General features: G+C 67.8%; 57 protein-coding genes (1 of these 57 cut by a window edge). 30 read left to right on the top strand and 27 right to left on the bottom strand.

Annotated features, from left to right (window positions below):
* From gvpJ to IRT45_RS17050, 7 genes are all read left to right on the top strand, one after another.
* A protein-coding gene (gene gvpJ, locus IRT45_RS17080) for a gas vesicle protein (protein ID WP_194806836.1) crosses the window boundary here: on the top strand, positions 1-376 show its 3' portion. Its footprint begins 14 nt before the window's first position; 376 of the gene's 390 nt are visible here — the last part of the coding sequence; the start codon falls outside the window, past its left edge; its stop codon occupies positions 374-376.
* The gene (locus IRT45_RS17075) at positions 373-1,161 is read left to right on the top strand and encodes a GvpL/GvpF family gas vesicle protein (protein ID WP_194806835.1); all 789 of its coding nucleotides are present in this window, start codon (positions 373-375) and stop codon (positions 1,159-1,161) included. The genes gvpJ and IRT45_RS17075 overlap by 4 nt, the downstream gene beginning before the upstream one ends.
* Positions 1,158-1,409, top strand: a complete 252-nt coding sequence (locus IRT45_RS17070) for a gas vesicle protein (RefSeq protein ID WP_375540112.1) — start codon at positions 1,158-1,160, stop codon at positions 1,407-1,409. The genes IRT45_RS17075 and IRT45_RS17070 overlap by 4 nt, the downstream gene beginning before the upstream one ends.
* Positions 1,402-1,698, top strand: a complete 297-nt coding sequence (locus IRT45_RS17065) for a gas vesicle protein K (protein ID WP_194806834.1) — start codon at positions 1,402-1,404, stop codon at positions 1,696-1,698. The genes IRT45_RS17070 and IRT45_RS17065 overlap by 8 nt, the downstream gene beginning before the upstream one ends.
* Before the next feature lie 69 nt (positions 1,699-1,767).
* Positions 1,768-2,286 carry a helix-turn-helix domain-containing protein gene (locus IRT45_RS17060; RefSeq protein ID WP_309241014.1) on the top strand — a complete coding sequence of 173 codons (519 nt, stop codon included), beginning with the start codon at positions 1,768-1,770 and terminating at the stop codon, positions 2,284-2,286.
* A complete protein-coding gene (locus IRT45_RS17055) occupies positions 2,283-2,657 on the top strand; it encodes a HepT-like ribonuclease domain-containing protein (protein ID WP_194806833.1) in 375 nt (124 codons plus the stop codon). Before IRT45_RS17060 ends, IRT45_RS17055 begins: the two co-directional genes overlap by 4 nt.
* A 99-nt stretch (positions 2,658-2,756) precedes the next feature.
* The gene (locus tag IRT45_RS17050) at positions 2,757-3,200 is read left to right on the top strand and encodes a hypothetical protein (protein ID WP_194806832.1); all 444 of its coding nucleotides are present in this window, start codon (positions 2,757-2,759) and stop codon (positions 3,198-3,200) included.
* Positions 3,201-3,374: 174 nt separating this feature from the next.
* On the opposite strand, the gene IRT45_RS17045 is transcribed toward IRT45_RS17050, so the two are convergent.
* On the bottom strand, positions 3,375-3,581 hold the full coding sequence (locus IRT45_RS17045; RefSeq protein ID WP_194806831.1) for a DUF397 domain-containing protein: 207 nt from the start codon (positions 3,579-3,581) through the stop codon (positions 3,375-3,377).
* Positions 3,578-4,456, bottom strand: a complete 879-nt coding sequence (locus IRT45_RS17040) for a helix-turn-helix transcriptional regulator (protein WP_309241013.1) — start codon at positions 4,454-4,456, stop codon at positions 3,578-3,580. Before IRT45_RS17040 ends, IRT45_RS17045 begins: the two co-directional genes overlap by 4 nt.
* Before the next feature lie 253 nt (positions 4,457-4,709).
* Between IRT45_RS17040 and IRT45_RS17035 the strand changes: the two genes are divergently transcribed.
* The 3 genes from IRT45_RS17035 to IRT45_RS17020 all read left to right on the top strand — a co-directional run bounded on the left by IRT45_RS17035 (position 4,710) and on the right by IRT45_RS17020 (position 8,057).
* Positions 4,710-4,880, top strand: a complete 171-nt coding sequence (locus IRT45_RS17035; protein ID WP_194806830.1) for a hypothetical protein — start codon at positions 4,710-4,712, stop codon at positions 4,878-4,880.
* A gap of 374 nt (positions 4,881-5,254) precedes the next feature.
* Positions 5,255-5,554 carry a hypothetical protein gene (locus IRT45_RS17030; RefSeq protein ID WP_194806829.1) on the top strand — a complete coding sequence of 100 codons (300 nt, stop codon included), beginning with the start codon at positions 5,255-5,257 and terminating at the stop codon, positions 5,552-5,554.
* Between the two features lie 424 nt (positions 5,555-5,978).
* Positions 5,979-8,057 (top strand): thioredoxin domain-containing protein, encoded by a 2,079-nt coding sequence (locus IRT45_RS17020; protein WP_194806827.1) that lies wholly within the window; start codon positions 5,979-5,981, stop codon positions 8,055-8,057.
* Between the two features lie 204 nt (positions 8,058-8,261).
* On the opposite strand, the gene IRT45_RS17015 is transcribed toward IRT45_RS17020, so the two are convergent.
* Both IRT45_RS17015 and IRT45_RS17010 read right to left on the bottom strand, forming a co-directional pair.
* The gene (locus tag IRT45_RS17015; RefSeq protein ID WP_194806826.1) at positions 8,262-9,773 is read right to left on the bottom strand and encodes an adenylate/guanylate cyclase domain-containing protein; all 1,512 of its coding nucleotides are present in this window, start codon (positions 9,771-9,773) and stop codon (positions 8,262-8,264) included.
* Positions 9,774-9,878: 105 nt separating this feature from the next.
* Positions 9,879-10,502 carry a hemolysin III family protein gene (locus IRT45_RS17010; RefSeq protein WP_375540114.1) on the bottom strand — a complete coding sequence of 208 codons (624 nt, stop codon included), beginning with the start codon at positions 10,500-10,502 and terminating at the stop codon, positions 9,879-9,881.
* A 303-nt stretch (positions 10,503-10,805) separates the two neighbouring features.
* Between IRT45_RS17010 and IRT45_RS17005 the strand changes: the two genes are divergently transcribed.
* Both IRT45_RS17005 and IRT45_RS17000 read left to right on the top strand, forming a co-directional pair.
* Positions 10,806-11,600 (top strand): isoprenyl transferase, encoded by a 795-nt coding sequence (locus IRT45_RS17005; RefSeq protein WP_309241012.1) that lies wholly within the window; start codon positions 10,806-10,808, stop codon positions 11,598-11,600.
* A 93-nt stretch (positions 11,601-11,693) separates the two neighbouring features.
* The gene (locus IRT45_RS17000; protein ID WP_228534486.1) at positions 11,694-12,299 is read left to right on the top strand and encodes a hypothetical protein; all 606 of its coding nucleotides are present in this window, start codon (positions 11,694-11,696) and stop codon (positions 12,297-12,299) included.
* 12 nt (positions 12,300-12,311) lie between these two features.
* Here IRT45_RS17000 and coaA read toward each other — a convergent pair whose 3' ends face one another.
* Positions 12,312-13,244 (bottom strand): type I pantothenate kinase, encoded by a 933-nt coding sequence (gene coaA / locus IRT45_RS16995; RefSeq protein WP_194806825.1) that lies wholly within the window; start codon positions 13,242-13,244, stop codon positions 12,312-12,314.
* A 264-nt stretch (positions 13,245-13,508) separates the two neighbouring features.
* On the opposite strand from coaA, the gene IRT45_RS16990 reads away from it, so the two are divergent.
* The gene (locus IRT45_RS16990) at positions 13,509-14,705 is read left to right on the top strand and encodes a DUF885 domain-containing protein (RefSeq protein ID WP_194806824.1); all 1,197 of its coding nucleotides are present in this window, start codon (positions 13,509-13,511) and stop codon (positions 14,703-14,705) included.
* A 556-nt stretch (positions 14,706-15,261) separates the two neighbouring features.
* Positions 15,262-16,560, top strand: coding sequence for a serine hydroxymethyltransferase (glyA, locus tag IRT45_RS16985; protein ID WP_039780609.1), 1,299 nt, complete (start codon positions 15,262-15,264; stop codon positions 16,558-16,560).
* Between the two features lie 142 nt (positions 16,561-16,702).
* Here glyA and IRT45_RS16980 read toward each other — a convergent pair whose 3' ends face one another.
* Positions 16,703-16,975, bottom strand: a complete 273-nt coding sequence (locus IRT45_RS16980) for a hypothetical protein (protein WP_194806823.1) — start codon at positions 16,973-16,975, stop codon at positions 16,703-16,705.
* Between the two features lie 302 nt (positions 16,976-17,277).
* Here IRT45_RS16980 and IRT45_RS16975 point away from each other — a divergent pair, with 302 nt between their 5' ends.
* From IRT45_RS16975 to IRT45_RS16965, 3 genes are all read left to right on the top strand, one after another.
* A complete protein-coding gene (locus IRT45_RS16975) occupies positions 17,278-18,657 on the top strand; it encodes a PhoH family protein (RefSeq protein ID WP_194806822.1) in 1,380 nt (459 codons plus the stop codon).
* Positions 18,658-18,913: 256 nt separating this feature from the next.
* A complete protein-coding gene (locus IRT45_RS16970) occupies positions 18,914-19,513 on the top strand; it encodes an LGFP repeat-containing protein (RefSeq protein ID WP_194806821.1) in 600 nt (199 codons plus the stop codon).
* Positions 19,514-19,633: 120 nt separating this feature from the next.
* Positions 19,634-20,491, top strand: coding sequence for an acyl-ACP desaturase (locus IRT45_RS16965; RefSeq protein ID WP_309241011.1), 858 nt, complete (start codon positions 19,634-19,636; stop codon positions 20,489-20,491).
* A 37-nt stretch (positions 20,492-20,528) separates the two neighbouring features.
* Here the strand turns inward: IRT45_RS16965 and IRT45_RS16960 are convergent, their stop codons facing one another.
* A complete protein-coding gene (locus tag IRT45_RS16960; RefSeq protein ID WP_036505026.1) occupies positions 20,529-20,972 on the bottom strand; it encodes a limonene-1,2-epoxide hydrolase family protein in 444 nt (147 codons plus the stop codon).
* Between the two features lie 80 nt (positions 20,973-21,052).
* Positions 21,053-21,766: a TetR/AcrR family transcriptional regulator gene (locus IRT45_RS16955; protein WP_194806820.1), complete on the bottom strand. Its 714-nt coding sequence runs from the start codon at positions 21,764-21,766 to the stop codon at positions 21,053-21,055.
* Between the two features lie 96 nt (positions 21,767-21,862).
* Here IRT45_RS16955 and IRT45_RS16950 point away from each other — a divergent pair, with 96 nt between their 5' ends.
* Positions 21,863-23,047, top strand: coding sequence for an FAD-dependent monooxygenase (locus IRT45_RS16950; RefSeq protein ID WP_194806819.1), 1,185 nt, complete (start codon positions 21,863-21,865; stop codon positions 23,045-23,047).
* A 67-nt stretch (positions 23,048-23,114) separates the two neighbouring features.
* Here the strand turns inward: IRT45_RS16950 and IRT45_RS16945 are convergent, their stop codons facing one another.
* Both IRT45_RS16945 and IRT45_RS36950 read right to left on the bottom strand, forming a co-directional pair.
* Complete coding sequence (locus IRT45_RS16945; RefSeq protein ID WP_194806818.1) at positions 23,115-24,521, bottom strand: class II fumarate hydratase; 1,407 nt, start codon at positions 24,519-24,521, stop codon at positions 23,115-23,117.
* A 142-nt stretch (positions 24,522-24,663) separates the two neighbouring features.
* Positions 24,664-25,401 (bottom strand): IPT/TIG domain-containing protein, encoded by a 738-nt coding sequence (locus IRT45_RS36950; RefSeq protein ID WP_309241010.1) that lies wholly within the window; start codon positions 25,399-25,401, stop codon positions 24,664-24,666.
* A gap of 421 nt (positions 25,402-25,822) precedes the next feature.
* On the opposite strand from IRT45_RS36950, the gene IRT45_RS16935 reads away from it, so the two are divergent.
* A complete protein-coding gene (locus tag IRT45_RS16935) occupies positions 25,823-26,809 on the top strand; it encodes a hypothetical protein (RefSeq protein WP_194806817.1) in 987 nt (328 codons plus the stop codon).
* Positions 26,810-26,994: 185 nt separating this feature from the next.
* On the opposite strand, the gene glpX is transcribed toward IRT45_RS16935, so the two are convergent.
* Positions 26,995-28,041, bottom strand: a complete 1,047-nt coding sequence (gene glpX / locus IRT45_RS16930) for a class II fructose-bisphosphatase (protein ID WP_194806816.1) — start codon at positions 28,039-28,041, stop codon at positions 26,995-26,997.
* A gap of 184 nt (positions 28,042-28,225) precedes the next feature.
* On the opposite strand from glpX, the gene IRT45_RS16925 reads away from it, so the two are divergent.
* The gene (locus tag IRT45_RS16925) at positions 28,226-28,789 is read left to right on the top strand and encodes a DUF4245 domain-containing protein (RefSeq protein WP_309241009.1); all 564 of its coding nucleotides are present in this window, start codon (positions 28,226-28,228) and stop codon (positions 28,787-28,789) included.
* 38 nt (positions 28,790-28,827) lie between these two features.
* Here the strand turns inward: IRT45_RS16925 and IRT45_RS16920 are convergent, their stop codons facing one another.
* The 4 genes from IRT45_RS16920 to IRT45_RS16905 all read right to left on the bottom strand — a co-directional run bounded on the left by IRT45_RS16920 (position 28,828) and on the right by IRT45_RS16905 (position 31,512).
* Complete coding sequence (locus tag IRT45_RS16920) at positions 28,828-29,172, bottom strand: VOC family protein (RefSeq protein WP_194806815.1); 345 nt, start codon at positions 29,170-29,172, stop codon at positions 28,828-28,830.
* Positions 29,173-29,174: 2 nt separating this feature from the next.
* Complete coding sequence (locus IRT45_RS16915; RefSeq protein ID WP_194806814.1) at positions 29,175-29,402, bottom strand: exodeoxyribonuclease VII small subunit; 228 nt, start codon at positions 29,400-29,402, stop codon at positions 29,175-29,177.
* A complete protein-coding gene (gene xseA / locus IRT45_RS16910) occupies positions 29,399-30,646 on the bottom strand; it encodes an exodeoxyribonuclease VII large subunit (protein WP_228534498.1) in 1,248 nt (415 codons plus the stop codon). The genes IRT45_RS16915 and xseA overlap by 4 nt, the downstream gene beginning before the upstream one ends.
* Positions 30,647-30,762: 116 nt before the next feature.
* Positions 30,763-31,512, bottom strand: coding sequence for a lipid droplet-associated protein (locus IRT45_RS16905; protein ID WP_194806812.1), 750 nt, complete (start codon positions 31,510-31,512; stop codon positions 30,763-30,765).
* Between the two features lie 139 nt (positions 31,513-31,651).
* Between IRT45_RS16905 and IRT45_RS16900 the strand changes: the two genes are divergently transcribed.
* Positions 31,652-32,659 carry a 4-hydroxy-3-methylbut-2-enyl diphosphate reductase gene (locus IRT45_RS16900; RefSeq protein WP_039780577.1) on the top strand — a complete coding sequence of 336 codons (1,008 nt, stop codon included), beginning with the start codon at positions 31,652-31,654 and terminating at the stop codon, positions 32,657-32,659.
* 159 nt (positions 32,660-32,818) lie between these two features.
* Here IRT45_RS16900 and IRT45_RS16895 read toward each other — a convergent pair whose 3' ends face one another.
* Positions 32,819-33,697, bottom strand: coding sequence for a DUF6542 domain-containing protein (locus IRT45_RS16895; RefSeq protein WP_194806811.1), 879 nt, complete (start codon positions 33,695-33,697; stop codon positions 32,819-32,821).
* Positions 33,698-33,755: 58 nt separating this feature from the next.
* Positions 33,756-34,892, bottom strand: coding sequence for a DNA recombination protein RmuC (locus IRT45_RS16890; protein ID WP_194806810.1), 1,137 nt, complete (start codon positions 34,890-34,892; stop codon positions 33,756-33,758).
* A gap of 170 nt (positions 34,893-35,062) precedes the next feature.
* Between IRT45_RS16890 and IRT45_RS16885 the strand changes: the two genes are divergently transcribed.
* Both IRT45_RS16885 and IRT45_RS37650 read left to right on the top strand, forming a co-directional pair.
* Positions 35,063-36,235: an exonuclease SbcCD subunit D gene (locus tag IRT45_RS16885; RefSeq protein ID WP_194806809.1), complete on the top strand. Its 1,173-nt coding sequence runs from the start codon at positions 35,063-35,065 to the stop codon at positions 36,233-36,235.
* Positions 36,236-36,257: 22 nt separating this feature from the next.
* A complete protein-coding gene (locus IRT45_RS37650; RefSeq protein ID WP_194806808.1) occupies positions 36,258-40,040 on the top strand; it encodes an AAA family ATPase in 3,783 nt (1,260 codons plus the stop codon).
* Here IRT45_RS37650 and IRT45_RS16875 read toward each other — a convergent pair whose 3' ends face one another.
* From IRT45_RS16875 to IRT45_RS16850, 6 genes are all read right to left on the bottom strand, one after another.
* Positions 40,041-41,543: a carboxylesterase/lipase family protein gene (locus tag IRT45_RS16875; RefSeq protein WP_194806807.1), complete on the bottom strand. Its 1,503-nt coding sequence runs from the start codon at positions 41,541-41,543 to the stop codon at positions 40,041-40,043.
* Between the two features lie 88 nt (positions 41,544-41,631).
* Positions 41,632-42,159 (bottom strand): methylated-DNA--[protein]-cysteine S-methyltransferase, encoded by a 528-nt coding sequence (locus tag IRT45_RS16870; RefSeq protein WP_194806806.1) that lies wholly within the window; start codon positions 42,157-42,159, stop codon positions 41,632-41,634.
* Positions 42,156-43,796, bottom strand: coding sequence for an AlkA N-terminal domain-containing protein (locus IRT45_RS16865; protein ID WP_194806805.1), 1,641 nt, complete (start codon positions 43,794-43,796; stop codon positions 42,156-42,158). Before IRT45_RS16865 ends, IRT45_RS16870 begins: the two co-directional genes overlap by 4 nt.
* Positions 43,797-44,169: 373 nt before the next feature.
* Entirely contained in the window at positions 44,170-44,349 is a 180-nt protein-coding gene (locus IRT45_RS36930) for a YbdD/YjiX family protein (protein ID WP_228534497.1), read from the bottom strand.
* 110 nt (positions 44,350-44,459) lie between these two features.
* A complete protein-coding gene (locus tag IRT45_RS16855) occupies positions 44,460-46,754 on the bottom strand; it encodes a carbon starvation CstA family protein (protein ID WP_194806803.1) in 2,295 nt (764 codons plus the stop codon).
* Positions 46,755-46,976: 222 nt separating this feature from the next.
* Complete coding sequence (locus tag IRT45_RS16850; RefSeq protein ID WP_194806802.1) at positions 46,977-47,930, bottom strand: YafY family protein; 954 nt, start codon at positions 47,928-47,930, stop codon at positions 46,977-46,979.
* 101 nt (positions 47,931-48,031) lie between these two features.
* Between IRT45_RS16850 and IRT45_RS16845 the strand changes: the two genes are divergently transcribed.
* Positions 48,032-48,646: a TIGR03086 family metal-binding protein gene (locus IRT45_RS16845; RefSeq protein WP_194806801.1), complete on the top strand. Its 615-nt coding sequence runs from the start codon at positions 48,032-48,034 to the stop codon at positions 48,644-48,646.
* A 72-nt stretch (positions 48,647-48,718) separates the two neighbouring features.
* Here the strand turns inward: IRT45_RS16845 and IRT45_RS16840 are convergent, their stop codons facing one another.
* Both IRT45_RS16840 and IRT45_RS16835 read right to left on the bottom strand, forming a co-directional pair.
* A complete protein-coding gene (locus tag IRT45_RS16840) occupies positions 48,719-49,369 on the bottom strand; it encodes a Uma2 family endonuclease (RefSeq protein WP_228534484.1) in 651 nt (216 codons plus the stop codon).
* A gap of 66 nt (positions 49,370-49,435) precedes the next feature.
* Entirely contained in the window at positions 49,436-49,876 is a 441-nt protein-coding gene (locus tag IRT45_RS16835) for a MarR family winged helix-turn-helix transcriptional regulator (protein ID WP_194806800.1), read from the bottom strand.
* 101 nt (positions 49,877-49,977) lie between these two features.
* Between IRT45_RS16835 and IRT45_RS16830 the strand changes: the two genes are divergently transcribed.
* Positions 49,978-50,394, top strand: coding sequence for a heme-binding protein (locus tag IRT45_RS16830; RefSeq protein WP_194806799.1), 417 nt, complete (start codon positions 49,978-49,980; stop codon positions 50,392-50,394).
* 75 nt (positions 50,395-50,469) lie between these two features.
* On the opposite strand, the gene IRT45_RS16825 is transcribed toward IRT45_RS16830, so the two are convergent.
* On the bottom strand, positions 50,470-50,907 hold the full coding sequence (locus IRT45_RS16825) for a heme-binding protein (RefSeq protein WP_174552723.1): 438 nt from the start codon (positions 50,905-50,907) through the stop codon (positions 50,470-50,472).
* A gap of 102 nt (positions 50,908-51,009) precedes the next feature.
* Here IRT45_RS16825 and IRT45_RS16820 point away from each other — a divergent pair, with 102 nt between their 5' ends.
* From IRT45_RS16820 to IRT45_RS16810, 3 genes are all read left to right on the top strand, one after another.
* Positions 51,010-51,174 (top strand): hypothetical protein, encoded by a 165-nt coding sequence (locus IRT45_RS16820; protein WP_194806798.1) that lies wholly within the window; start codon positions 51,010-51,012, stop codon positions 51,172-51,174.
* 172 nt (positions 51,175-51,346) lie between these two features.
* A complete protein-coding gene (ychF, locus tag IRT45_RS16815) occupies positions 51,347-52,426 on the top strand; it encodes a redox-regulated ATPase YchF (protein WP_194806797.1) in 1,080 nt (359 codons plus the stop codon).
* Positions 52,427-52,663: 237 nt separating this feature from the next.
* Positions 52,664-53,092, top strand: a complete 429-nt coding sequence (locus IRT45_RS16810) for a DoxX family protein (protein ID WP_194806796.1) — start codon at positions 52,664-52,666, stop codon at positions 53,090-53,092.
* Between the two features lie 297 nt (positions 53,093-53,389).
* On the opposite strand, the gene IRT45_RS16805 is transcribed toward IRT45_RS16810, so the two are convergent.
* Entirely contained in the window at positions 53,390-54,289 is a 900-nt protein-coding gene (locus IRT45_RS16805; RefSeq protein ID WP_194806795.1) for a LysR family transcriptional regulator, read from the bottom strand.
* 152 nt (positions 54,290-54,441) lie between these two features.
* On the opposite strand from IRT45_RS16805, the gene IRT45_RS16800 reads away from it, so the two are divergent.
* Together IRT45_RS16800 and IRT45_RS16795 are read left to right on the top strand one after the other, a co-directional pair.
* Entirely contained in the window at positions 54,442-54,753 is a 312-nt protein-coding gene (locus IRT45_RS16800; RefSeq protein ID WP_194806794.1) for an EthD family reductase, read from the top strand.
* A gap of 191 nt (positions 54,754-54,944) precedes the next feature.
* Positions 54,945-55,589 (top strand): dihydrofolate reductase family protein, encoded by a 645-nt coding sequence (locus IRT45_RS16795; RefSeq protein ID WP_194806878.1) that lies wholly within the window; start codon positions 54,945-54,947, stop codon positions 55,587-55,589.
* Positions 55,590-55,642: the final 53 nt, after the last annotated feature.

Below are 55,642 nucleotides of genomic sequence, written 5' to 3'. Positions count from 1 at the left end.
AGGCGAGTCGTACGCGCCGCAGCCCTACGGGGGTGGGGGCGGGCACTCCACCAATCTCGCCGACATCCTGGAACGAGTCCTCGACAAGGGCTTGGTGATCGCGGGCGATATCCAGGTGAATCTCCTCGACATCGAACTGCTCACCATCAAGTTGCGGTTGGTGGTCGCGTCCCTGGAGACGGCCAAGGCGGTGGGCATCGACTGGTGGGAGACCGATCCTTGGCTCAGCAGCAAGGCCAATAGGCTCGAAAAGCAGGACAGCGACCTGGAAATCGAGAACCGGGAACTGCGCGAGCGGATCGCCCGATTGGAGGCGGCGAACGAACGCCGGCAACCCATCGAGCGTGGGCGCGAGTCGAGGAAAGAGCGATCGTGACAGGTCGTTGCCTGGTCTGGCTGTACGCGGTTGCGCCCCACAGCGACGAGGAGGCGGAGACCGCCGCGCCCACCGGAGTCGCCGGGGAACCGGTGCGGACGATCGTGTCCGGCAATCTCACCGCCTTCGTCGGTTCGGTGCCGCTGGACGTGTTCGGCGAGGAGCCGCTGCGCCGGAACTTCGAGGATCTGGACTGGCTGGAGGCGACCGCACGGGCCCACGACGCGGTGGTCTCGGCGGTGGTCCGCCGAGGTCCGGCCGTTCCGTTGCGACTGGCCACCGTCTTCCGCGACGACGACCGGGTGCGGAAGTTGCTCGACGAACGGCGAGCGGATTTCGCCGCGGCGCTGGACTTGGTGAGCGGGCGCACCGAGTGGGGAGTGCGCGCGTACGGCGACCGCGCCGCCCTCACCGCCGCTGTCGCCGAGGCCAAGGCCGAAGCCGGGACGATGACGCCGGGCGCGGCGTATCTGGCCCGGCGGCGTGCGCAATTGTCCGCGCAGGAAACCGTCGAACGCGATGCGGCCGAGCGGGCGGCGCAGGTGCACGCGCGGTTGCTGCGCCGGGCCGCGGCCGGACGATGTCAGCCGCTGACCGATCCGGCGGTGAGCGGCCGGCGCGACTGGATGGTGCTCAACGGCACCTACCTCGTCGACGACGACCGGACCGAGGACTTCACGGCCACCGTCACCGCGCTCGGCGCCGAATTCCCCGGCATCAGATTAGAGCTCACCGGTCCGTGGCCGCCGTATTCGTTCGCGGGCGTGCAACGCGAGCCGACATGACCCGGGCCGACATGACGCGCGCCGGCACGTCACCGCCCGACCGCACCGTCGACAGCGAGCGGCGTATCGCGCTGGTGGACCTGCTGGACCGGGTGCTGGCCGGCGGTGTGATCATCACCGGCGACATCAGACTCGCCATCGCCGATGTGGATCTGGTGCAGATCTCGCTGCGCGCCCTCATCTCCTCGATCAGCACCCTGTTTCCGCCGGCTTCGCCCGCGTCGCCCGACAAGCACGCCGATGACTGAATTCGGCGGTATCCCACCGCGTATCGACACCGACCCGGAATCCGTCGAGCGCGGACTGGTCACCCTCGTGCTCACCTTGGTGGAGTTGCTGCGCCAGCTCATGGAGCGCCAGGCGCTGCGCCGCGTCGACGCCGGTGACCTCACCGACACCCAGGTCGAACGCATCGGAACCACACTGATGCTGCTCGAACAACGCATGGAGGAATTGCGCGACCACTTCGGCCTCACCCCGGAAGACCTCAACATCGACCTCGGCCCCCTGGGGCCGCTGCTGCCCCCGCCCGAGTAGCGCCCACGAGCATGATCCTCGACTTACAGCGCACTCCCTGCCTGATAGCGGATACGCTATCATTCTCGTGTGGCAGCCTCGCACAGCACGGCGGCGAAACTGGTCCTCGACGCACGAAGGCGTCGCGGCCTGTCTCAGCGTGAGCTTGCCCAGCGTGCGGGGGTCGCCCAGTCCAGTGTTGCGAACATCGAATCCGGTCACAGGCAGCCGTCCGTGGCAATGCTCGAAAAAATTCTCGCCGCTGCCGGATTCCGGCTCGATGCCGGTCTGGTGAATACCGTGCGCCCCAGCGAACTTTTGGACCGCTACCGGGCCGAATTCGCCCGAGTCCTGACCAGGTATCCCGTGGCCCGTGCATGGGTGTTCGGCTCCGTTGCACGCGGAGAAGACCGTCCCGGATCCGATCTCGATCTGTTGGTGGAACTCACGCCCGGCAGCTCGGTCGTCGATATCTTCGGCCTGGATGAGGACATCGCCGACGTTCTCGGGTGCCCGGTCGACGTGGTGGCAACCACCGAACTGGATCGTAACGGTCTGCTACGCCAGGGACTCGAACGTGACCGTCTCCCACTGGCTTTCGCCGCATGACCAGGTCGCGTGTGGACGAGCGACTACTGTTTCTCGCAGCGACGCTCACCGAAATGGCCGATCTGTGCGCCCGCGGCCGAGAGGTTTACGACTCCGATATCGCGGTGGCCCGGGCGTGTCAGTTCGGTGTGATCAGGTTGGCCGCAGACCTCGAGCGGCTGGGTGACGACTGGCTGTCCGCCCCTCCGGAGATCCCGCTGCGACTGATCAAGGGCATGCGCAACCGAATTGCGCACAACTACTGGCTCGTCGACGACGACGTCGTCTGGTCTGTTGTGGAAACCCATGCGCCCGAACTACATCGGCAGCTTTCACCCGAAATCGACGCCGCCCGGAAGAGACTGGGCGGAGAGACGGTGACGCAGCGATAATGTGGCGCGGCGGGTTTATGGCGGAAGGCTCCCCCGGTCTACGGCGTGGCAAATACTCGGGCGGTTTCCAGCCCCTGTGGCTGAGTGAGGAATGCGACAGTGAGTGTGCACGGCAGTTGGGATGAACTCGTCATCGGGTTGTGCGATCTCGCGGTGAAGTACGATGCCGAGACGTTCCTCTACGAGGACGTGGTGCTGCTCAGTTCGCGTAAAGCCGAGCAGGGCAATGATTCCCGCCATATCAGGGTTACCCGTTTCGATGACGAGGCGGCGCGCGTGGAGACCGGATGGTGCTTCGCCATGACGTGCGATTACATCGCTGAAGATCGCAGCCGTCCGGTTCCTGCGCTCGGCTTGGTCGAGGCGATCTGTTCCGGAAATGCAGAAGAACATTGTCTGATCGATGCCGAGGGCCGGTGGGTCGGGATTCAGCTCAGGGCATGGGCGCCGAACGGCGATGGGTGGCAATCGCAATCCGGTGGACATGCGGGCGTCGTCCAACATGTCGTACGGCGATTTCCCAGCTGGATCGACCCGAACTGATCTGCCGCCCGAGAAGGACTGACGCCACGGCCGATGCGAACTCCCATCGGCCGTGGTCCCACTCTGCGTAGAGATATCGCACCTGGGCTGTCTGCTCCCGCTGGAAAAGAAGAAGGCTCCCGTTAAGGCAGCCTTCTTGGTGTGTGCGGCGCGACGCAAGCGCGCTCGTGGGAGTTACGGACGGTCGAACTGGCCATCGTGTACGTGAGCGGTGAACACATCCCACTCGGCCGGTGAGAATACGAGCGCGGGGCCGGTTGGGTTCTTGGAGTCGCGGACACCGACCTTGCCGTCATCGAGGTGGGCGACTTCTACACAATCGGCTCTGGACGCACTGCGGCTGCTCTTGAACCATTTCGCGCCGGATAAATCGCTGGTCACTCGACGTGCTCCTTCGCTACCTGCCGGATCAGGCTCCTACTCGCTGTTTCATCCAACGATGCCTGCCGGAGAACCTGGTGCACTTGATCGTACCGTTCGACGTCATCTGGTTTTTCGAGGTACATGGAGCCGACGAACATCTCCAGATAGACCAACGGGGGCCACACAGGGTCGCCTTTTGCGTCCTCTCCGAACTCCAGAATTGCGAACTGACCGACTGGATCACCGACCGGCGTACCAGATGAAAAGGGGAGCACTCGGATCGAGACGTTGGGAAGCTTGCCGATCTCGGCAAGATGGCGAAGCTGTGCTGCCATAACGGTCGGACCGCCGACGCTGCTTCTCAGGGCAGATTCGTGCAGGACAACGTCAAGGCTGACAGCTTGGCGCTTCCTCGTGACAATGGCTTGGCGTTTCATCCGAAGTTCCAGGCGTCGAGTGTGTTCGTCGTCGCTCGCGGATGGGTTGGCAGCCAAAACGAGGGCGCGCGTGTAGTCGGATGTCTGAAGTAGCCCAGGGACTAGTGCCGGCTGGTAAATCGTGAGCTTGCGCGCTGCGACTTCGAATCCGACGTACACATCGAAGTTGGCCGGGATGAGATCGCCGTACACGTACCACCAACTCTTTTCGGCCGCTTGACGTAGTAAGCCGACCATTGCGGCGGTGGTGTCCGCCGGCATCTCCAGGACCTCGCACAACGCTTCGAGGTCTCGAACCTTCAGGCGGGTCGGCTCTCCCTTCTCGAGACGTTGCAGCACCGAAGAACTGATATCTGCCAACCGTGCCGCCGACTCCTGCGACATGCTCAGGGCCGAACGGGCATCGCGCAAGTACTTGCCGAGCTGCCGCCTCGGCAGTGTCGATCCGCTGTCCACGATCGTCTCTCTTCCTGCCCGCCGCCCGTACTGGGTGATGGGGCATAGGGGTTCGGGTGATGTCTTGCACCTGACTGGGAAACGCTCTGCACCTTCTGGTGACTTGGAAGTGGGTGACCCAGTTCAGGGTACGTCGCGCGGATCCCGGTGGTGTGCTTATCGCGCAGCCGAAGAGAACCACTCTCTTACGTGAGTTGGCAAGCCAGCCAGTGGGTTTCCATTTTTGCTACCCACCGAAATGGAGGAATCAGCAATGTACGGGGTGATGAATCACGATCGCGTGCCGGTGATGACAACTGGTTTCGCCCATGTCGTGATGCAGGTGCATATCGACTGTGCGCTGTGTGTCTGCCCGGTCAAGCAGCAGGCGAAGCAGCGTCTGATCGAAGCGAAGCGTCTTGTCCCGGACAGCACGCGGCCATGACGGCTGAGTGGTGGGGATTCGTTGCGGCAGTTGGTATTCCGCTCGCCGTGATCGTGCTCGCGGTGGTCTGGCCCGAGCGGGTCGCCAAAGACATTGGGCGGGACAACTCGGTGCAGGGAATTTTGAATCGCGTTGAGCGAGAGAAGGAACAGGGTGCGCGGCAGCCGGATTATCTGGGTCGAACCTACGGCGGACTTGGATCGGATGTTACGGATCGCTTGCCCCGATTGCGGCCAGGGGACGCCGGTGGTGCGAGGTACGGCCGCGAAATTCCTCGTAGCGGACCATCTCGGGCGCGACGACGAGACGTGTACGGCAGCTGAAGCTGAAATTCACAGGCGCCTAACCAGACTGAAGTCATGGGAGGAGACCCGGTGGCGGTCGAATTGAGCACAACCAATCTCGGTCGGCAGTGCGCGGACTGGGCATTGACGGACGGGCAGGTCACTGTCTTCGGTTTCGTGGATAGCGACAGCAACCGTCTCGACATGGCGCGGTTCGACCGGGTGAACGCCCTATGGTGTGAGCCGCGTGGCGTCGCATTCCCGGATGGGCTGTCGTTGGCTCGGGTTCATTCGATCCTGTCCGAGTACCACGCCTTGTGGTGCGCGGTAAGTGAGCAGGCCAGGGTGCTGCGCGATTCGAATGCACGGCAGTGTTGTGACGAGCGATGATCGGGATCACTCGTACGGTGCGACGAAGGGGGCAGCTTGTGGAACGTGCCACGGTCTACCGCTGGAACGTTCGTAACGGCACCGGAGTGCTGACTCGACCGGACGGCTCGCTCGCGTGGTTCCACTTGTCAACTGTGGACCAGGAAGACGTTCTTGCGCTGCGGGAGGGCGATGAGGTCGATGTCGAGATCGAGAATATTCCTCAGGGGGACTACGAATGTCGAGCTGTATCCGTGCGACGGCGTATGGAATAAGTTCACCGCCGCCAATGGCCACACCACCGCTCCCGGCAATGTGCAATTCACTGTCGAGTTCACCTTACATTCGAGCTGATGGAGTGATCATTCCGTCCCGCACGACGGTGCGTTGCTCCTGACCGAGCCCATCGTCCGGATCTTGGACGGAAGGGCCGTAGGGTGAATGTATGAACCGGTTAGGTAGCGCCACTTCTCCCTACCTGCGCCAGCACGCGGACAACCCGGTCGACTGGCGGGAATGGGGGGCCGAGGCGCTCGAGGAGGCGCGAGCGCGGGACGTGCCGATCCTGCTCTCGGTCGGCTACGCCTCGTGTCACTGGTGTCATGTGATGGCGCACGAATCGTTCGCCGATCCGGCCACCGCCGAGCTGATGAACGCGAACTTCGTCTGTGTGAAGGTCGATCGCGAGGAACGGCCTGATATCGACGCGGTGTACATGTCCGCGACCGTCGCGATGACCGGGCAGGGCGGCTGGCCGATGACGTGTTTCCTCACGCCGGCGGGGGAGCCGTTCTACTGCGGAACCTACTATCCGAAGTCGCCGCGCGGCGGTATGCCGTCGTTCACCCAACTGCTGACCGCGGTCACCGATACCTGGACCACTCGCCGCGATGAGGTCGACCAGGCCGCCGGTCAGGTGGCGCAGGCGTTGCGGGACCAGGGCGCCGGGCTGCCCGCGAGCGAGTTGACCGTCACGCCCGAATTGCTCGCGCACGCGGTCGCCACGGTGCTGCGCGATGTCGACGAGCGCTACGCCGGATTCGGCGGGGCGCCGAAGTTCCCGCCCTCGGCGTTGCTGGAGGGTCTGCTGCGTCATTACGAGCGCGCCGGGGAAGATGCTGCGCGACAAGCGGTTTCGCTGACCTGCGCCGCTATGGCCCGCGGGGGTATCTATGATCAGCTGCGGGGCGGCTTCGCCCGCTACTCGGTCGATGCCGCCTGGGTGGTACCGCATTTCGAGAAGATGCTCTACGACAACGCGCAGCTGCTGCGTGCCTACGCGCATCTGGCGCGGCTGGAGGCGAGCGGCGCTCCCGGTGCGGGTGACTCACTGCCGCAACGGATCACCGAGGAAACCGCGGGCTTCCTGCTCACCGATCTGCTGACCGCCGAGGGCGGGTTCGCCTCGGCCTTCGACGCCGACACCCACGTGGAGCCGGGTGCGCCCGGAGTGGAAGGCGCTACCTATGTGTGGACGCCGCAGCAGCTCACCGAAGCTCTCGGTCCCGAGGACGGAGCCTGGGCCGCAACGATTTTCGGTGTGACGCCCGAGGGTACGTTCGAACACGGCACTTCGGTGCTCACGCGGTACACCGATCCCGGCGCCGGTCCGGGCGAGGACCCCGCCGACGCCCGCCGCTTCGACGACATCCGCCGGCGCTTGCGCGAGGTGCGCGACGGCCGGCCGCAACCCGAGCGCGACGACAAGGTGGTCACCGCCTGGAACGGTATCGCGATCACCGCCCTCGCCGAGGCCGGGGCCGCCCACGACCGGCCGGAATGGGTCGACGCCGCGGCGCGGTGCGCGCGGTACCTGCTGGACCGTCACCTCGTCGACGGCCGTTTGATGCGCGCCTCACTGGGCGGCGCGACCGGTAACGCGCCCGGTGTGCTCGAGGACTACGCATGGCTGGCGACCGGACTGCTGGCCCTGCACCAGGCCACCGGCGAACTGTCCTGGCTCGAACGCGCGCAGCAGCTGATCGATACCGCCGCAACCCTTTTCGAGGACCCGGCGCAACCCGGTAGTTGGTTCGATACGGCCGCCGATGCCGAGCAACTCGTCGCCCGTCCGCGCGATCCACTCGACGGGGCAACCCCAGCCGGGGCCTCCACCTTCGCCGAAACCCTGCTCACCGCCTCTGCGCTGAGCGCCCCGGACCGCGCGGCCCGCTACCGCACGCTGGCCGATGCCACCCTGAACGCCGGCGCCATTGTGCTGGCCCGCGCGCCACGCTCCGGCGGGCAGTGGCTCAGCGTCGCCGAGGCGGCAGTGGCCGGGCCGATCCAGATCGCGATCTCGCAATCGCCCGACACCGCTGCGACGGCCGAATTGCTGCGCACCGCACGCAGTTTCGCACCCGGGGGTGCTGTGGTCGTTGCGGGGCAATCCGATTCGGTCCCCCTGCTCACGGACCGACCCGCTCGGGGCGGCGCCCCCGCGGCCTACGTCTGCCGCGGCACAGTGTGCGACCTACCGGTATCGGAACCGCAAGAGGTGCGCGCCGCGCTCGTCGGCTCCTGACGCGGCGGCGGTCGCGCTGCCGAGAGCCGCTGGTCGGCGACGGGATCAGTGGCGAAGTACCGGCGGTCCGCAGCCGGCCGACCGAGCGGCCCGCTCCTCCTCGACCGGGACGGCCGCGTCCACGGCGTGGTCGACGGCCCGAATCGAGGTCGCCAGAGGGCCGCGTGACGAGCGGTGCGCGGCATCCGGCCGGCGCAGCCGCTCTCACTCCTCGACCGGAGCGGTCGCGCCCAACCCCACCGGTTTGCGATCGGTCCAGCACGCCGTCGGCTCCCGCCGGCCCCGCAGCTGGATCTTGTCGTAGAGCACCCAGCGCGACCGTTCGGATTCGGTCGCCGCGTCGATCACGGCCTGGCTGGCCAGAATCCGGCGGGGGACCTCCTTGGCCTCGGTCGTGAGCCGGGAGGCCTCGTTGACCGCGTCGCCGATCACGGTGAATTCCAGCCGGGTGTCGGTACCCACGTCTCCGGCGAAGACGCTGCCGCGCGCCACGCCGATGCCGATATCGAATTCGCCGCCGAGGGCCACCTCGTCGCGGATGCGCCGCGCGGCGCGCAGGGCGGGAGTGGCGTTGTCGCCCAGGGCGATCGGCGCGCCGAAGACACACAGCGCCGCATCGCCCTCGAATTTGTTGACCAGGCCGCCGTTGTCCTCGGTCGCCGAGACGACCACCGCCAGGAGCCGATTGAGCTGGTCGACGAACTCGCGCGGCGCGAGTTCGGTGGACATCTCCACCGAACCGGTCACGTCGACGAACAGGGCGGTCACCACCCGCACGTCGCCGGTCAGGTCGACGCCGCCGGCCAGCGCGCGTTCGGCCACCTCGTTGCCGACGTGGCGGCCGAAGACGTCGCGCATGCGTTCGCGTTCGGACAGATTCTCGGCCAGCTCGTTCACAGACAGTTCCAGGCGCCCGATCTCACTGGCACTGGTGATCGGCACGCGCGCGGAGAGTTCGCCGCGCGCGATCCGGTCCAGCGCGCGCCGCAGCGTCCCCAGCGGCGCTGCCACCGAGCGGGCCAGGGTGGCGGTGGTCAGCGCGCCGACCAGCAGGCCGACCAGCGACATGTACAGCGCGGTCCGCACTCGGTCGGTGGCGTCGGCCACCGGATCGGCGAGGACGGTGATCAGCATCAGCAGCGGCATCGCCCCGGCCACCGCCCAGGAGATGACCAGCCGGTTGAGCACCGTGGCACTCCAGTGCGAGGTACCGCCGAGCACCCGCGCGATCACCGGAATCGTCGGCCGGATGAGCCGGTCCACCACCAGGAAGGTGAAGCCCGCCGACTCCAGCCCGCCCAGGAAGAACATGGCCCCTATCGCCCACACTGCCCGGGTGGGCACCACCTGGGCGAACACTGCCGTGGCGATCGCGACGCCCGGTATCCAGATGGCCAGCGCCCGGACGGTGATCGCGATCGGCAGTTTCAGCAGTCGCTCGGCCTCGGGCCGGGTGGGCCGGCGGGTCTGGTCGATCCAGCTGAAGTAGTACACCCGGTCGCGCACCGCCAGCACGATGCCGGCCAATGCGCCGAGCACCGGATAGATCGCGGTCTGGGCGACGGCACCGAGCCAGTTCTCGCCGAGGTTGCCGAGAAATCCGCTCAGCCACAATTCGACGACGATGACCCCGAGCCCGCCCAGGTTGCAGACCATCACCACCGTCGAAAGGCCCCAGCGCGCACGCAGGGCCCAGAGCACGAGTCGACTGGTCATAGCCCCTGGCAGTGGTGTGGTTCGGTGTTACCGGTTTCGGACGTTCAGCACGAACGAGCATAGAACCCGCGCATGTGGCCGTGGCGGGTTACCGGTGATCTTGCCCTACGAGAATACGACCAGCCAGATCGCGACGTAATGGCACAGGGCCGCGAGAACCGTTGCCGCATGGAAGAATTCGTGGTGTCCGAAGACCTCCGGCCACGGATTCGGCCATTTCGCGGCGTACAGGATCGCCCCCACGCTGTAGGCGATGCCGCCGATCAGCAGCAGCACCATCGGCGTGACGCCCACGTTGTGGGTCAGTGTCGCCGCGACCGGCACGATGGCCCAGCCGAGCAGCAGATACAGCGGCACCCCGACCCAGCGCGGCGCGGCCGGCCACAGCACTTTCAGCGCCACCCCGGCCACGGCGCCGGCCCAGACCACGCTCAGCAGGGTGAGCCCGGTGCGGCCGGGCAGTCCCAGCAGGGCGAACGGTGTGTAGCTGCCGGCGATGAACAGGAAGATCATCGAATGGTCGGCGCGCTTCATGCGGATCCGGGTGCGCGCGGACTGCCAGGACACCCGGTGGTAGATCGCGCTGATGCCGAAGATGCCGCAGACGGTCACGCCGTAGACCAGTGTCGACCAGCCCGCGGTGGCGGACACGGTCGCCGCGGCCGCGACCAGCACGGCCACGGCGACCGCCGCGACGCCGACCGCGTAGGTGTGGATCCAGCCGCGCATCCGCGGCTTGACGGCCAGGGTGCGCAGACCCTCCTCGGCCAGATGCTCGAGCGCGGACACCTTCCCGAGGACCGGATTTGCCGAGCTCACCGATTCGGTCACTGGTTACCTCCTGAGTAACCTACGGTTGCGTAGGTTAGTTCGTCGGCCACTCTACCGGCAGTAGGCTCCGCGTGCCGGACGCCGCCGCGATAGGGTCGATCGGAACCGGGGAACTGATCGTGGCGTCCGCTGCCATCACTGCGCAGCAGAATTTGGCGGAGAACTCGGGCGGCACGCGAGAGGTGGATAAGGTTGGCAGCCGTGAAGCTTGCTAGTCGGGTGCTCAGCGGTAAGGTGCGCAACCTGCCCTATCGCATCTACGAGGCGCAGCTGTCGAAACAGCTGGCAGGCAAACAGCATCCGCGTCACGTCGCGGTCGTCTGTGACGGAAATCGCCGCTGGGCGCGGGAGAACGGCTTCACCGATGTCACCCACGGCCACCGGGTCGGTGCGCTGAAGATCGCCGAACTGGTCGGCTGGTGCCAGGCCGAGGGCATCGAGATGGTGACGGTGTATCTGCTCTCGACCGAAAACCTCAGCCGCTCGGCCGACGAACTGGAAACCCTGTTCGAGGTGATCACCGATGTGGTCGAGGAACTGTCCGCACCGGAGAACAACTGGGGTGTGCGGATCGTCGGGTCGCTGCAGGGCCTGCCCGAGGACGTCGCGCGCCGCATGGAGAAGGCGGCCGACGAAACGCACGGTCGCGCGGGTGTGCACGTGAACGTGGCCATCGGCTACGGCGGCCGCCAGGAGATCGCCGACGCGGTGCGCTCGCTGGTCCGGCAGGAGATCGCGGCCGGGGAGACCGGTGAGGACCTGGTGCAGTCGATCACGGTCAACGCCATCGGCCAGCATCTCTACACCTCGGGCCAGCCCGATCCGGATCTGGTCATCCGCACCTCGGGGGAGCAGCGGCTCTCGGGGTTCCTGCTGTGGCAGAGCGCCTACTCCGAGATCTGGTTCACCGAGGCCTACTGGCCGGAGTTCCGCCGCGTCGACTTCCTGCGCGCCCTGCGTGACTACGCCGCGCGGCATCGCCGTTACGGGGTGTGAGCGGACGGGCCGCAGATAACGGCCCGGCGCAGGATGTATTGCATTGCAAGATCATCCCCCGATCCGGCGCCGCGCGCGCGTACCGTCGCGAACATGAGCGAGATGCGGACCGGGCCGGGCGGTGCGACCAAGGTGGCCGGAACGCCGGTGCCCTACGTCACCTATGCCGAATTCGGCCGGCGATTCGTGGCCTACGCCGCCTCCGAACAGCGGATCGCCGCTGTTTTCGCCCAATTGGCAGGTAGTGCATTCGATTTCGGCCCGATCGGGGTGGGCCCGGCGCATCTGGCGAAGGCCTCGGCGCAGGTGCAGCTCGGTGAACCGGTCCTGGAACGCTCGGTCGGCGAGGTCGTCGGTTTCGAGCTCGCCATCCCGCTCGATATCGATCTGCTGCTGGATCTCGCCGTCGATCGTCACCGCTTCGAGGTCACCGGCTTCGTCCACGTCCACCTGACGGTCCGCACCGCGGCGCCGCTGCGGATCGTCATCGACATCGCCGAACCGCACCCCGGCGATGTGCGCATCGATGTGGCCACCGCGACCCGGCGGGGCCAACTGCTGCGGCTGCTGGCCAGCGTCGACCACGAGATCCGCCGGTTCGTCGCCCGCTATGTGGCCAACGAGATCCGCAAACCGCATATCGCGGCCGTTCGCGATATCGACGTCGCCGCCCGGCTCGACGCGGCCTGGCCGGCGTGATGCGGAACCGGATCAGAGCTTGCGCAGCCGGATCCGGTTGATGCTGTGGTCGGAGTCCTTGCGTAGCACCAGGGTCGCGCGCGGCCGGGTCGGCAGGATGTTCTCCACCAGATTCGGCCGGTTGGTGGCGTTCCAGATCTCCTGGGCGGCGATGGTCGCCTCGGAATCGCTGAATTTCGCGTAGTGGTGGAAATGCGACTGCGGATCCGCGAACGCCGTTTTCCGCAGGGAGAGAAAACGATCCACATACCATCGCTCGATGTTCTCGATGCGCGCGTCGACGTAGATCGAGAAGTCGAACAGGTCCGAAACCATCAGTCGCGGCCCGGTCTGCAGGACGTTGAGCCCCTCCATGATGAGGATGTCGGGCTGGCGCACGCAGTGGAACTCGTCCGGCAGAATGTCGTAGGCGATATGCGAATACATCGGCGCGCACACCTCGGGCGCACCGGATTTCACCTCGGTGACGAAACGCAGCAGCTTGCGCCGGTTGTAGCTCTCCGGGAAACCCTTGCGATGCATGATGCCGCGCCGGGTGAGCTCGACTGTGGGATAGAGGAATCCGTCGGTGGTCACCAGATCGACGCGCGGGTGGTGATCCCAGCGCGCGAGCAGTGCCTGCAAGACGCGAGCGGTGGTCGATTTACCGACCGCCACGCTGCCCGCGATACCGATGACGAACGGCACCTGATGGTCGGGATGGGTTTCACCCAGGAAGGTCGCGGTCGCGGCGAACAGTCGCTGCCGGGCGGCGACCTGGAGGTGGATCAACCGGGCCAGCGGCAGATAGACCTCGGCGACTTCTTCGAGATCGATCTGCTCGCCGAGACCACGCAGGCCGATCAGTTCTTCCTCGGTGAGGATCAGCGGAGTCGATTTACGCAGGGTGCGCCATTGCTTGCGATCGAATTCGACATACGGACTCGGCTCGCTCATCCGGCCCACCTACGCACACTCCCGGTCCGGAGTCCCCCCGCCGGGCGGGCGCGCCACCACCCGTGACGATGTCACCGGTGAACCTGTGCCGTGCCCGGCGCGGCGAAATGCGCTCGACAGTCCTCGCATAGCCGAATTCTCCCCGGGGGGCATACCGTGTCGAACGCGGGGTGTTATTACTGGCCGGTAACCCGGGGTGACAAATGTCTCGCCACCGCCGGGTTTCGGTCGCGGACGGCGCCGGGAACGGGGAAGCGGCTATCGTCGGATGTCATGGCTGCGCACCCGCTCGTCACCGAATATCTGCGCCTGGGACTGGCATTCGACCGCTTGGAACCGGGCTTCGTCGACGCCTACACCGGGGATCCCGCGCTGCGCCGAACCGTGGAGTCGGCCCCCACGCCGCAGCCGCGTGAGCTGGCGGACCGGGCGGCGGCCCTGCGCAAGGAACTGCCCGAGGCCGGGCTGAGCGAGCAGCGCACCGAATTCCTCGAGGCACATCTGCGGGCGCTCGAGTGCTCGGGGCGCAAGTTCGCCGGCGACGACATCTCCTTCATCGACGAGGTGCGGTCCTATTTCGACGTCGACATCGCCCTCGGCGACGTCGAGGACTACCGGGACGCGCATCGGCACCTCGACGAGGTGCTGGCCGGTGACGGCCCGCTGCTGGACCGGATGACCGCGCATCGGCGCGCCGACGAGATTCCGCCGCACCGCCTCACCGAATGTGTGCAGGCATTCTCGGGCGCGCTGCGCGAGTTGGTGCGTGAACGCTATCCGCTGCCGGATCACGAGCAGGTGGAATACGAGATCGTCGGCGACAAACCGTGGTCGGGGTTCAATTACTACCTCGGTAATTTCCGATCCCGGGTCGCGATCAACTCCGATCTCAAACAACATATGGCGCAGCTGCCGGCGCTGATCGCGCACGAGGCGTATCCGGGCCACCACACCGAACACTGCCGTAAAGAGGCGGGGCTGGTCGCGGCCGGACAGGACGAACAGACGCTGTTCGTGGTGAACACGCCGCAATGCCTGATGGCCGAAGGGCTGGCGGACCTGGCGCTGAAATCGATCGTCGGGCCGGACTGGGGAATCTGGGCGCAGGAAATCTATGCCGACCTCGGTCTGCGATTCGACGGCGAACGCGCACAACGACTCTCGAATGCCTCGGCGAAACTGCTCGCGGTCCGCCAGGATGCGGCGCTGTTGCTGCACGATCGCGGTCGCAGCGCCGACGAGGTCGCCGAATTCCTGCAGCGCTGGAGTCTGACCACGCCCGAACGCGCGCGGCAGTCCCTGCGCTTCCTGTCCTCGCCGCTGTGGCGGGCCTACATCAGCACCTATGTGGAGGGGTATCGCCTGCTGGGCGGGTGGCTGGATCGCGCGGTCGACGCCGGCGATCGGGTGGAGCGCTTCGGTCGGCTCCTCGACGAGCCGCTGACCCCGGCGGCGCTGCGCAGGATGTGAGGAACGCGCCGGACGAGTTTCGAGGAATATTCGGCTGCGAACATTCGGCGGCGATGTCCGTACGCGGAAATAGTTAGCTCCGCAAACAATGGCGACAGTAATCGGTATCGCACCATCCGATTCGGGGCTATCGATCGATTCGCCGGAATTCCGGTTTCGAGCACCGACCGGATTCGCGCCCCGACTCGCGAACCCGGCCGAAGGGTATCGGCGTTACTACGCCCCCCAGCCCGCGCAACCGGCGTTGCCGCCGGAGGAGATGGTGCAGGCGGACTTCAGGATCGCGAAAAGCATGTCTTGAATCGAGTTACCGGTACCCGCGGTGAAAAACAGCATGTGAACCCCTGATTGATCGAATGAGTCGATGACGCTGTCACAGTCGTCGACAGCGCGGCGAATGTTACGCCTTTTTTACGAAGCGGGCAGCCCCGAATTATCGGGGCGCAACGGCCGGTGTGCAGTCGCTATCACGTCCGGGCGGGTATCGAGGTCGTCGCGCCCGGCGCCCTTGCGGGCCACGACGGAGCGGCCGGGGACCACCACATAGACTGTGCGCGTGACCCAGACGACCGCCCCCTCTGTCAACACCCAGTCGCTCGCCGATCTCGACCCCGAGCTCGCCGCCGCGATGGCGGGCGAACTCGCCCGTGAGCGCGACACCCTCGAGATGATCGCCTCCGAGAACTTCGTGCCGCGCGCGGTGCTGCAGGCGCAGGGCAGCGTGCTGACCAACAAATACGCCGAGGGCTATCCCGGTCGCCGCTACTACGGCGGTTGTGAGCACGTCGACGTCGTGGAGAACCTCGCGCGCGAGCGGGTCAAGGAGTTGTTCGGCGCCGAATTCGCCAACGTGCAGCCGCATTCGGGCGCACAGGCCAACGCCGCGGTGCTGATGTCGCTGATGAATCCGGGCGAGAAACTGCTCGGCCTGGATCTGGCGCACGGCGGTCACCTCACCCACGGCATGCGGCTCAACTTCTCCGGCAAGCTCTACGAGGTGCACGCCTACGGGGTGAGCAAGGAAGACCACCGCGTCGACATGGACGAGCTGCGCAAGCAGGCGCGCGAGGTCCGGCCGAAGGTGATCGTGGCCGGCTGGTCGGCCTACCCGCGCCACCTGGACTTCGCGGCGTTCCGCGAGATCGCCGACGAGGTGGGCGCCTACCTCTGGGTCGACATGGCGCATTTCGCCGGTCTGGTCGCCGCCGGTCTGCACCCCTCGCCGGTGCCGCACGCGGATGTGGTGTCCTCGACCGTGCACAAGACCCTCGGCGGTCCGCGTTCGGGTCTGATCCTGGCCAAGCAGGAATACGCGAAGAAGCTCAACAGCGCCGTGTTCCCGGGCCAGCAGGGCGGTCCGCTCATGCACGTGATCGCCGCGAAGGCCGCCGCCTTCAAGATCGCCGGCACCGAGGAGTTCAAGCAGCGCCAGGAGCGCACCCTGTCCGGTGCCAAGATCCTGGCCGAGCGCCTGACCGCCGCCGATGTCGCCGGTAACGGCGTCACCGTGCTGACCGGCGGCACCGATGTGCACCTGGTGCTCGTGGATCTGCGCAACTCGCAGATGGACGGCCAGCAGGGGGAGGATCTGCTGCACGAAGTCGGAATCACGGTGAACCGCAACGCCGTTCCGTTCGACCCGCGCCCGCCGATGGTCACCTCCGGCCTGCGCATCGGCACGGCCGCGCTGGCCACCCGCGGCTTCGGCGACACCGAATTCGCCGAGGTGTCCGACATCATCGCCACCGCGCTGGCGGGCAACGCCGACCTCGCGGCCCTGCGCGCGCGAGTGTCCAAGCTGGCCCAGGACTTCCCGCTCTACGACGGCCTGGAGGACTGGAAGCTGCTCGGCTGAGCAGAGCCCCGCAGCGCGATCGACCCCGGTAGCCGACCAGGCCGCCGGGGTCGATCTGTCAGTCACCCTGTGCGGGTGAGCTTTTCGCTTCCCGGCGGCGCGGGCCAGCGCCCGCGGCGTGCGCCGGCCGGCCCGGGAGCGGTCAGGCGCGGGTGCTCAGATATTCGATGTACAACGGCCGCAACGCCTCGGCGATCTTGCCCTCACCCGCGTGCACGTAGTCGTCGAGCATCGGCAGCACGTATTTGATGTCCGCCTCGCTCTCGCCGATGTTCCCGGTGGCCGCCGCCGCCGCCGGAATCTGCTCCAGCAGCCGCCACAGGAACTTGACGTCGCCGTGCCGGACGGCGTGTTTGACCGCGCGGTCGTGGAGTTCCTTCGACGACAGCTTCTCCAGCTCTGCCACATCGCTCATGTAGCGACTCTAGCCGGTTCCGCCGACCAGCCGGGCAACTCCGTAGCTGACCGATAGCTACCGGTCGGCGTTCACTACCTATTCATCGACACGCCTGTCATCTCGGGAGCCGGAATCGCGAAATCGCAGTACCGTCGAAGTGCGAGCCGCGTCGTTGTGGCTCGTCCGGGAGGTTCTGATCGTGGCTGAGCAACTCAGTACGAGAGGGCCGGTACCCGGCCCTCGGGTCGTTTGACCCCAGGGCGGACCGGCCCAGCGAGAACGTCCGTGCGGGTATGGCACGGACAACAAAGGAGCCCACCGTGACTGATGCACGCTCCGTCATCGCTCCCTCGAAAGCCCGCTCCGACAAGAGCGGAGGCTCCGGAAAGGGAGCCGGCACCTCGCCCCGCAAATCCTTCGTGATCGACACCTCCGTGTTGTTGTCCGACCCCTGGGCCATGACGCGTTTCGGTGAACATCACGTGGTGTTACCGCTGGTGGTCATCAGCGAACTGGAGGCCAAACGGCACCATCACGAACTCGGCTGGTTCGCCCGCGAAGCCCTGCGCAATCTCGACGACCTGCGTTTGGAATTCGGCCGGTTGGACCTGCGGGTCCCGATCGGGACCGAGGGCGGCACGCTGCAGGTGGAGTTGAATCACACCGACCCGGAGGTGCTTCCGGTCGGGTTCCGCACCGACACCAACGATTCCCGCATCCTCGCCTGCGCGCTCAACCTCGCCGCCGACGGGCAGCGAGTAGTGCTGGTGTCCAAGGACATTCCGCTGCGGGTGAAGGCGGGCGCGGTGGGCCTGCCCGCCGAGGAATACCACGCCCAGGACGTGGTGATCTCCGGCTGGACCGGGATGGCCGAACTCGAGGTCGGCGCCGACTGCGTCGACCGGCTCTACGCCGAGTCGGTCATCGATCTGGACGAGGCCCGGGACCTGCCCTGCCACACCGGGATTCGGCTGCTCGGCGCCAACGGTAGCGCGCTGGCGCGGGTGACCGCGGACAAGCGGGTCCAGCTGGTGCGCGGCGATCGGGAGGCCTTCGGTCTGCACGGCCGTTCGGCCGAACAGCGCATCGCCCTCGATCTGCTGCTGGACGAGAGTGTGGGCATCGTCTCGCTGGGAGGTAAGGCCGGTACCGGCAAGTCGGCGCTGGCGCTCACCGCGGGCCTGGAAGCGGTGCTGGAACGGCGTTCTCAGCGCAAGGTGGTGGTCTTCCGGCCGCTGTACGCGGTGGGCGGCCAGGAGCTGGGTTATCTGCCGGGCAGTGAGAGCGAGAAGATGGGCCCGTGGGCCCAGGCGGTCTTCGACACCCTCGACGGCCTGGCGAGCCCGGAGGTGATGGAGGAGGTGCTCTCCCGCGGCATGCTGGAGGTCTTGCCGCTCACCCACATTCGCGGCCGGTCGCTGCACGATTCGTTCGTGATCGTGGACGAGGCGCAGTCGCTGGAACGCAATGTGCTGCTCACGGTGCTCAGCCGGTTGGGCAGCGGGTCGCGGGTGGTGCTCACCCACGACGTCGCTCAGCGCGACAACCTGCGGGTCGGCCGCCACGACGGTGTCGCGGCGGTGATCGAAAAGCTCAAGGGCCACCCGCTTTTCGCCCACGTCACCCTGACCCGCAGCGAGCGCTCGCCGATCGCGGCGCTGGTCACCGAGATGCTGGAGGAGTACGGGCCGAACGCCTGAGGCGGCCGGCCGAGCGAAACCCCGAGGCGGTAGCGGACATGTTCCGCTACCGCCTCGGCGGCAAAAGGTGTGTCCCAGCAAACATTCGGAATATGGTTCAGCTCACAAAGCGGCGGGTATATTTCCGCAAGAACCCTGCTCGACGTGGTCGTCGGCGTTTCAGATAGGTTCGCCGGACTATTGCCGAGCGCTGGCCTGTTGGTGGGTGGTGCCGCCGCCGCGGCGCTGCCGGCCCGCACCTTCCGAGAGGATGAACATGCACCACTTCGCTCGACGTTCCGCCGCCGTCGTGATGGCCTTCGCCGGGACGGCGCTGCTGTTCACCGCCGCCTGCAGCAACGACGACAACGACAGCAACAGCTCGGGCACCACCACCCACGCCGGCATGACCGAGACCACCGGTGCGATGGCCACGCAAACCACCGGCACGATGGCTCCGGGAACCACCTCGCCGGGCGAGACGTCGCCGGGCAATCCCGCGGCCTCGGAAACCAAGATCGCGACCCAGAACGGCCAGGAGATCGCGGTTTCCGGCCACATCCTCACCAAGTACACCGACATGGGCGGTGTGCAGAGCCCGCTCGGTGAGCCCACCGGCGCATCGGTGCAGGGCCCCAACGGCGGTTCCTGTCAGGAGTTCGCCGGCGGTGCGATCTGCTGGAGCGAGCAGACCGACGCCCACGTGGTGTGGGGTGACATCCGCACGGCGTGGGAGAACAACGGCGGCGTGAACGGCAAACTCGGCTATCCGACCAGCGACGAGAAGGACAACCCGACCGGTAAGGAGAGCGACTTCACCGGCGGCACGATCACCTGGAATTCCGCCGACCGGCAGACCACGGTGACCACCAAGTAGACGACGTGCGCGGCGCGGCAGCGAGACATCCGCACGGTCTCGCGGGCCGCGCCGCTGTGTATCGCACGGCGTCCGCGCGTAATTCCCCCGCTTGGCCCGAACAGTCGGTACCTTGTCGTGGTGCAAACTCAGTTGACCGATCGTGAGCTGCTGGAATCGCTCGCGGATGCGGTGGAAGACAATCTCCGGCGCCACACCGAACTGGCGGAGGTCTGGCAGCCGCACGAGTACGTGCCCTTCAGTGACGGACGCAATTTCGGCTTCCTCGGCGGCGTCGACTGGGATCCGGAACAGGCCGCCCTGGGGGAGGTTGCCACGGTTGCACTCACCGTGAGCGTGCTGATCGCCGACAATTTGCCGTCGTACCATCGCGAGCTCGGCAAGCACCTGCGTACGGGTCCGTGGTGGCGCTGGGTCGGCCGGTGGACGGCCGAGGAGAACCGCCACGAGATCCTCATCCGCAACTACCTGATGGTGACGCGGGCGGTGGATCCGGTGGAACTCGAGCGCGCGCGGATGGAGCATATGACCACCGGTTTCCGCCGGCCGTCGCTGCACCTGCTCGACGTGCTGGCGCTGTGTGCCTTCGAGGAGTCCGCCTCCGCGGTGCGGCATCGCAATATCGCCGCGCTGCAGGAGAATTCGATGGTGACTGCCATCGCGGACCGGATCGCGCTCGACGACGAGTTGCAATCGGCGTTCTTCGGCAATCTGGTCGCCGCGGCACTCGAGCTGGCGCCGGATCAGACCATGCGCGCGATCGCTGATCGGATCGCCGAGTTCCGGGTTCCCGAACTCGCCCTGCGCGACGGCCGCAACAGCACCGAGGTTCTGGCCGAGGCCGGTATCTACGAACCCAAGCGCGCCGGAGAGCTGGTCTTCACACCCCTGCTGGAACGTTGGAACATCTTCTCGCGCACCGACTTCGGCACCGCCGGTGAGGCGGCCCGGGCGGAGATCGGCCACCTGCGCGGCTGAGGTCGCGACGGTCGTGGTGTGCCGGTGCCCACCACGATCAGCGCCGGCGGACCAGGTTCCAGATCCCCGCCGCGGTGCCGCGCAGGAAGTTCTCCCAGCTGAAGTGGTCGTGCCACAGGGTGATGCGGCCGTCGACGAGTTCGAACGTGCCGCAGACCCAGAATCCGATTTCCAGCGGGCCCATGCGCAGATAGTCGGTGCGTTCGGTCAGGACCGTCTCGCCCTCGACCGCGGGGGCGCCATCGGTTTCCGCGGCGATGTGGTGCATGTCGGCGCGGAACCCGAACGCGTCGCGACTCAGCCCGCGCAGTACCGCGCCGACGCGGTGGATGCCGCGGATATCGGGCAGCGACGTGTTCTTCCAGACGATGTCGGGATCCAGCAGATCCAGCGCCTCGTTCACCGCGCTCATTTCCATCGCGGCGAAGAACTCGCGCACCGTGGTCACGGCGTTCTGTTGTAGCTCCGGTAATTCGGCCATAGTCCGACTGTAGGCGTGCGGGGGCCCGGACGGGGGATGATCGCCGTCGTTTCGGCTCGTCGTCGGGTGTTCGACGCGTTTCAGTCCCGTCGCCGGGCGATCAGGGCGGCCACACCGTCGAGAATGCGCTCGATGCCGTAGCTCAGGGCCGCGTTGCGACCGTCCGCGGACGTGTCGGCGAAGGCCGCCACGACCTCGGGATAGCGGTCGGCGTGGGCGGCCAGGACCTCGCCGACCTGGCGGGCTATTTCACTCTCGGCCTGTTCGGGGCCTCTTCCGGTCGTCTGCTGGACGAGGCTGCGGAGGTGGCCGTTCACCAGCACCACCGTGTCGAGGCGCTCGGAGCCACGGAGGCCGGTGCCGGCCAGCGGCGCCAGTAGGGCCTCCATCCAGCCCAATTCGTTCGGGCCCATCGGCCGCGGGCCGACGGTGAGATCGACCGCCCACGGATGGGCTCGGTACCGTTCGTACAACGTGTACGCCCACTGCCGCAGCGCCTCGCGCCACGGTTCGGGATCCGAGTCGGCGACCGTGACCTGCGGCGGCTGCCCCATCCCGTAGTCCAGCATCAAGGCCGTGAGCTCGGCTTTTCCCGGGACGTAGCGATACAGCGCCATCTTGGCGCAACCCAGCCGCTCGGCCAGTCGCTGCATCGATACGGCGGCCATCCCGTCGGCATCGGCCAGGGCGATGGCCTCGGTGACGATGCGTTCCAGCGACAGCGACGGCTTGGGGCCGCGCCGGGGGCGCTGCGAATTCCCCCACAGCAGTTCATGGGCAGTCGGTCCGGTCATGACGCCATCCTCTCCGAATTCCGGCTTGACGGAAAACTGCGTCCAGCATACGCTAATTAGCGTCCGACAGACACAGTTACTGATCGAGGGGTCATCATGCGGAATACGACAGTTCTCATCTCCGGTGCGAGCATCGCCGGCCCGGCGCTGGCCTACTGGCTGCAGCGCTACGGCTTCGCCGTCACCGTCGTCGAGCGGGCGCCCGAATTGCGGGCCGGCGGCCAAGCCGTCGACTTCAAGGGCGCGACCCACCGCACGGTGCTCGAGCGGATGGGCGTGTGGGAGGAGATCCACCGCCGCCGGACCGGCAAGACCGATATGATCCTCACCGACGCCGAGGGCGGCGAATTGGCCGTCATATCAGGCGATTTCACCGGCGGCGATGTCGAGATCCTGCGCGGCGACCTGGCCGAGATCTTCTACGAGCGCACCGTGCACGGCTGTGAATACCTGTTCGGCGACTCCGTCACCGCGCTGCGTGAGACCGCCGCCGGCGTCGAGGTCGAATTCGAGAACGCCCCCGCGCGAACCTTCGACCTGGTGGTCGGCTGCGACGGCATCCACTCCCGGGTGCGGGCGCTGGCCTTCGGCCCCGAGGCGGACTACGTCAAACATCTGGGCTACTACTACTGCACCGCGGGTGCGGCCGGATGGGGACACGACCCGAACGGGCCGCGGCAGCGCAACCGGTCCGAGGCCTACAACGAACCCGGACGGCTCGCGGTCCGCGGCGGGAACAAGGCCGCGCACATGTACATGTTCGCCGCGCAACCGCTCACCTACGACCGGCACGACGAGGCGGCGCAGCGCCGCGTCCTGGCCGAGGCCTTCGCCGGTGCCCGTGGGCCGGTGCCCGCCATGATGGCCGAACTGTCACAACTGGACTCGTTCTACCTGGATTCGCTGGGCCAGGTGGGCATGAAGAAGGGCTACACCAAGGGCCGGGTCGCGCTGGTCGGTGACTCCGCCTACGGAAATACGCTGGGCGGCTTCGGAACCGGGCTGGCAGTGGTCGGCGCCTACGTGCTGGCGGGTGAGCTGGCGCTGGCCGACGGCGACCACACGGCCGCCTTCGCCCGCTACAACGAACTGATGAAGCGCTACGCCAAGATCGCGGGCAACAGCAACGCGGGCCGCTTCCTCGCACCGCGCACCGCCCGGGGTATCCGGATGCGCAACTGGTTCCTCGGCTCGCGAATGTTCGACCTGATGCTGAAATACAGCGACAATGCCGCCAACGACATCGATCTGCGCGACTATCCGGCGCTGGTGGCGGCCTGAACCGCCGGTCCGGACCCGGCCTCCCCGCGCGAGCGAGCCGCGGCGGCCGGATCCGGAGATCGTGCGATCAGTCCCGGTCCTCGACCTTGGCCATCGACAGCACGTCCAACCGGCGATCCAGCTCTTCCTCCGACAGCTTCTCGCCGATCAAACCGCGGTCGACGACCGTCTCCCGGATCGTCTTGTTCTCGCGCAGAGCCTGTTTCGCCACGGCGGCCGCTTCCTCGTAGCCGATGGACGAGTTCAGCGGGGTGACGATCGACGGCGAGGATTCCGCGAGCCGGCGCAGCCGTTCGGTATCGGCGGTGAGGCCGGCGACGCACTTGTCGGCGAAGAGGCGAGACACGTTGGCCAGCAATCGAATCGACTCGAGGACATTGCGGGCCATCATCGGAATGTAGACGTTCAGTTCGAAGGCGCCGTTGCCGCCGCCCCACGCCACCGCGGCATCGTTACCGATCACCTGGGCGGCGACCTGCGTCACCGCTTCCGGCAGAACGGGATTCACCTTGCCGGGCATGATCGAGGAGCCCGGCTGCAGATCCGGCAGCTGGATCTCCGCGAGTCCGGTGAGCGGTCCGGAACCCATCCAGCGAATATCGTTGGCGATCTTGGTGAGACTGATGGCGATGGTCCGCAGCGAACCGGAGATCTCGACCAGACCGTCGCGCGCGGCCTGGGCCTCGAAATGGTTGCGGGCCTCGACCAGTTCGTCCAGACCGGTCGTCTTGCGCAGTTCCGCAACAACTTTCGCGCCGAAGCCGGCGGGCGCGTTGAGTCCGGTGCCGACCGCGGTGCCGCCGATGGGCAGCTCACCCAGTCGCGGCAGCGCGGCGACCAGACGTTCCGTACCGGCCTCCACCTGCCGGGTGTAGCCGCTGAACTCCTGACCGAGGGTCACCGGGACGGCGTCCATCAGGTGGGTGCGTCCGGACTTCACCACCGTCCTCCACTCGGTGGCCTTGTCCAGCAGCCGCAGTCGCAGATGATCCAGCGCGGGCAGCAGCTCCTTCACCACAGCCTCCGTGGCCGCCAGATGCGTCGCGGTGGGGAAGGTGTCGTTGGACGACTGGGACATGTTCACGTCGTCGTTCGGGTGCACGGTGATGCCCCGGGCGGCGGCCAGGCTCGCGATCACCTCGTTGGCGTTCATATTCGAGCTCGTGCCGGAGCCGGTCTGGAAGACATCGATCGGGAACTGGTCGTCGTGGCGGCCCTCGGCGATCTCGCTCGCGGCGGCGATGATCGCCTCGGCCTTCACACCGTCGAGCAGCCCCAGATCCCGGTTCACCGCCGCACACGCGGCCTTGAGCAGGCCGAGGGCGCGGATCTGAGCGCGTTCGAGGCCGCGGCCGCTGATCGGGAAGTTCTCCACCGCCCGCTGCGTCTGCGCTCGCCACAGCGCGTTCACCGGAACGCGGACCTCGCCCATGGTGTCGTATTCGATGCGGTACTGCGTCTGGTCGTCGCTCATAACTCGACACTAAGCCGGTTGAACGACGCAGTGGGCTGCCACGCCTGAGGCTTTTCGCACAGGAATCGGCGGAATACCGGTGGTTCGGCCGGACCGCGGGCGCGGCAGCACGCACTGTGGTCGGACGGAGGTAGCTCTGCCGTCAGACGAAGGTGTAGGCGAGGCCGTTGCTGGTTCCGCCCGAGCCGGTGACCGTTATCTGCACCGTGCCCGCCGCATGGGCCGGGGCGACGGCGGTGATCTGGGTGCTGGAGTTCACGGTGAACGTCGTGGCGGTCGTGCCGAACCGGACGGTCAGCGGCCCGGTGAAATCGGTGCCGGTGATCGTCACATTGTTGCCACCCGCGGCCGGCCCGGAGGCGGGGGAGACGGAGGTGAGGCTCGGGACGACGACGTAGACGTAGGTCACCGAGTTGCTGGTGCCGCCGGGACCGGTAACCGTCACCGACACGATCCCGGTGCCGGCGGGGGCGACGGCGGTGATCTGGGTGTCGGAATCGACGGTGAACGAGGTCGCCGGAGTGGTACCGAAATTCACCGCGGTGACGCCCGTCAGGCCCGACCCGGTGAGCGTGACCGTCGTCCCGCCCGCGGTCGACCCCTGATTGGGGCTGATGCCGCTCAACGCCGGCACCGCGAGGTAGGTGTAGGTCACGCCGTTGCTGGTGCCGGCCGAGGTGGTGACGGTGACCTGCACGGCGCCGACCGAGCCGGCGGGGGCGATCGCCGTGATCTGTGTCGGTGAATCGAGAGTGAAAGTCGTTGCGGTCGTACCGAATCGGACGGTGGTAGGTCCGGTGAAGCCGGTCCCGGTGATCGTGACGCTGGTTCCTCCGGTCGTAGGCCCGGACGTCGGCGAGAGTGAGGTGATGGTAGGCACGGTATTCGCTTCCTGACTGCTGTGATGGGCAGCGCGGACAGCTGCCCGAATTGCTCTGTGTTTCCGCTACTTCAATTAATGTCCGTGAAACACGTCGTGGGACGGTCTGCTCGGTTCGTTTTCGTCCGTTATCGGACTCGTCATCCTGCTCCAAGATCAGCAAGCACTGTGTGCCGCAGTACTTTTCGGGCATCGAGTGCGGCCCTGCTACGAGTGGTCGATCGATCTGGGGTATCCGTGGAGGATGTACAAAACGGACAAAAACGGATAGGAGATCCGTTGCTGCCCAACGATGTCAGGGGGCTTAATGGCGCTGTACCGGCATTCGGCCGGTTGCCGTACGCGTCGGCGGCCCGGCGGGAGTTGCGGTTGTACGACGAGCCGCCGCGGGGGCGGTGGTTTCAGGGGTAAGGGGGTTTCCTTGGCGACCGTTCTGAAGATGTTGCTGGCGCAGCAGCATCTGACCAGCCACGCGGACTTCCTGGCCGCGTACGACACCTGCGCCGCGCGCCTCGATCCACCCGTCCCGCCCGGCTACGGCCCGGCGAAGACCCAGTACTACCAGTGGCTTTCGGGCAAGATGGTCGGGCTTCCCCGTGACTATCACTGCCGGGTGCTGGCCGAGATGTTCCCCGGCTGGACGGTCGAAAACCTGTTTCGGACACCGGATGCCACGCCGCACGGCGCCGGAGCGAACGACACGGGGCCGGTGATCGACGTCGAACTCGAGGCATTCCTCGGCACCGAGATGTTCACCGGCGGAACAACTCTCGTCTACCCGACCCTCGAACTACCACTGCGATCCGTGCAAGCGCACCGGGCGGCCGATATTCCCGAATTGTGCGCCCTGGAGGGACAACTCCGTGCCTTTGCCGCCGATCATCGCTCGGATGTGCTGGCGGCACTGCCGGAGAGGGAGGTTCGCGGACTGCTGTACGTGTTGCCCATGCTCGCGCGACGGACCGGTCTCTCGACCGATGTCCGGAGCGATCGGGAGGTCGTCGCGAACGACGACCAGCCCTACATCAGTTTCGGGATGACCGGAAACGCTTGCACGCGTCGATATCTCGACACCGTCGACCGTCCGCTGTTCACCCTCGACGACAGTGCCGCCGGGTCGGAGCAACTGACGTTGACCGACGGAAGCCGATTCGGCCCGAGCGGAGGACACAGCATCGGCATCATCGCGCGAGCGCGGCCGAGCCCGGCGCTGCACCCCAGCCGATACCGGATCTTCTGCGCGGGCCTGGGACCGCGCGGTACCACCGGCGCGAGCTGGTATCTCGCCAACTCGTGGGGTCCGCTGCAGCGCCGCGCGGGTGACCGCGAGTTCGTCGCCGTCATCGATGTCGATGACGGCGACGACGGGAGTGCCCACCTCGGGTATCTGATGATCGAATCGGAATAGTGAGGCCAAAGCCCCGCCGCCGCGTTCCCTCCCTGGAGCGCCTATCGAAGCGGTTACCCATCAACGGGTTTCGGCCCGCCTCGATTTTGCAGCGACGGAGGGAGGGAGCGCAGCGACCGACCGGAGGAGTGAAAAATCGAGGCCCAAGGGGCCGAAACCCCGCCGCAGCGAAGCGGAGGCCAATGTTACGGCAGCGGCGGAATCGCGTCCTCGTCGCCGACGAAGTCGACCGAGGCGTATTCGTGCAGCTTGGTGAGGCGGTGGTAGGCGTCGATGATGCGCACGGTGCCGGACTTGGAGCGCATCACGATCGACTGGGTCGAGGCGCCGCCGCTGTAGTAGCGCACACCGCGCAGCAGGTCGCCGTCGGTGACGCCGGTGGCGGAGAAGAAGACGTTCTCGCCCGAGACCAGGTCCTCGGTGTTCAGGATGCGGTCGAGGTCGTGACCGGCGTCGAGCGCCTTCTGCTTCTCGGCGTCGTCGGTGGGGGCCAGTTTGCCCTGCAGCGCACCGCCCATACAGCGCAGCGCGGCCGCGGCGATGATGCCCTCGGGGGTGCCGCCGATGCCGACCAGCATGTCGGTGCCCGATTCGGGACGGGCGCAGGCGATCGCGCCGGCGACGTCGCCGTCGGAGATCAGGCGGATGCGCGCGCCCGCGTCGCGAACCTCCTGGATGTGGCGGGCGTGGCGGGGCCGGTCCAGTACGCAGACGGTGAGGTCGGAGACCGTCGAGTTCTTCGCCTTGGCCACCCGGCGCAGGTTCTCGGCGATGGGGGCGGACAGATCGATGACGTCGGCCGCCTCCGGGCCGACCGCGATCTTCTCCATGTAGAACACCGCCGAGGGATCGAACATGGCGCCGCGTTCGGCGACCGCCAGCACCGAGATGGCGCCCGGGGAGCCCTTCGACATCAGCGTGGTGCCGTCGATCGGGTCGACGGCGAAGTCGACCTCGGGACCGGTCCCGTCGCCCACGGCCTCGCCGTTGTAGAGCATCGGGGCTTCGTCCTTCTCGCCCTCGCCGATCACCACGGTGCCGCGCATGGAGACGGTGGCCACCAGTTGGCGCATCGCGTCGACGGCCGCCCCGTCGCCGCCCTCCTTGTCGCCACGGCCGACCCAGCGGCCCGCGGCCATCGCACCGGCCTCGGTCACCCGGACCAACTCCAGTGCGAGGTTGCGGTCCGGGGCCTCGCGGCGGCGACTGGTTGCGGGTGTGGGTGCCGTCATGACGGTGCCTCCTCGAGTTGTGTATTGCTGCGTGAATTGTCGCAGAACGGTCGGATCCGCCATTCAGGTACTGCTGTTCCACTTCGCGGGACGAGCGTCCGCGCCGGTGGGGACGGCTGTGATGTCGGCCTCCCGGCCCGAGGGCGAGGCTCGGCGGGTTCGGCGGCGCGTGGATACTTGGGTCGTGTCGCAGAAACCACGCATCCTCAACGACTACCGGGATCTGATCTGGTCGCTGATCCCGCTGGTACTGATCTGCGTGGTGCTGGCCGCGGTGGCCAGCCAGTGCAGCTTCTCCGCGCACGGACCCACGCCCGGTCAGGTGCCGAACTTCGACGTCCAGTCGGCCCTGCACGACGATGCCAAGGCGCTGCCGTTCCCCATTCGCGACCCCGCCGTGCCGGCGGACTGGAAGGCCAATTCCGGTAGCCGCGACACCGTCACCGGCTCCGGCGGCGGCACCGTCAGCACGGTCGGTTTCATCACCTCCAACGGCACCTATCTGCAGCTGAGTCAGAGCAATGCGAGCGAGAGCGCGCTGGCCGCCCACGTCGTCGACACCCGCAGCCCGTCGGGGTCCCGGATGGTGGGCAATCAGAAATGGACCGTCTACCACGTGCAGGGCAGTGAGTCGGCGTGGATCTCGGACTTCGGGCAGAGCCGCGTGCTGCTCAAGGGCGCGGCCGGCGAGGCGGCTTATCTGACGCTCGCGCAGGCCGTGGACGCCGCGGCCCCGCTGCAGCCCTGAGCCCTGCTACAACCCTGCTACAAACCGGAACGCCGCGCTCAGCGATGGTTCACGACGTTGACCACCGTGCCGTCCGGGTCGCGGACGAAGAACCGCCGCACACCCCACGGCTCGTCCCGCAGCGCGTAGACCACCTCGGCCCCGGCCGCGACCATCGCCTCGTGCGCGGCGTCCACATCGGCGACCTCGACGCTGATATCCGGCTGCGGGTCGTCGGCGTCGGCGCCGATCAGCAGGATCTGCGCGGTCGGATTGCTCGGGGAGGCCAGCCCGACCGCCCAGCCGAGATCCATCACCTCGTCGAGGCCCAGCGCCCGATAGAAGGCGCGGGCCCGGTCCATATCGGCGACCCGCAGGTCCGGGACGACGCGACGGATATCCATGCTCAGTCCTGGTCTCCGCCGCGCCGCGACAGTGCGTCCTCGACCCGCCGGCGGGCTCCGGCGAGATGTTCCTCGCACCGGTTGGCCAGCGCCTCGCCGCGTTCCCACAGGGCGAGCGAATCGTCGAGGTCCATTCCGCCCTGTTCGAGCATCTTCACGACGTTGACCAGTTCGTCGCGGGCGCGTTCGTAGCCGAAGGTCGCGATTTCGGTGACGTCGCTCTCGCTCATGACGATTCCTCCTGTTCGGATGCCGGTGCCGGCCGGTCCGTAACCCGCTGGGCCGGTGTGGGATTCGCGAGGGCCTGACTGCCCAGGGCCGCGGCGCTGATCGCGCCGTCGGCGACCCGGATCCGCAATTGCGTGCCCGGCGGGGAGTCGGCGACGGTGCGGACGACGTGGCGCTCCGTACCGGTAACCCGTTGCACGACAGCGTATCCGCGCGCCAGGGTGGCGGCCGGGCCCACCGCGGTGAGTTTGTCGCGCAGATGCCGCGCGGTGGTGGCCTGGCTGGTGAGGCAGTGTTCGACGGCGCGGTGGGCCGCCGTGCGCAGCCGCTCGATCTCGTCGTGGCGCTGGTCCAGAATCCGCAGCGGATCGGCCAGTACCGGGCGCGAGCGCAGCTGCTGCAGGGCACGCGCCTCGCGATCGACCCAGCCGCGCAATGCCGCGGCCGAGCGGGCGCGGAGTTCCCGGACGCCGGCGAGTTCGGCGGCGGCGTCGGGAACGAGGCGTTTGGCCGCGTCGGTCGGGGTGGCCGCGCGCAGGTCCGCGACGTAGTCCGAGAGCGGATTGTCCGGCTCGTGCCCGATCGCGCTGACGATCGGAGTGGTCGCGGAAACGATGGCGCGGCACAGGGTTTCGTCGGAGAACGGCAGCAGATCCTCGACACTGCCACCGCCGCGCGCCAGCACGATCACCTCGACCTCCGGGTGATCGTTCAACTCGGCCAGCGCGTCGAGGATCTGCGGCACCGCGGTCGGCCCCTGCACGGCGGTATTGCGGATTTCGAAACGGACCGCGGGCCACCGCTGCTGGGCCACGGTCACCACGTCGTGTTCGGCGGCGCTGGCGCGACCGGTGATCAAGCCGATCACCTTGGGCAGGAACGGCATCGGCCGCTTCAGCCGCGGATCGAACAACCCCTCCGCGGCCAGCAGCGCCTTCAAACGTTCGATGCGGGCCAGCAGCTCCCCGATACCGACCGGACGAATCTCGGTGACGCGCAACGAGATCGTGCCCCGGCCGGTGAAGTACGACAGTTTGCCGTAGACCACTACCCGGCTGCCCTCCTGCAGCGGGACGGCCGAGGCGCGCAGCAGTTGCGGATCGCAGGTGATCGACAGCGACATGTCGGCGGCGGTATCGCGCAGCACCAGGAACGCGGTGCGGGTGCCGGGGCGCAGATTGATCTGGGTGATCTGGCCCTCCACCCAGACGCTGCCGAGCCGGTCGATCCACTGCGCGACCTTCATCGCGATGGTGCGCACCGGCCACGGCTGTTCGGCCGAGTTGGCGGGGCGGGCAGCAGAACGCGCCGGTTCCCCGGAGGCTCGTGCCCCGGCGGCCGGCGCGTCGGCGTGTGAGTCGGTCACTTGGCCTGCACGGTGGCGATCCGGTTCGTCAGCATGGTCACGAACGGCGCCCGGTCCAGGGTCTGCTGCTCGTAGGCCAGCAGTTCGGCCAACTCCTCGACGCTGAGCATGCGCAGCCGGGCCCGCAGCTGAGCCAGCGTCATGTTCACGTAGTCGTACCGGCCGGCGACCTCGGGTTCGACCACTCCGCGCGGTTCCGCCGGCGCGGAGGCGGCGGTGTCGGCGTTCCCGGCTCCGGTGGTGTCGGTGTCCTCGCCGGTCGCCTCGGTGACGCTCTGCGCCGTGTCCGATTCCGCCCTGTCCGAGTCGGCCGTGTCCGATTCCGCAGTGTGAGATGCGGCATAGCCGTTCGTCGCCGAGGGAGTGACCGACGCCGTGGGCTCCGGGACGCCCGCGGCCGGGTCGGATTCGGCGAACAGATCGAAGCGGCTGAGCCGCGCGGCGAGATCGCGGTCGCCCCGCGCGCCGAAATCGCCGCTGCCGAACGGTTGCTCGTCGTCGAGGTCCTCGTCGAAGGTGGCCCATTCCGGCTGCTCCACCGGGCGATTGGCCAGCCGGTCGAAGACCTCGTCACCCTTGAGGGCGAGGCTGGTCACGAACTGCTGCAGATGCATCGAGGTCTGCAGCAACTGGCTGATCGCGGTGATCGGCAGATGGATTGCCACAGTGGGTAACCGGCGAGTTTCCTCGAGGGCGTAGACGGCGGCCCCAGCGGCGACCCGGGCCAGGTAGGGAGGTCGGAACATGTCCCTAGCCTGCCCGAAACGGCCGGTGATGCAAAGAACAGAGTTCACGTGTTCCATTGTCGCGCGTCCCGCCACACCGCCGTACCCGCGGTTCGCGGGCGGGACTTTCCCCGTCGGCCGGCGCACGTAAGCTGTGGACATGTCCTCGGCTATCCCCCTGAATGTCGGAATCGCCCGGTCGGCCGATGCGGCCGGTGCCGGCGCGGGCAAGCGGGTGCTGCTCGCCGAACCACGCGGCTACTGCGCGGGTGTGGACCGGGCGGTGGAAACCGTGGAGCGCACCCTCGAGAAGCACGGTGCGCCGATCTACGTGCGCAAGGAGATCGTGCACAACCGCCACGTGGTCGAGACCCTGCGCGAGCGCGGCGTGGTCTTCGTCGACGAAACCGACGAGGTGCCCGAGGGCGCGGTGGTGGTCTTCTCCGCGCACGGCGTGTCGCCGGCGGTGCACGAATCCGCGGCCGCCCGCAATCTGCACACCATCGACGCGACCTGCCCGCTGGTGACGAAGGTGCACCAGGAGGCCAAGCGCTTCGCCCGCGACGACTTCGACATCCTGCTCATCGGCCACGAGGGCCACGAGGAGGTCGAGGGCACCGCCGGTGAGGCGCCCGACCACGTTCAGCTGGTCGACGGCCCCGAGGCGGTCGACGGCGTCGAGGTGCGCGACGAGAACAAGGTGATCTGGCTGTCGCAGACCACGCTCTCGGTGGACGAGACGATGGAGACGGTGCAGCGGCTGCGCACGCGCTTCCCGAACCTGCAGGACCCGCCCAGCGACGACATCTGCTACGCCACCCAGAACCGTCAGGTCGCGGTGAAGGCGATGGCGCCCGAATGCGATCTGGTGATCGTGGTCGGCTCCCGCAACTCCTCCAACTCCAAGCGGCTGGTGGAGGTCGCCCTGAACGCGGGCGCCCGCGCCTCCTATCTGGTCGATTTCGCCCGCGAGGTCGACCCGGCCTGGTTCGAGGGCGTCACCACCGTCGGTGTCACCTCCGGCGCCTCGGTCCCGGAGATCCTGGTGCGCGGCGTGCTCGACCTCCTCGCCGAACACGGCTACGGCGAGGTCCAGCCCGTCACCACCGCGAACGAGACCCTGGTCTTCGCCCTCCCGCGCGAACTGCGCACCACCGGCCGCCGCTGAGTCTCCGTCGCAGCATCTTCACGTCTCCGCGCGATCGCGGAAACGCTCGAGGCGCAACCGTAACGGCTCGCCGGGGCGAGACGATGAGTGGGCGTGGGGATTTCGGGGATGACCGCTGCGGGCGCAGCCGTAACCGGTTCGGCGCCCGCGACATTCGGCTCAGCGGTCGCGGTAGCGCACGTTCGGCCGCGGATGCGGGGGCACATCGCTCGCCGGCTGGGGCCGGCCGCGGCGGGGCTGCGGTTCGGCGACTCGGGTGCGTTCCGCGGTCCGGGTGCGCTCACCGGTACGGGGGTAGGACGCGGCCGCGGCGACACGCGGCGGGCGTTCGGCCACCTTGCCGCCCGTGCGGCGCGCCGCACGGGCGGGTTCCGGTTCCGCGGCCCGCTTGGCCGTCCCGGATCCGCGAGCAGCCGAATCGCCACGCTTGGGCGCCTTGGCGGTTTTGGCGGCCTCCGCACCCCGCTTCTGACCGCGGGAGCTACGCCACAGGGTCTCGCTGCCGGTGGCTTCACTTCGGGCGCGACGCGCACGGCCGGCGGCCGAACGCGGATTCCAGCTGTCGCTACCGCGTTCCCGGGTGGGACGCGCGGTGGTGTCGGCGTTGCGGTACAGCCATACCCGCAGGGCGCCGACGCCCAGCACCAGGACCGTCGCCAGCGCCATGGTCGGGAATCTGTTCACCAGCGGAATCGCCAGGTTCAGCAGAATGTCCTTCACCGAGGTCGAGCTGTGCCCGGTGAGCTGCTGATAGGCCAGGGGGACGGCGATGAACAGCAGTAGCGGCGGGGTCACCATGGTGGTGAACAGGCCGCGATAGCGCACCACGCATGCCGCGATCACACATCCGATGATGTAGAACGCGGCGAACACATGGGTCAGCTCCTTGCCGCTGTTTCCGGAGTCGATGAAAAATCCGATGAAAGTGCACGCCACCGCGATCAACACCGCGGCGCCGGCGGGGATGCCGGGCACCGACGGGACGATCGAGAGGTGCGAGGCGGGTACATCGGATCGCTCGCGTTGGGTAGCTGCCACGTAAAGCACACTATCTGCCGCGGCCGGAACGTGTGTCGAGGCCGGGCTGCTGCCGGAGTTACTCGTTGGTGTCCGAGAAGCCTACCGCGCGCGGCCACGACTGGACGGGAGCAATTGCCGGTACGGCGCGATCGCCGATGTCGAGATCGTGCAGCCGGCGCGCGGTGACCATCACGCGCGACTCGATCGAGGCCACGGTGTGGTTGAAAGCGTCGACGGCCTTACCGAGTTGGGTGCCGAGCTTGTCGAGATGGCTGCCCGTGGTGGACAACCGGGTATAGAGCTCCCGGCCCAGTTGCTGAACAGTTGCCATATCTCGCGAAAGCGCCTCCTGTCGCCAGCCGAACGCGACGGTGCGCAGTAATGCGATCAAGGTGGTCGGTGTAGCGAGGATCACGTTGCGGCCGAACGCGTATTCGAGGAGCCCGGCATCGGCGGTCAGCGCGGCGTCGAGGAACGGATCGCCCGGGATGAACAGGACCACGAATTCCGGGCTGGGATCGAATGCCTCCCAGTACGCCTTGCCGGCAAGTTGGTCGACATGCGCGCGCAGGTGTTTGGCGTGCCGGGCCAGATGGTCGGTGCGCCGGCGCGGATCCGTCTCCCCGGTGGCGTCCAGATAGGCCGTCAGCGGCACCTTGGCGTCGACCACCAATTGGCGGTCACCGGCCAGCCGTACCACCAGATCCGGCCGGATCAGGCCGTCGCGGCCGTTCGCGGTGACCTGCGTGTCGAAGTCGCAGTGTTTGGCCATGCCCGCCAGTTCGACGACCCGCTCGAGTTGTATTTCCCCCCAGCGCCCGCGCACCTGCGGCGCCCGCAGAGCCGACACCAGCTCACCGGTCTGCGTGGACAACTGCTGGGAGATCCGCTGCATCCCCGCGACCTGTTCGCGCAGCCCGGAGTAGGCGTTGATGCGGTGGTGCTCGACCTGCTGGATGTGCTGGTTCAAACTGCCCAGGGCCTCGCGCAGTGGTTCGACCAGGGTGCCGATGGCCTGCGAGTTGTGCCGTGCCGCATCCGCACTCGCGGCGCCGAGCGATTGCCGCAACAGCTGTTCGTTGTCCCGCAGCGCCGCGAGGCGAGCTTCGGCCGTGGCCGCTCGCTGTCCCGCCCGGGCGGCATGCCCCAGCCACCCGAGGCCGGCCCCCGCGCAGAACACCAACAACAACGCGAACAGCATCGATGCGGTCATGGCCCCGATAGTGCCCCATCCCACCGACAGCGTTCAATTGCCTCCGCTTCGCTCCGGCGGGTTCTCGGCCCGCCGAGAACATTCCGGTATCCCGTCGACCGAAGCGCAGCTCGGCGTCACGCGGGGCGGGTGCGTGTACTTGTCGGTGAGATGGCTTAGCCTCTTCCCACATGCGGATGCTGCATACCTCGGACTGGCACATCGGGCGCACCTTTCACGGTGTCGACCTGCTGGCCGATCAGGCGCGTGCGCTGGAGGCCGTGGCGGAGCTGGTGGCCGCGGAGCAGGTCGACGTGGTCGTGGTATCGGGTGACGTCTACGACCGGTCGATTCCGAGCGCGGACGCGATAGCGGTGTGCAACAAGGGTTTCGAGGCGATCCGCGCCGCGGGGGCGACGATCGTCGCGACCTCGGGCAATCACGATTCACCCACTCGGCTGGGCGCCCTCGGCAGCTTCGCCGCGGCGGGCGGACTGCATCTGCGGACGTCGGTGGCGGAGGTGGACCGGCCGGTCGTGCTCACCGACGAGCACGGACCCGTCGCCTGCTACGGCATCCCGTATCTGGAGCCCGAGATCACCCGCGCGGAACTGGATGTGCCGCAGGCACGTTCGCATGCCGAGATCCTGGACGCCGCGCTGGCGCGTATCCGGGCGGACCGGCAACGCCGCGGTGATCCGCGCACCGTGGTGCTGGCACACGCCTTCGTGGTCGGTGCCGAGGCGACCGGTTCGGAACGTTCGATCGCGGTGGGCGGGGTGGAGACCGTTGCGCTGAGCGCCTTCGAGGGCATCGATTACGTGGCGCTGGGCCATCTGCATTCGCCGCAGACGTTGTCGGAGTCGGTGCGATATTCCGGCTCGCCGCTGCCGTATTCGTTCGCGGAGCGGTCGCATCGCAAGGCGGTGTGGATCATCGATCTGGACGCCGCCGGGCTGGTGTCGGTGCGGCGCCACGATCTGCCGGTGGTGCGTGGCCTGCGTCAGCTGACCGGCGTGCTGGACGATCTGCTGTCCGCGGCCGAATATGCCGACGCCGAGGACGATTACGTCTCCGCGGTGCTCACCGACCACGCCCGCCCCGTCGATGCGCTGCGCCGGCTGCGCGAGCGGTTCCCGCACGCGGTGCACGTGGAATGGTCTCGCCCGGAGGGTAATGCGCAGCTGCGCTACCGCGAACGGGTCCATGGCCGCCGTGACAGCGAGATCGCGCACAGCTTCCTCAGCGATGTGCGCGGTGAACCGACCGCGGGGGAGATGGCGCTGATCGAGCAGGCGCTGTCCGCGGCCCGACGCGAACCCGCCGCCGAAGTGGTGGCGGCCTCGGCGGAGTTGTCGGCATGACCGATGCCCGGGCGGGGGCCGCATGAGGCTGCATCGGCTGGAGCTCACGGCTTTCGGGCCGTTCGCCGAGACGGCTCGGGTCGATTTCGACGAACTCGGCGCCGACGGTCTGTTCCTGCTGCACGGTCATACCGGCGCGGGGAAGACGACGGTGCTCGACGCGATCGCGTTCGCGCTCTACGGCCGGGTGCCGGGGGCGCGCGGGGAGAGCAAGCGCCTGCATTCCGACCACGCCGATGCGCAGACCGCGCCGCGGGTGGTGCTGGAGGCGACGCTCGGCGGCCGTCGGCTGCGCCTGACCAGATCGCCGGAGTTCGAGCGGCCGAAGAAGCGCGGCACCGGTCTGCGGACCGAACAGGCCGCCGCGACACTGGAATGGCTGGACGGGCGCGGACAACATCTGTCGCGCATCCCCGATATCGGCGACGAGGTGAGCCGGCTGCTGGGGATGAGCGCCGATCAGTTCTTCCAGGTGGTGCTGCTCCCACAGGGCGACTTCGCGCGGTTCCTGCGCTCGGACAACGAGGATAGGGAAAAGCTGCTCGAGCGACTGTTCGACACCGAACGCTTCGGTACGGCCGAACAGTGGCTGGCCCAGCGGCGGCGGGAGAGCGGCGCGCAGCTGGACACCCACCGCCAGAGCGTCGACCGCCTGATCGCCCAGGTCGCGATTACGGCGGGCCGGGGCGCCACCGAAGCCGTCGGCCCGCTCGAGGCCGTGGAATGGTCACAGCAACTTCTCACGCAGGCCCGCGCCGAGGCTGAGCGTTCAGCGGCGGATCTGGCCCGCTGCCAGCAGGATTCGGCGCGGCGACAGTCCGCCGCCGAGGAACATCGCCGTGTGCAGGAACGCCGCGAACGCGCCGCGATCGCCCGTCGCCACCTCGACGACTACACCGCCGGCGCGTCCCATCGCGACCGGGTGCAGGCCGATCTGGACCGCGCCCGCCGCGTCGAACCGGTGGCGGCCGCGCTCGCCGACGCCCGCACCGCCGCCATGACCCTGCGCCGTCGCACCGACGAAGCCCGTGACCTGGCCGAACGCCTGGCCATCCGCCTGCTCGAACCCGAATCCGCGGAACTTCCCGGAACGACCTGGGCCGCAAGCGATCTCGTCGCTGCCGAATTGGCGGACACTGAGCTGGCCGAGGAGTTGTCGGCCATTCCGGAGATCGGCCGCGCCGACGCCGACGAAGAGGGAGCTGCCGTTACCGCAGGCGGGAGCGGCCACGGTCTGGACTCGGTGCACTCGAGCGGGGGCAGCCGATCCGCTGCGGAATCGGTTCCGACCGGCACGGCCGCCGACCACGGACAAGTCGCCGGAGGAGCCGATCCCGCGTCGACCGATGACGTAATGGCGGCCGAATGGAGCCGCTCCGGAGAAGCGCATGCCGGGAAGTCCGCAGGGGCAGAGGACAGGCCTCGGGCAACGGCGGCCACAGTGGCGAGCGATCACGGCGACGCCGAAACAACCGACGAAGCAACGCTGTTCGCACTCTCCGTTCCTCCGCCGGAGGGGCACGATGCGGTGGACGAGCCGGTCGAATTGGAGTTGTTCTCCATCGACCTCGTCCGCCCCTCAATGGCGACGGAGTCACGTGGTGACCGGACTCGCTCCGGCGCGCAGAACGGGCCCGGCCCGTCGGGCGAGCAGAAGATTCCCTGTGCGGGCGATGATGCCCCGGCCGGCGAATACGACGACTCGCGCACCGCGGCGGCCGGTCCTGCTGTCGCAGCCGAGGCCGGGACGCCTGGTGCTTCTGGGGGTGCCCACTCGAATCTGCGTTCGGTGGACGATAACCCGCGCTCGGCGGACCACACTGTGCACACCACAACTCCGCGCGGTATCGACGCGGCCGTCCAACGGTGGTCGGCGCACATCGGCTCCCTGGAAGAGGTTCGCGCCGACGCGGAGAACGCCGTACGCCTGACCACCGAATTGGCCGGTCTGCGAACGGAATACACCGCCGCGTCCCAAGAGCTGGAGCAGCTGGCGCAGCGCAGGGAGCAGTTGCCGCAGGCCATCCGCTCGGCCGAGGTGGCGCTGCGGGAGGCGGCGGATGCGCGGGCAGCGTTGCCGGGCCTGGAACGCGAATGCGAGCGCACGCGTGCCGCGGCGGAGGCGGCGGTCGAGCTGGTGGGCGCGCGGAAGGAATTGTCCACGGCCACCGAGGCATTCGAGCGGGCCCGCGCCGCGCACGCCGATGCGCGCGAGCGCACCCTCGATATTCGCGAACGTCGTCTCGCCGGTATGGCGGCCGAGCTGGCGGGTGCGCTCGTCGAGGGGCAACCGTGCAGCGTATGCGGTTCCGGCGATCATCCGGCCCCGGCCCGGCCCACCGCCGTCACCGTCGCGAAATCCGACGAGGAGGCGGCGGTTCAGGCGGAACGCGCCGCCGAACAGCTCCGCGACCGTGCCCTCACCCGCCGCACGGAGCTGGAACGGCGGATCGAACTGCTCGTGGAGCGCGGCGGCGACGGCGATCACACGGAATTGGCCGCCGCCGTGAACGCGGCGACCGAACAGTTCCGGTCCGCGCAACAGCAGGCGAGCGCCGCCGCCGACCGCACCGCCGAGGTGGAGCGGCTGCGCACCGCCGAAACCGAACTGCACGCGCGCCTGCGGGAACTGGAAAGCCGTGGCAGCGCCGTGCAGGAACGCATTCTGGCCGCCGATCGGCGGCTGGCCGAACTCAGCGAGCGAGTCCGGGTCGCCGCCGGTGCCGACGGCACGGTGGAGCGTCGCCGCGCCCGCCTGGAAGCGCTCATCGCCGACGCCACGGATCTGCTCACCGCCCGCACCGACGCCTCCGTCGCCGGCGATCAGTTCGCCGACCTCGCCCGCCGCGTCGAACACACGGCCCGCGCCGCCGACCTGCAGGTCGCCACCGAGCCGCAGCCGGGACGCTCGGCGTCGGACGCACCCGACCACGCGGTGCTCGCGGCCTACGCGAAGGTCGTCGCGGCCGCGACCCGCACCCCGCAGCAGCAGACCGAGATGGAGGCCGAACTCGTCGCCGCCGACCGCCGCCGCGCCCACGCCGAAGCGGTTCTCGCCGAACCCGAGGTCCGGGCCGCGGCCGACGCCGAAGCGGTGAACCTCACCGAGGTCGAGGCGGCGGTGGCCGAGGCGCGCCGCGCGCTGGACGCCGCGGTCGCCGCGCACGCCGAAAGCACCCGCCGCGTAGCCCAACTCGAGGAACTCGGCGGTCAGCTGTGGGCCGCGGCCGACCGCATCGCACCGCTCCAGCAGGCGCACACCGAACTCGAGGGTCTCGCCGACGTGGTCGCGGGCCGCGGCGCCAACAACCGCCGCATGTCTCTGCGCTCCTATGTGCTCGCGGCGCGGCTGGAGGAGGTCGCGATCGCCGGGTCGGCGCGCCTGCGGCGAATGTCGGGCGGCCGCTACGAATTCGTCCATTCCGATGCGGCCGGCCCGCGCGGCCGCCGCGGTGGTCTCGGCCTCGACATCCGCGACGACTACACCGGCGCCGTCCGTCCCGCGAAAACACTGTCCGGTGGTGAAACCTTCATGGCCTCATTGTCACTGGCGCTCGGCCTCGCCGATGTGGTCGCGGCGGAATCCGGTGGCCTGGTCCTGGACACCCTCTTCATCGACGAGGGATTCGGCAGCCTCGATGCCGACACCCTCGACGCCGTGATGGGCGTGCTGGACGAATTACGTTCGGGCGGAAGGGTGGTCGGCGTGGTCAGCCACGTCGACGAGATGCGCCAGCGCATTCCCAGCCGCCTCCATGTCATCCGGGAACCGACCGGCTCCCGGCTGCGCACGATCGTCGCCTGATCACCCGCGGCGCAACCGGCTGCCCGATTCGCGCAGTGCCCGTAGCTGCACGGCGTGCGGATCCGGCACGGTGGTCGAGTTCGGAAAGTCGAACCTGCGCACCTGCCGCTCCGTTCCGAACGGTGCCCAACCCGGATCGCCGTGCGTCGCGAAATCGACCCAGGCCCGGTGGATTTCGTCGGCCAGTGGCTGCGGCGAGTTCGGTCCGGTCAGCGGATGTGCCTCGGTGAGTTTGTCGAAGACGAAGGGGATCTCCAGCACGTGGCAGGCACCGAGGTCGGGAACTCCACTGCGCCAGCCGAATTCGTACACGTGCGTCGGTGCCCCGGCGGCGGCGTTGGCGGCCGCGATGCGCATCGAATCGTCGCGGAAGACCATATCGGTGATCACGGCCGCGAAGAGGTCGGCGGGTGTGGCCTGGGGGCGCTGTTCGGCATAGACCTCCACCACGGCGGGGTCCACGCCGTAACGCGACAGCACCGGCCCCAGCGTCTCGTCGGTGAGCGTGGCCGCGATGCCGGTCGGAAAGGTGAAGAACCGGAATTCCTCGGCCGTCCAGCCGATGATCAACGGCACCGCGTGGCCGGTGGAGCGGTCCAGCACGTCGACGGGCCGGTCCTCGATGAGTTCGCCGTCGATCACCGGGAAGAAGCTCAGAATCCCGAGCCCGTTGTCGATGATCGTGCGGCCCCACCGGTTCGGATCCGGATTGGTGATCAACTCCAGTGCCACCGCATCCTGCGCGGTCCGCAGCCGGTCCGGTCCGAGTCCGCCGAAGGCCGCGGCCGTCGGCTCGATTCCCAGTGTGCGAGCGAGGTTTTCGGCGACCTTCACCGCGTCGGCGGCCACGGCCACCGCGGATCCGTTGCCGCTCTGCACGATCGCGCGTCGGAACAGTCCGCGCGCCGGCGCGGCGGTCAGCAGGTCGACCACACTCATCCCGCCGGCCGATTCGCCGAAGACGGTCACAGTGTCGGGGTCGCCGCCGAACGCCGCGATATTGTCGCGCACCCAGCGCAGCGCGAAGATCTGATCGTGCAGGCCGCGGTTGAGCGGCGCGCCGGGTACGGCGGCGAAGCCGGAGATCCCGAGCCGATAGTTGATCGACACCACCACGACCCCGTCGCGGGCGAAGGTACTGCCGTCGTACATGGTGCGGGCGTTGGAGCCGCGGGTGAAGGCACCGCCGTGAATCCACACCATGACCGGCAGACCGGATCCGCCGACCTCGGGCGTCCACACGTTCAGATTCAGATATTCGTCACCGGGCAATCCGTCGCTGCCGATCAGCGCGTGGATCGGCGCGGGATATGGCGATTGCACACAGGTCGCGCCGTAGGTCAGCGCATCGCGCACACCGTCCCATTCGGGGACCGGCCGCGGCAGGTCGAATCGGGCCGGACCGACGGGCGCGGCCGCGTAGGGGATGCCGAGGAATGTGCTCACCCCGTTTTCGGTGGTGCCGCGGACCTTGCCACCGGTGACCGACACGATCGTTTCCATGCAGAACTCCTTCGTCGTTCCGCATTCTGCCCGCCGGACCGACTGTTCGGCACGAGTTCGGTGCGCCGGATCCGGTGCATCCGAGAGCTCAGCGCGGGAGCTGGGCCTTGTCCTCCGCCGCCCGCTCGTGGGCGAGCAGCCAGCGTTTACAGCCCAGCCCCCAGCGGAAGCCGCCGAGCGAGCCATCGGTACGCAGAATCCGGTGGCAGGGAACGAACAACGCGGCCGCATTGCGCGCACAGGCGTTGGCGGCGGCGCGCACGGCCTCCGGGCGGCCGGACCGGAGCGCGAACGCGGTGTAGGTGATCGGCGCGCCGGCCGGTACCGCTCGCAGCACCGACCAGGCGTGTTCGAGGAACGGACCGGAGATCTGCCGCACCGCCACGCCGTCGATGGCCTCGAATTCGCCCTGGTGATACCGCTCTACGGTGTCGGTGAGCTCGTCGAGGGCGTCGTAGCGGCGCAGCGCGGCCGGTCGCAGTTGCGGATGGATGAATACGCGCAGCCCCTCCGCGTCGGCAGTCCAGCCGGAGGCCAGGACCGCGCCGTCGGCATCGGCGATCACCGTGAACGGCCCGATCGGGGTCGGGACGGTCGCGTAATCCGCGGTGCTCATCGCCGCGCGCCCAGATAGGCCGCGCGACGGCCGGCATCGGCGGCAGCGGCTCCGGGACGGGCGGCGTCACCCCGACGGTCGAGTGCGGCACGGGCGGCTGCGGGCCGGGTGGCGTCGTCGCGGCCGGCAAGGTATCCGCCGTTGCGCGCCGATGCCGTTCGCGCGGTCGCGGCCCCGGCTACCGCCGTGCGTTCGGACAGCGCGCGCTTCCACAGATGCATCGACAGATACGACCGCCACGGCGCCCATCGCGACGTATCGGTGAGATCGATTCCGTACTGGGCCGCGCCCTGCCGGACCACGAGATCGGTATGCAGCAGGATGTCCGGATCGGCGAGCAGGCGCATCGTCACGTAGTCGGCCGTCCACGGGCCGACACCGTCGATGGCGAGCAGGTCGCGGCGTACGTCGGCGGCGGTCCGGCCGGCGTGCAGTCGCAGGTCACCCGAGGCGAGCGCGCGGGCGGCGCCGACGATCGAGGCGGTGCGCCGGGCGGGTCCGGTCAGCACGTCGGCGCCGCGTTCGGCGATGGCCTCGGCGGTGGGGAACAGCCGCGGCATCGGGCCGTTGACGTTCTCGCCCAGCGCGTCGACGAGGCGGGCGGTGTGCGTGGTCGCCGCCGACACCGAGATCTGCTGTCCGATCATGGTGCGCAGCAACAACTCCGAGCCGTCCAGACAGCCGGGCACGCGGATGCCCGCGCCGATCGCCGGCGCGCCGGGCCCGAAACCCTCGGTGAGTGCGGCATCGATTCCGACCGGATCGGCGTCCAGGTCGAGCAGATGCCGAATCCGCGCGACCGTCGGCGCCAGATCGCGCATATCGTGCAGCGCCAGACTCGCACGCACATGGCCGGGGTGGATACTCGCGCGCACCGTGGCATGTCCGTGCGGGGTGCGCAGGCTGCGTGTGTAGACGCCGTCCTCCCAGCTCTCCAGGCCGGGAACCGCGTGTGCGGACAGGAACCATTCGAGCCAGCTCGCATCGAGCGGTTCGCGATAGGGCAGGCGCAGGGTCAGGGCGCCGTTGGTGGCGGGCAGTGCGTCGCCGCGCAACCGCCGCGCCTCCTCGCGCAAGACGGTCGGACTCACCACGAACACCTCGCGCACGGTGTCGTTGAACTGCCGGATGCTGGCGAAACCTGCCGCGAAGGCGATGTCGGACATGGGCATTCGCGTGGTCTGGATGAGCAGCCGGGCGGTGTGAGCGCGATGGGCGCGAGCCAGGGCGAGCGGACCGGCGCCGAGTTCGGCGGTGAGTACCCGGGTCAGTTGCCGCTGCGAATAGCCGAGTTTGTCGGCCAGGCCGGGGACGCCGCTGCGTTCGATCACGCCGTCAGCGATCAGCCGCATCGCCCGCGCGGCCAGATCGGCACGGGTGTTCCACAGTGGTGAGCCGGGCGCGGCATCGGGCAGGCACCGGCGGCAGGCGCGAAATCCGCTCTGCTGCGCGGCGGCCGCGGTGGGGAGGAACGTGACATTCGTACGCTTCGGAGTGATAGCAGGACACGATGGCCGACAGTAGATTCCGGTGGTGCGCACCGCCGTGACGAATTGCCCGTCGAAACGGGCATCGCGGGTGGCCACCGCTCGATAACAGCGCTCGAAGTCCAGACCGTTCACACTCACGCAGTCCACCTTGTCAGCCCGAGGCCGCCCGCGCTAGCGGGAATCAGACAACTACCCCCGAGGGACAACGTTTCAGCGACATAGCTGTGCGCTATCAATGGGCGGTCGACTGAGAGCAGCTGCGTATAACCGCCGCAAAGGGCCTATTCCGCAGCGTCGCAAGGATTTCGGGCCGGCCGGAGTCGCCGGATGAGTGGTGCGCGGTTGGTCGCAGATCACACGGCGAACGTTGCGGCCGTCGGATCTGCGGGCATTCGCGAGAACGCACCGGAATCGGCCGCCTCGTCGCCGGGTTCGACAGCCCGGCGAGCTGGATTTGCGGAACAGCTCTCGGCTGCCACATCGATCGGCCCGGCCGTCGGCGATCGGTGCGGCGACGAGCTCAGCAACACCGGGTTCCGGGATTGCGATCGGCCGCGGCGTGCCGCTCTCGCCAGTATTCGCGCTCGCTCGGAATCGGCCGACCGGGGTGCCGTCGGCGCAGATGTTCCACATATCGCGGATAGTCCTGGCCGCCGAGCACCGCGTTCAGATAGCGGGCTCCCGCCCGGACCGCACGCAGCGGCGCCCGGAGAACCGCGACGGTCCGCCGATGCGTTCTCGCCACATCCGTGGCGGCGGAGGGAGCCGGCGCGGCCCCTGCCGCCGCGCCGGAACCCTCGAATTCGCTTGTCAGGAAGCCGGTTCCGGAGTCGACGCGTGCGCTGCTCCGGGGACCTTCACCGCTCCCGTGCGTTCCAGTTCCTCCCATTCGCGCTGCACCTCCTTCTCGGCCTTGGTGGTGAGGAAGCCCGACGGCCCGAAGATCTTCGACGGCACTTCCGGAGTCTCGGTGGTGGCTCCACCACCGCGCCGCACCGCCTGAACGCACACGATCACACCGACCGCGGCCACGATCAACACCAGCACCGCGAAGATGATCGACAGTGAGCCCTGGATGAACGTGTTGCGCACGACCTTGTCCATATCGGCCATGCTCTTGGCCGGCGCGAGCACCTTCCCGGCGTCACGCGCGTCGCTGTAGATGCGGTGCTGGGTCCAGTAACCGATGTTCTTGTCGCCGGAGAAGATCTTCTGCCACGAGGCCGTCATGGTGACGATGAGATCCCAGATCAGCGGCAGCGCCGGAATCCAGGCCCACTTCCACAGCCCCTTCTTCATCACGATCACCAGCACCACCGTCAGCGCGACCGCGGCCAGGAGCTGATTGGCGATGCCGAACAGCGGATAGAGGGTGTAGATACCGCCGAGCGGATCGGTGACGCCCATCAGCAGGACCGAACCCCAGGCGGCGACCACGACGAAGGTGCACAGCCAGGCTCCGGGCCGCCAGGACGGATCCTTGAATTTGCGCGCCGGGCCGCCGAGGTTACCGAGCGTGTCCGACAGCATGAAGCGCGCGACGCGAGTGCCGGCGTCGATGGTGGTCAGGATGAACAGCGCCTCGAACATGATCGCGAAGTGGTACCAGAACGACTTCATCGCGGCGCCGCCGATGAAGTTGTGCATCACCTCGGCCATGCCGACGGCCAGTGTCGGCGCGCCGCCGGTGCGCGAGTAGATCGCCTGTTCACCCACGTCGTGGGCGGCCTGGTTCAACTCGTTCGCGGTGATCGGTGTCCCGCCGAGTCCGAGGGCGTTCACCTTGTCCGCGGCGGCCTGCGCGCTGGTGAGGCCGCCGGTGTTCATCGCGAAGTACAGATGCTGGTCGAGAATGCTGGCCGCGATGATCGCCATCACCGCGACGAACGACTCCATCAGCATGCCGCCGTAGCCGATCATCCGTGCCTGCGACTGCTTTTCGAGCAGTTTCGGCGTGGTGCCCGAGGACACCAGGGCGTGGAATCCGGAGAGCGCACCGCAGGCGATGGTGATGAACAGGAACGGGAAGAGGCTGCCCGCGAACGCCGGACCCTTGGAGTTGCCGGCGAACTGGGAGACCGCGGGCGCGTGCAGCACCGGCATGGTGATCACCACGCCCAGAGCCAGCAGCACGATGGTGCCGACCTTCATGAACGTCGACAGATAGTCGCGCGGCGCCAGCAACAGCCATACCGGCAGCACCGAGGCGATGAAGCCGTAGATGATCAGCATCCACGCGATGGTGGTGCCGGAGAGGGTGAACAGGTCACGGCCCCAGCCGGATTCCGACACCCAGCGTCCCGACACGATGGCGAGCAGCAACAGCACGAATCCGACGACGGAGATCTCGCCGACCTTGCCCGGCCGCACGTAGCGCAGGTACAGACCCATCAGCAGCGCGATCGGAATCGTCATCGAAATCGAGAACACGCCCCACGGGCTGCCGCCGTGCAGTTGCCCGTCGGCGCCCTTCGTCGCGGCGAGCGCGTTGACCACCACGATGCCCAGGACGGCCAGCAGAATCACCATGATCACCAGCACCGCGATCAGCGCCGCGACGCCGCCCACCACACCGAGTTCGTCGCGAGCCATCTGCCCGAGACTGCGGCCGCGGCGCTTCACCGAAGCCCACAGCACCAGATAGTCCTGGACGGCGCCCGCGAGCACGACGCCGATCACGATCCACAGCGTGCCCGGCAGATACCCCATCTGCGCCGCGAGTACCGGCCCGACCAGCGGCCCGGCGCCGGCGATGGCGGCGAAATGATGGCCGAACAGGACCCGCCGGTCCATCGGCATGTAGTCCGTGCCGTTCTCCAATTCCTCTGCTGGAGTGGCGGTGTCGTCGCGGGGCTTGGTGATCTTCCATTCGATCAGCCGGGCGTAGAACTGGTAGGCGATGATGTAGGTGCACACCGCCGCGATGACGATCCATACCGCGTTGACGTTCTCGCCGCGGGCGACGGCGAGGATCGCCCAGGCGACCGCGCCGAAGACGGCGATGGCCGCGAAGATCGCCTTCTTGGCGGGCGTGATCGGCCGGCGGTCGACGATCCCGACGGGAGGCAGCTCCGGCTCGGTTCGGAGGTATTCGATGGTCGCCATGCGAGCTACTCTCCCGTGCTGGTCTAGGTCCGATCGAAGAGGAGCTTCCGGCCGGACATCAGGTGGAACTGACTCAAGGTAGCGGAATCCCGCCGAATCGGGCGAGCCCACGGTGGGATCCGCACCCCGTTCAGGAACTGTTCACCGGACCGGATCCCCGCCTCGGGGGCGAAACCGCAGGTGGCCGTGTGTCGGGCGGTCGTTGCGGGGCCATCGAAAGCGCTATTCGGTCGGGACAGCCGATGAATAACGACGGCCCAGTGTCCGGATGTGGTCCACGAGTTCGGGCGGCTCGTCGACGCGGAAGTCCATCATCAACATGCTGAGGTAGATCGCGATCGTCTCCAAAGTGTCCGCACCGGTGTACAGCACACACGACTGCGCGTCGACGGGTTCCACCACGCCGACGGCCGGGTTGATGCGCGCGATCACGGTGTCGGCCGGCGCCAGGACCGTGACCCGGGCGTGGACTCGCCAACCGGCCGTGGCGATTTCCCGCAGCACGAACGCCACCAGATCGTCATCGGGCAGGGCGCGGGCTGCGAAGTGGTGGGAACCGGTCGCGACGTCGTCGATGGCGGCCACGGGAAGGGCGCGCCAGCAATGGTTTTCGAGGTCGTAAGCGACGAGATACCACCGGCGTTGCCAATTGATCAGCCGATACGGCTCGAGGCGTCCGCCGTCGACGTTCAGGACCCGGGTACCGCGAATCGCCGACGCGATGGTGGCGAGGGTTTGCGCCGGCACGGGCGCGTCGGGTTCGCGTGAGCCGGTCGTCGCGGGACCGATCTCGGTGGCCGTGCGCAACGCTGTCACCTTGCGCTGCAACCGAACCGGCAGGATCCGCTCCAACTTGGCGAGCGCCCGCGCCACATTCTCGTCGATGTCCGCGATCCCGGTGGATCCGTCCTCCGCGAGGCCGATCGCCACCGCCACCGCGACCGCCTCGTCGTCGTCGAGCAGCAGCGGCGGCATCGTCTTGCCCTGGCCGATCCGATAACCGCCGACCGCGCCGCGCTCGGCATGGACCGGATAGCCCAGTTCCCGCAGTCGTGCGATGTCCTGACGCAGAGTCCGGTCGCTGACATCGAGGCGTTGCGCCAGCTCTCGACCGGTATATGTGCGGTCCTGCAACAGCGACAGCAGGCGCAGCACGCGAGTTGTGGTGGAGGTCACATCACTGCCTTTTCCGGGCGACGGATTATTAGGAAGGAATCAAGCCTAATTGCCGCATAGTCTGAGTTCAACGCCGAAAACGAAGAACGAAAGGCCCTCCGATGAACGCCACCTCTGTTGCCCCCGCCGCCGCTCTCGCCCCCGTCTGGCGTGACGTCGTCGCCGACTCCTACCGTGCCCTCGCCGACGCGGTCGCGGGAATCGGCGCCGCCGAGTGGGACCTGCCCACCCCGTGCTCGCAGTGGACCGTCACCCAGGTCGTCCAGCATGCCGCCGGTGATCAGCTCGCCTTCGCCGCGGCCCTCGGGGTGGGTACCGGCCCCGCCTACGACCCGTTCGCCCCCTCCGGCTCGCTGGACGGCACCGGCGTGCAGTTGATCTCTGCGGCCCTCGACCAGACCGCCACCGCCTGGACCACCGTCACCGACGACGCCGAAACCGTCCCCACCCCGCTCCCGCACGGGGCCCTCCCGACCCCCGTCGCCGCCGTCATGGCCGCCCTCGACGCCGCCGTCCACGCCTGGGATATCGCGATCGCCACCGGCCGGCCCTCCCCGCTCACCGACATCCTGGCCACCCATCTCCTCACTGCCGCAACGGATCTGATCGAACCGCTGCGCCAGTGGGGTGCCTACGCGCCGGTGCTGGATGCCGAGCCCGGCGATACCGCCGTCGACACACTGCTGCGCTACCTCGGCCGCAACCCGCGCGCCTGAGTCTGCTGGTCACCCTCCGCGAGAACGGGTTTCGTGCCGACACGCGATGGCCGGCACGCCCCGTTCGGGCTCTCAGAAGGCGATGGCAGACCAGGGCATCGTGATATTGAAGGGGTATCCGAAGGCAATTCCAGCCTCGTCGTCGTGTGTCCATTCGCCGACCAGCAGATAATTGGCCGGTCGTAACGGCGTCACACCGTCCGGCAGCCGCGCGTGACCGACTTCGAGCCCATAGGCGCGAACAACATCGATCGAACTCACGTCGCGTTGTAGCGTCACTTCCCAATACCAAGGAATTCCGGCGCTCGCGTACCGGGCTTTCTTCGCTTCCATATCGGTCTGGCTGTTCGACGGTGACCGCACCTCTCCGACCAGAACCGTGTCCGCAGCGCGGACATCGGCATAGGGCGGCAAGCATCGGTGTACGAGGAAATCCGGAGTGAGGAAGTCGTTCTTGCCCGCGCTGCCGAGGAAGACATTCGTTTCGGCTTCCGCCTCCCAGCATCGTTCCGGGCGCAGGCTCATGTCCTCGCGCACACAGCGCTCGAATTCGTTCGTCAGCCGGCGGGTGAAGCGCTGATGCTCGCGTGGGCCGCGGCGCAACCACACGACCCGCCCTTCCCACAGTTCGATCTGGTCCGCCACGTCCGCCGGAAGCCGTTCCAGTTCCTCCCACGTCATGTATTCGGGGAGGTCGGGGCGGTCGATTCCGGGCAGGACCATGCCGCAATCGTAACTCGCAGAGGGTAGGGGCCACTCGTGGTCGCCTGGCGTACTCGGCCGGTTCTGCTAGTCGTTCCCGTGCCGGTCCAGCACGCGGGTCAGCAGCCTGACCAACCGGTCGCGCTCTGGCGTTGTCAGTCCGCCGAATATCTCGTCCTGGGCGGCGGTCAATGCGGCGTCCAGTTCATGCAGTCGTCGTTTACCGGCTGCGGTGAGGGTGATCAGGTTGCGGCGGCGGTCGTCCGGATCCGGTTTCCGCCCAACGTATTTCTGCGCCTCGAGTTCGGTCAGCATGGCGTGCATATCGCTGCGGTCGATGCGGCACCGCTGCCCGATCGCCACCTGGCTCGCGGGCCCGAACTCGTCGAGCGCGGCCAGAATCGCGAAGTGGTAGCCGCGGGCGCCGACCGCCGACATCGCTTCTCCGATGTGCCGCTGGGCGAGTGCCGCGGTCTTGCTGACCAGCCAGCTCGGTTTGCCGCGCAGGCGTGCGGGCGTGTCGTCCATGCGTTGCAGTCTAGAGGATTCGTTGGACGGTCCAACGAATGTGGGGTAGCGTCGCTTGGATAAACCGTTGGTTTGGCCAACGAATATCGGAGGTGGAGAAGATGTCGCTCACGCTGGATGAAGCGCATGCCATCAGTGCTCGGATGCGCTCTCGCGCTGCGGAATTGGGTGCGCGCGTGACCGTGGCCGTCGTGGACGAGGGTGGGCACGTGCGGGTGCTGGATCGGATGGACGGTGCGCCACCGCTCTCGGCCCGCATCGCGCCCGCGAAGGCGTCCGGCGTCGCCCTGTTCCATCGCGACGGCGGTGAACTGCAGCAGCTCCAGAAGGCTTGGCCCGCCCTCTTCGATCGCATCGATCAGCTGGCGCCGACACCGATCGTGGTGGGTGCGGGCTCGCGGCTGATTCGTCGCGACGGTGTCGTACTCGGCGCGGTCGCGGTCAGTGGCGGGCGGCCCGAACAGGACGACGAATGCGCCGAGTTCGGGTTGGGTACACCGACTCCCGATCCGGTGTAGCCGAACGCCGCCTTTCGGTCTGGTGGTCCGATCTCCATGCTTCCTCGGCTATGAGGGCATGGTCATATTTCTCGATCAGGCTGCGTGCGAGCGGTTTTCGTGCCACCGCTGCACGGCGACCTGCACGGCCTCTTCGTCCTGTGTCGCGTGAGCCCCCGAGGCCCCGGCTGCCCCGAGAATCACACCGTTCTCAGTGACGAGCACCCCACCCGCGAACGGAATGTAATCGCCGTCGTAGAGATGCTGGATGCTGTCGACGATCGCACCCGGCAGCGGGAGTTGTCCCGAGGGATGCAGCGTCAGGAGTGCGGTGCGCGCCTTGGCCACCGCGAGGCGACTCGTCATCGGCATCCCGCCGTCCGCCCGTCGCAGCGCGATCACCGCGCCGCTCACATCGGTCACCGCCACCGCCAGCGGCGGAAATCGGTGTTCGGAGGCGACCGTCAGGGCCGCGTTCACCAGCCAATCGGCATCGGCCAAGCCCAATCCGGGAAGTCGAGGGATCTGCGCCATGGATCGACCTTAGCCGGGTGTCGTCCCGGTGTTCGGGCGGCGGTGTGGAACGTCTAATCCTTTGCGGCAGTGTATGTTTGTGCGCCGGGTCGCGGAGGCGGTTTGCCGTCCGGAGCAGGCCGATACCTTGCTGTGGTCGAGGGCCTCCGCACCGACGGTGCCGAGGGGTTCCGCTCCTACCGCAATCCGCTCGCACGTCGCCGTGACACTCTCGCGTTTCTGGATGCTGCGATCGAGAGCGCGCTGGCGCTGCCCGCCACCTTCTAAGCGGTCGGCCGCGTGCCGGTGCCGGAACGTCCGGATATGGACGACGCGGGCGTGGTGGCCGCGGCTTCGCCGTCCGTGAGCGCTCGGGTCCGCTGGCCGGGGTACTCCATGCACTGGTCGCGACCTGGGCAGATTCGGTCGCCGAACGCGCGCCGCGTAGACTCTTGCACTCGTGAGTCTCACCCTCGGTATCGTCGGCCTGCCCAACGTCGGAAAGTCGACGCTGTTCAACGCGCTGACCCGCAACGACGTGCTCGCGGCGAACTACCCCTTCGCCACCATCGAGCCGAACGTCGGCGTGGTGCCGCTGCCCGACCCGAGGCTGGACAAGCTCGCCGAGATCTTCGGTTCCGAGCGCATCGTCCCCGCGACGGTGTCCTTCGTCGACATCGCCGGCATCGTCAAGGGCGCCTCCGAGGGCGCCGGCCTGGGCAACAAATTCCTCGCCAACATTCGCGAAGCCGACGCCATCTGCCAGGTGGTCCGCGTCTTCGCCGACGACGACGTGGTCCACGTCGACGGCAAGGTCGACCCCCTCAGCGATATCGAGGTCATCGAAACCGAGCTCATCCTCGCCGACCTGCAGACCCTCGAGAAGGCGGTCGTCCGCCTCGACAAGGAAGCCAAGGTCAAGAAGGACCGCAAGCCGGTAGCCGACGCCGCCAAGCAGGCCCAGGAATTCCTCAACGAGGGCAAGACCCTCTACGCCGTCCGCGACAAAGTCGACGCCGACCTCCTGCGCGAACTGTCGCTGCTCACCACCAAGCCGTTCCTCTACGTCTTCAACGCCGACGAGTCGGTCCTGACCGACGAGGCCCGCGTCGCCGAACTGAAAGCCGCTGTCGCCCCGGCCGATGCGGTCTTCCTCGACGCCAAGGTGGAAGCCGAACTCCTCGAACTGGACGCCGAATCCGCCCTCGAACTACTGGAATCCATCGGCCAAACCGAGCCCGGCCTCCACGCCCTGGCCCGCGCCGGCTTCCACACCCTCGGCCTCCAGACCTACCTCACCGCCGGCCCGAAAGAGGCCCGCGCGTGGACCATCCACCAGGGCGACACCGCCCCCAAGGCAGCCGGCGTCATCCACACCGACTTCGAACGCGGCTTCATCAAGGCCGAAATCGTGGCCTACGACGACCTGGTCGAAGCCGGCTCCATGGCCGCCGCCAAGTCCGCGGGCAAGGTGCGGATGGAAGGCAAGGACTACGTCATGCACGACGGGGACGTAGTCGAGTTCCGCTTCAACGTGTAGCGGATTAGCGTCTGCGAGGAAGTAGGCTGCGCGGGTATCGCTGCCGGTAGCGACTCTGCTGAGCCCCCGTTCGATGTCGGGCGGGGGCTCTGTCGTTTCGCTGGCGCGGCTATCTGGCCGGTTCGGTCAGCGCGGTGAAAGTTCTTTCGACGGCGGCGATGAGTTTTCCGGACCGCCTCCGTCCTTGCTGGTGAACGCGCCACCAACCCGGCGCGACCGACCCGGAAGGAACAAGAAATGACCGCCATCGCCGCCACCCAGACCACCGCCGCCGTCCGCCCCGGCAAGATCCGTAACCGCGTCCTGTGGACCCTGCAGATCGTGCTCGGTCTGTTCTTCGTCATCGCCTCCGGCGGCCCGAAGCTCGTCATCCCGCAGACCCTGATGGAAAACAACGCCACCGCCTTCTCGATCCCGTTGGCGCTGCTGGTCTTCATCGGTCTCGCCGAGGTCGCGGGCGGGATCGGACTCATGGTGCCGCGCCTGACCGCGGCCGCCGCGATCGGGCTGGCGATCGTCACCTTCCTCGCCGCCGGCTTCAACGCCTTCCTGGCCGACACCCCGGAATTGGCCCCCTTCCCGCTGGCGCTCACGGCGATCTTCGCCTGGATCGCCTACGAACGCCGGGCCTCGATCACCGCCTTGGGCGCGCTGATCAAGCGATGACCCGCGCATAACGCCCGGCTACCGGCGGCATCCAGCCGCCGGTAGCCGCGTTGTGCGTTACACGGGACGGTTCGGTCGGGTTGGTCGGGCTGTCCCATCGCCAGTCGCGGGGCGGGCGTCACCGGGGCGGACCGCCCACCCCGCGACCCTCCGAATCATGTGATGACAGTTGTTGTTTCGCGGCGGGCGGTGTGGTGCCCCAGCCCCTACGCGCAGCGTGAGCCGTGCGCGGGCGAGTCCTCCTATCGCTCGTCCGGCATCCGACAAGCCTTTCGTCACTTTCCGGGAAAGGCCTGCTCAGTCCGGCAGCCAATGCAGCTCGTGCGCAAGGGTTTTGGCGACGGTACGGATGCGGCGGTGTAGTGGTGACTGTACGCGCGGGAGGACCAGGTGGATGGTCAAGCTGGGTGCGCCCCGCAGCGGTCGCCACGTGAGACCGGCCGGTTGTGTCGTGACCGCGACTTCACCTGCCGGGGCGAGGGTGAGCCCGTCGCGTAGGTCGCGCTGAGACATGTCGAAAGAGACTGCGGGCGTGTGGAATCGGGGTCTCGGCCGGGTGTCGTGGAACAGTGCGAACAGCTGATCGTGGACCACCGGGTTGGCCGTACGGTCGGGGAGTCGCAGCGGATACGCGGCCGCGTCGGCGATCTCGATCTCCGGGTGTTCGGCCAGCGGATGATGCTGCGCCAATTGCACCCCGACGCGCTCACGCCGCAGCAGGAACCGGCGCACGCCACGACCCGGCTGTTCCCCGCGGGTGATCCCCGCATCGATGCGGCCGTCGGCGACCGCGGGGGAGATCTCCGGTGTCGCCATCGGGACCGCACCCACCTCGAGTCCCGGGCTGCTGCGAATGAGCCTGTCCACCAGGGCCGGTGCCGTCTCGGCCCCCGTGCTGAGGCTGTATCCGATGCGCAGCGTGCCCAGTTCCCCGGCCCCCGCATTCCGGGCGGTATCCCATGCCCGGTCCAGTGCCGCCAGCGCGGGCGGCGCGGACTCCGCCAAAGCCGCACCGGCCGTGGTCAATACGACGCTACGCGTGGTGCGAACCAGCAGGCTCGTACCGAGTTCCGCCTCCAATCGGCGCATCCGGGCACTGAGTGCGGGCTGCGCGATCCCGATCCGTGCGGCCGCGCGGGTGAAGTTCAACTCCTGCGCCAGCACCAGGAAGTACCGCAGGCTCACCGTATCCGGCACCCCGTGCCCTCCCTGCCGATTGATAACGATCCGTTCTGAGTCTATCGCGTCCCGGTCTTTCCCTCGACCACACATCAAGCCCTAACCTGCGCACATGCCGATGCAACCGACCGCGGTACGGGACACCGCACTCACACCGACCGGAGGCAGTCATGCATAAGTTGGTAGTCCTGTATCCCAAGCCCGCCGACCCCGGCCACTTCCGCGACTACTACGTGAACAACCACCTTCCGCTGGTCACGAAGTGGCCCGGCCTGCTCGGGTGGCGCTACAGCTTCGACGTGGCGGCGACCAACGGAGAAGCGCCGTATTTCGCGGTCTTCGAAGCCGACTTCGCCGACGCCGCCGCCCTGGCCGCGATGCGGGCGTCACAGTACGGCCGGCGGGCGGCCGCCGACGTCGTCAACTACGCCACCGGCGGTGTGGTCGTCATCGACTATCCGGTGCAGGAGGGCGCCATCTGAGGGCGCCGTGATCGACGACCACGACCACCGATCAGAGGGCGGCGCAGCGCGTGCGCCTCGATCTGGATCTCGGCGAGCTGGTCGGCGCACATCCGGGATTTGCGCGGGGAAAGGGCTTCGCAACTGATTGCAAAACGAGAGCAGTATCGGTACCTTCGACTGGTTGCGCATTGCAATCGGAAAGGGTTTCGATGTCACAGTTGGTTCGGGTCCAGAACTTCAACCTCTCCAGTGACGGCTATGGGGCCGGGGAAGGGCAGAGTCTGGAACGGCCGTTCGGGCATGCCGATCCGAGCGCGTTGTTCGCGTGGTGTGGCCCCACGGCGCACTGGCCCACCCGTACCGAGCCCGGTGGAACTTACGGTCTCGATGACTACTTCACTCGTGACTATCGCAACAACATCGGCGCGGAGATCATGGGGCGCAACAAGTTCGGTCCGCAGCGCGGGCCGTGGGAGAACTACGACTGGCAGGGGTGGTGGAGTGGTGAACCGCCGTTTCGTACGCCGGTATTCGTTCTCACCCACTATCCGCGGCCTTCTATCACACTGGGGGACACCACATTTCATTTCCTCGACGCATCGCCGAAGGAGGCTCTGAAGAAGGCTTTCGACGCTGCCGACGGCATGGATGTGCGTATCGGCGGTGGCGTCTCCACCATCCGCGAATTCCTCGAGGCGGATCTCATCGATCAGATGCACATCGCCGTCGCGCCGGTCGACCTCGGCGGCGGCGAAAGATTGTGGACCAGCCCGGACGAGCTCACGGACCGCTTTCACTTGGAGCGGGTGCCGAGTCCGAGTGGTGTGACGCACCACCTGTTCTGGCGTCGCTGACGGCAGAGCTTCCCTGAACTTTCCGTGCAAACCTCGGCGATATTGCGCGAAAA

Origin of the sequence: Nocardia sp. BSTN01 (assembly GCF_015354405.1) — a bacterium.
Lineage (GTDB): Bacteria > Actinomycetota > Actinomycetes > Mycobacteriales > Mycobacteriaceae > Nocardia.
This window is presented reverse-complemented; position numbering and strand designations above follow the sequence as displayed.

Excerpts from the sequence above, each read along its gene's own strand:
- IRT45_RS17070 (WP_375540112.1), top strand. The coding sequence starts at position 1,158 with ATGACCCGGGCCGACATGACGCGCGCCGGCACGTCACCGCCCGACCGC.
- IRT45_RS17065 (WP_194806834.1), top strand. The coding sequence starts at position 1,402 with ATGACTGAATTCGGCGGTATCCCACCGCGTATCGACACCGACCCGGAA.
- IRT45_RS17055 (WP_194806833.1), top strand. The coding sequence starts at position 2,283 with ATGACCAGGTCGCGTGTGGACGAGCGACTACTGTTTCTCGCAGCGACG.
- IRT45_RS17035 (WP_194806830.1), top strand. The coding sequence starts at position 4,710 with ATGTACGGGGTGATGAATCACGATCGCGTGCCGGTGATGACAACTGGT.
- IRT45_RS17020 (WP_194806827.1), top strand. The coding sequence starts at position 5,979 with ATGAACCGGTTAGGTAGCGCCACTTCTCCCTACCTGCGCCAGCACGCG.
- IRT45_RS17015 (WP_194806826.1), bottom strand. The coding sequence starts at position 9,773 with ATGACCAGTCGACTCGTGCTCTGGGCCCTGCGTGCGCGCTGGGGCCTT.
- IRT45_RS17010 (WP_375540114.1), bottom strand. The coding sequence starts at position 10,502 with ATGCGCGGCTGGATCCACACCTACGCGGTCGGCGTCGCGGCGGTCGCC.
- IRT45_RS17000 (WP_228534486.1), top strand. The coding sequence starts at position 11,694 with ATGAGCGAGATGCGGACCGGGCCGGGCGGTGCGACCAAGGTGGCCGGA.
- IRT45_RS16990 (WP_194806824.1), top strand. The coding sequence starts at position 13,509 with ATGGCTGCGCACCCGCTCGTCACCGAATATCTGCGCCTGGGACTGGCA.
- IRT45_RS16980 (WP_194806823.1), bottom strand. The coding sequence starts at position 16,975 with ATGAGCGATGTGGCAGAGCTGGAGAAGCTGTCGTCGAAGGAACTCCAC.
- IRT45_RS16970 (WP_194806821.1), top strand. The coding sequence starts at position 18,914 with ATGCACCACTTCGCTCGACGTTCCGCCGCCGTCGTGATGGCCTTCGCC.
- IRT45_RS16960 (WP_036505026.1), bottom strand. The coding sequence starts at position 20,972 with ATGGCCGAATTACCGGAGCTACAACAGAACGCCGTGACCACGGTGCGC.
- IRT45_RS16955 (WP_194806820.1), bottom strand. The coding sequence starts at position 21,766 with ATGACCGGACCGACTGCCCATGAACTGCTGTGGGGGAATTCGCAGCGC.
- IRT45_RS16950 (WP_194806819.1), top strand. The coding sequence starts at position 21,863 with ATGCGGAATACGACAGTTCTCATCTCCGGTGCGAGCATCGCCGGCCCG.
- IRT45_RS16945 (WP_194806818.1), bottom strand. The coding sequence starts at position 24,521 with ATGAGCGACGACCAGACGCAGTACCGCATCGAATACGACACCATGGGC.
- glpX (WP_194806816.1), bottom strand. The coding sequence starts at position 28,041 with ATGACGGCACCCACACCCGCAACCAGTCGCCGCCGCGAGGCCCCGGAC.
- IRT45_RS16920 (WP_194806815.1), bottom strand. The coding sequence starts at position 29,172 with ATGGATATCCGTCGCGTCGTCCCGGACCTGCGGGTCGCCGATATGGAC.
- IRT45_RS16915 (WP_194806814.1), bottom strand. The coding sequence starts at position 29,402 with ATGAGCGAGAGCGACGTCACCGAAATCGCGACCTTCGGCTACGAACGC.
- xseA (WP_228534498.1), bottom strand. The coding sequence starts at position 30,646 with ATGAAGGTCGCGCAGTGGATCGACCGGCTCGGCAGCGTCTGGGTGGAG.
- IRT45_RS16905 (WP_194806812.1), bottom strand. The coding sequence starts at position 31,512 with ATGTTCCGACCTCCCTACCTGGCCCGGGTCGCCGCTGGGGCCGCCGTC.
- IRT45_RS16900 (WP_039780577.1), top strand. The coding sequence starts at position 31,652 with ATGTCCTCGGCTATCCCCCTGAATGTCGGAATCGCCCGGTCGGCCGAT.
- IRT45_RS16890 (WP_194806810.1), bottom strand. The coding sequence starts at position 34,892 with ATGACCGCATCGATGCTGTTCGCGTTGTTGTTGGTGTTCTGCGCGGGG.
- IRT45_RS16885 (WP_194806809.1), top strand. The coding sequence starts at position 35,063 with ATGCGGATGCTGCATACCTCGGACTGGCACATCGGGCGCACCTTTCAC.
- IRT45_RS37650 (WP_194806808.1), top strand. The coding sequence starts at position 36,258 with ATGAGGCTGCATCGGCTGGAGCTCACGGCTTTCGGGCCGTTCGCCGAG.
- IRT45_RS16875 (WP_194806807.1), bottom strand. The coding sequence starts at position 41,543 with ATGGAAACGATCGTGTCGGTCACCGGTGGCAAGGTCCGCGGCACCACC.
- IRT45_RS16870 (WP_194806806.1), bottom strand. The coding sequence starts at position 42,159 with ATGAGCACCGCGGATTACGCGACCGTCCCGACCCCGATCGGGCCGTTC.
- IRT45_RS16855 (WP_194806803.1), bottom strand. The coding sequence starts at position 46,754 with ATGGCGACCATCGAATACCTCCGAACCGAGCCGGAGCTGCCTCCCGTC.
- IRT45_RS16845 (WP_194806801.1), top strand. The coding sequence starts at position 48,032 with ATGAACGCCACCTCTGTTGCCCCCGCCGCCGCTCTCGCCCCCGTCTGG.
- IRT45_RS16840 (WP_228534484.1), bottom strand. The coding sequence starts at position 49,369 with ATGGTCCTGCCCGGAATCGACCGCCCCGACCTCCCCGAATACATGACG.
- IRT45_RS16835 (WP_194806800.1), bottom strand. The coding sequence starts at position 49,876 with ATGGACGACACGCCCGCACGCCTGCGCGGCAAACCGAGCTGGCTGGTC.
- IRT45_RS16830 (WP_194806799.1), top strand. The coding sequence starts at position 49,978 with ATGTCGCTCACGCTGGATGAAGCGCATGCCATCAGTGCTCGGATGCGC.
- IRT45_RS16825 (WP_174552723.1), bottom strand. The coding sequence starts at position 50,907 with ATGGCGCAGATCCCTCGACTTCCCGGATTGGGCTTGGCCGATGCCGAT.
- IRT45_RS16810 (WP_194806796.1), top strand. The coding sequence starts at position 52,664 with ATGACCGCCATCGCCGCCACCCAGACCACCGCCGCCGTCCGCCCCGGC.
- IRT45_RS16800 (WP_194806794.1), top strand. The coding sequence starts at position 54,442 with ATGCATAAGTTGGTAGTCCTGTATCCCAAGCCCGCCGACCCCGGCCAC.
- IRT45_RS16795 (WP_194806878.1), top strand. The coding sequence starts at position 54,945 with ATGTCACAGTTGGTTCGGGTCCAGAACTTCAACCTCTCCAGTGACGGC.